The 56367-nt window shown below is 68.0% G+C and carries 51 protein-coding genes, 9 pseudogenes and 1 other annotated feature (2 of these 61 cut by a window edge); of the genes and pseudogenes, 23 read left to right on the forward strand and 37 right to left on the reverse strand.

Going from position 1 to position 56367, the window contains the following annotated elements:
• A protein-coding gene (locus QAD21_RS16845; RefSeq protein ID WP_137809055.1) for an SDR family NAD(P)-dependent oxidoreductase crosses the window boundary here: on the forward strand, window positions 1–299 show its 3' portion. The gene continues 523 nt to the left of window position 1, outside the view; only the last 299 of its 822 coding nucleotides appear in the window; the start codon falls outside the window, past its left edge; its stop codon occupies window positions 297–299.
• Window positions 300–317: 18 nt separating this feature from the next.
• Here QAD21_RS16845 and urtE read toward each other — a convergent pair whose 3' ends face one another.
• From urtE to QAD21_RS16875, 6 genes are all read right to left on the reverse strand, one after another.
• Complete coding sequence (gene urtE / locus QAD21_RS16850) at window positions 318–1010, reverse strand: urea ABC transporter ATP-binding subunit UrtE (protein WP_068970915.1); 693 nt, start codon at window positions 1008–1010, stop codon at window positions 318–320.
• Window positions 1011–1013: 3 nt separating this feature from the next.
• Entirely contained in the window at window positions 1014–1910 is an 897-nt protein-coding gene (gene urtD, locus QAD21_RS16855) for an urea ABC transporter ATP-binding protein UrtD (RefSeq protein ID WP_058252493.1), read from the reverse strand.
• Window positions 1907–3019 (reverse strand): urea ABC transporter permease subunit UrtC, encoded by a 1113-nt coding sequence (gene urtC / locus QAD21_RS16860; protein WP_068970914.1) that lies wholly within the window; start codon window positions 3017–3019, stop codon window positions 1907–1909. Before urtC ends, urtD begins: the two co-directional genes overlap by 4 nt.
• Window positions 3016–3903 (reverse strand): urea ABC transporter permease subunit UrtB, encoded by an 888-nt coding sequence (gene urtB, locus QAD21_RS16865; RefSeq protein WP_058252491.1) that lies wholly within the window; start codon window positions 3901–3903, stop codon window positions 3016–3018. Before urtB ends, urtC begins: the two co-directional genes overlap by 4 nt.
• A gap of 102 nt (window positions 3904–4005) precedes the next feature.
• Window positions 4006–5319 (reverse strand): urea ABC transporter substrate-binding protein, encoded by a 1314-nt coding sequence (gene urtA / locus QAD21_RS16870; RefSeq protein ID WP_091344393.1) that lies wholly within the window; start codon window positions 5317–5319, stop codon window positions 4006–4008.
• Between the two features lie 277 nt (window positions 5320–5596).
• Complete coding sequence (locus QAD21_RS16875) at window positions 5597–6643, reverse strand: oxygenase MpaB family protein (protein ID WP_064571129.1); 1047 nt, start codon at window positions 6641–6643, stop codon at window positions 5597–5599.
• Between the two features lie 116 nt (window positions 6644–6759).
• Between QAD21_RS16875 and QAD21_RS16880 the strand changes: the two genes are divergently transcribed.
• Window positions 6760–7368 carry a TetR/AcrR family transcriptional regulator gene (locus tag QAD21_RS16880; RefSeq protein ID WP_065631052.1) on the forward strand — a complete coding sequence of 203 codons (609 nt, stop codon included), beginning with the start codon at window positions 6760–6762 and terminating at the stop codon, window positions 7366–7368.
• Here QAD21_RS16880 and QAD21_RS16885 read toward each other — a convergent pair.
• Both QAD21_RS16885 and QAD21_RS16890 read right to left on the reverse strand, forming a co-directional pair.
• Window positions 7349–8587 carry an MFS transporter gene (locus QAD21_RS16885; protein ID WP_068970922.1) on the reverse strand — a complete coding sequence of 413 codons (1239 nt, stop codon included), beginning with the start codon at window positions 8585–8587 and terminating at the stop codon, window positions 7349–7351. The two genes, QAD21_RS16880 and QAD21_RS16885, sit on opposite strands and share 20 nt — an antisense overlap.
• 67 nt (window positions 8588–8654) lie before the next feature.
• The gene (locus tag QAD21_RS16890; RefSeq protein ID WP_068970913.1) at window positions 8655–9356 is read right to left on the reverse strand and encodes a TetR/AcrR family transcriptional regulator; all 702 of its coding nucleotides are present in this window, start codon (window positions 9354–9356) and stop codon (window positions 8655–8657) included.
• A 105-nt stretch (window positions 9357–9461) separates the two neighbouring features.
• On the opposite strand from QAD21_RS16890, the gene QAD21_RS16895 reads away from it, so the two are divergent.
• Window positions 9462–10448 (forward strand): ATP-binding cassette domain-containing protein, encoded by a 987-nt coding sequence (locus QAD21_RS16895; RefSeq protein WP_065631054.1) that lies wholly within the window; start codon window positions 9462–9464, stop codon window positions 10446–10448.
• Window positions 10445–11269: an ABC transporter permease gene (locus QAD21_RS16900; RefSeq protein WP_083207371.1), complete on the forward strand. Its 825-nt coding sequence runs from the start codon at window positions 10445–10447 to the stop codon at window positions 11267–11269. The genes QAD21_RS16895 and QAD21_RS16900 overlap by 4 nt, the downstream gene beginning before the upstream one ends.
• A gap of 15 nt (window positions 11270–11284) precedes the next feature.
• Here QAD21_RS16900 and QAD21_RS16905 read toward each other — a convergent pair whose 3' ends face one another.
• Together QAD21_RS16905 and QAD21_RS16910 are read right to left on the reverse strand one after the other, a co-directional pair.
• The gene (locus QAD21_RS16905; RefSeq protein WP_068970912.1) at window positions 11285–11794 is read right to left on the reverse strand and encodes a carboxymuconolactone decarboxylase family protein; all 510 of its coding nucleotides are present in this window, start codon (window positions 11792–11794) and stop codon (window positions 11285–11287) included.
• Window positions 11795–11837: 43 nt separating this feature from the next.
• A complete protein-coding gene (locus tag QAD21_RS16910) occupies window positions 11838–12170 on the reverse strand; it encodes a hypothetical protein (protein WP_064571124.1) in 333 nt (110 codons plus the stop codon).
• 125 nt (window positions 12171–12295) lie between these two features.
• Here QAD21_RS16910 and QAD21_RS16915 point away from each other — a divergent pair.
• Window positions 12296–14336: pseudogene (locus QAD21_RS16915) on the forward strand (DUF2339 domain-containing protein).
• 64 nt (window positions 14337–14400) lie between these two features.
• Here the strand turns inward: QAD21_RS16915 and QAD21_RS16920 are convergent.
• Window positions 14401–15269 (reverse strand): annotated as a pseudogene (locus tag QAD21_RS16920) (formate/nitrite transporter family protein).
• Between the two features lie 253 nt (window positions 15270–15522).
• Here QAD21_RS16920 and cynS point away from each other — a divergent pair.
• A complete protein-coding gene (gene cynS / locus QAD21_RS16925) occupies window positions 15523–15975 on the forward strand; it encodes a cyanase (protein WP_068970055.1) in 453 nt (150 codons plus the stop codon).
• On the opposite strand, the gene QAD21_RS16930 is transcribed toward cynS, so the two are convergent.
• A complete protein-coding gene (locus tag QAD21_RS16930; RefSeq protein ID WP_068970054.1) occupies window positions 15963–17555 on the reverse strand; it encodes a PucR family transcriptional regulator in 1593 nt (530 codons plus the stop codon). The genes cynS and QAD21_RS16930 overlap by 13 nt on opposite strands.
• 88 nt (window positions 17556–17643) lie before the next feature.
• Between QAD21_RS16930 and QAD21_RS16935 the strand changes: the two genes are divergently transcribed.
• Complete coding sequence (locus tag QAD21_RS16935) at window positions 17644–18144, forward strand: nucleoside deaminase (RefSeq protein ID WP_058252482.1); 501 nt, start codon at window positions 17644–17646, stop codon at window positions 18142–18144.
• Window positions 18141–19111: pseudogene (locus tag QAD21_RS16940) on the forward strand (2-oxoglutarate and iron-dependent oxygenase domain-containing protein). The gene QAD21_RS16935 and the pseudogene QAD21_RS16940 overlap by 4 nt, the downstream one beginning before the upstream one ends.
• A gap of 534 nt (window positions 19112–19645) precedes the next feature.
• Here the strand turns inward: QAD21_RS16940 and QAD21_RS16945 are convergent.
• The 3 genes and pseudogenes from QAD21_RS16945 to QAD21_RS16955 form a co-directional block, all read right to left on the reverse strand.
• Window positions 19646–20629, reverse strand: a pseudogene (locus tag QAD21_RS16945) (arabinofuranosidase).
• 375 nt (window positions 20630–21004) lie between these two features.
• Window positions 21005–21555 (reverse strand): annotated as a pseudogene (locus QAD21_RS16950) (putative immunity protein).
• A gap of 23 nt (window positions 21556–21578) precedes the next feature.
• Window positions 21579–22220, reverse strand: coding sequence for a GNAT family N-acetyltransferase (locus tag QAD21_RS16955; protein ID WP_249356560.1), 642 nt, complete (start codon window positions 22218–22220; stop codon window positions 21579–21581).
• A gap of 134 nt (window positions 22221–22354) precedes the next feature.
• On the opposite strand from QAD21_RS16955, the gene QAD21_RS16960 reads away from it, so the two are divergent.
• Entirely contained in the window at window positions 22355–23713 is a 1359-nt protein-coding gene (locus QAD21_RS16960; protein ID WP_065631061.1) for a trypsin-like peptidase domain-containing protein, read from the forward strand.
• 16 nt (window positions 23714–23729) lie between these two features.
• Here QAD21_RS16960 and QAD21_RS16965 read toward each other — a convergent pair whose 3' ends face one another.
• From QAD21_RS16965 to QAD21_RS16985, 5 genes are all read right to left on the reverse strand, one after another.
• Window positions 23730–24167, reverse strand: a complete 438-nt coding sequence (locus QAD21_RS16965) for a VOC family protein (RefSeq protein ID WP_137810919.1) — start codon at window positions 24165–24167, stop codon at window positions 23730–23732.
• A 139-nt stretch (window positions 24168–24306) separates the two neighbouring features.
• The gene (locus QAD21_RS16970; RefSeq protein ID WP_137810920.1) at window positions 24307–24798 is read right to left on the reverse strand and encodes a peptide-methionine (S)-S-oxide reductase; all 492 of its coding nucleotides are present in this window, start codon (window positions 24796–24798) and stop codon (window positions 24307–24309) included.
• Between the two features lie 7 nt (window positions 24799–24805).
• Complete coding sequence (gene ychF / locus QAD21_RS16975) at window positions 24806–25885, reverse strand: redox-regulated ATPase YchF (protein WP_137810921.1); 1080 nt, start codon at window positions 25883–25885, stop codon at window positions 24806–24808.
• Between the two features lie 57 nt (window positions 25886–25942).
• Complete coding sequence (locus QAD21_RS16980; protein ID WP_065631088.1) at window positions 25943–27241, reverse strand: AI-2E family transporter; 1299 nt, start codon at window positions 27239–27241, stop codon at window positions 25943–25945.
• A gap of 84 nt (window positions 27242–27325) precedes the next feature.
• Complete coding sequence (locus tag QAD21_RS16985; protein ID WP_226513736.1) at window positions 27326–27664, reverse strand: hypothetical protein; 339 nt, start codon at window positions 27662–27664, stop codon at window positions 27326–27328.
• A 118-nt stretch (window positions 27665–27782) separates the two neighbouring features.
• Here QAD21_RS16985 and QAD21_RS16990 point away from each other — a divergent pair, with 118 nt between their 5' ends.
• The 4 genes from QAD21_RS16990 (at window position 27783) to QAD21_RS17005 (ending at window position 32261) form a co-directional block, all read left to right on the forward strand.
• Entirely contained in the window at window positions 27783–29336 is a 1554-nt protein-coding gene (locus QAD21_RS16990; RefSeq protein ID WP_137810922.1) for an AlkA N-terminal domain-containing protein, read from the forward strand.
• A gap of 83 nt (window positions 29337–29419) precedes the next feature.
• A complete protein-coding gene (locus tag QAD21_RS16995; protein ID WP_065631066.1) occupies window positions 29420–30046 on the forward strand; it encodes a methylated-DNA--[protein]-cysteine S-methyltransferase in 627 nt (208 codons plus the stop codon).
• A 57-nt stretch (window positions 30047–30103) separates the two neighbouring features.
• Entirely contained in the window at window positions 30104–31357 is a 1254-nt protein-coding gene (locus tag QAD21_RS17000) for a DNA recombination protein RmuC (RefSeq protein WP_065631090.1), read from the forward strand.
• A 4-nt stretch (window positions 31358–31361) separates the two neighbouring features.
• Complete coding sequence (locus tag QAD21_RS17005) at window positions 31362–32261, forward strand: DUF6542 domain-containing protein (RefSeq protein WP_137810923.1); 900 nt, start codon at window positions 31362–31364, stop codon at window positions 32259–32261.
• Between the two features lie 3 nt (window positions 32262–32264).
• On the opposite strand, the gene QAD21_RS17010 is transcribed toward QAD21_RS17005, so the two are convergent.
• From QAD21_RS17010 to QAD21_RS17035, 6 genes and pseudogenes are all read right to left on the reverse strand, one after another.
• Window positions 32265–32849, reverse strand: a complete 585-nt coding sequence (locus QAD21_RS17010) for a nucleosidase (protein WP_137810924.1) — start codon at window positions 32847–32849, stop codon at window positions 32265–32267.
• Between the two features lie 20 nt (window positions 32850–32869).
• A pseudogene (locus QAD21_RS17015) lies at window positions 32870–33666 on the reverse strand (fructosamine kinase family protein).
• Window positions 33663–34586, reverse strand: coding sequence for an SDR family oxidoreductase (locus QAD21_RS17020; RefSeq protein WP_137810926.1), 924 nt, complete (start codon window positions 34584–34586; stop codon window positions 33663–33665). Before QAD21_RS17020 ends, QAD21_RS17015 begins: the two are co-directional and overlap by 4 nt.
• An 83-nt stretch (window positions 34587–34669) precedes the next feature.
• Entirely contained in the window at window positions 34670–35692 is a 1023-nt protein-coding gene (locus tag QAD21_RS17025) for an N-acetylmuramoyl-L-alanine amidase (protein WP_137810933.1), read from the reverse strand.
• A 197-nt stretch (window positions 35693–35889) separates the two neighbouring features.
• Window positions 35890–36948 carry a GTP-binding protein gene (locus tag QAD21_RS17030; protein WP_065631072.1) on the reverse strand — a complete coding sequence of 353 codons (1059 nt, stop codon included), beginning with the start codon at window positions 36946–36948 and terminating at the stop codon, window positions 35890–35892.
• On the reverse strand, window positions 36948–37805 hold the full coding sequence (locus tag QAD21_RS17035; RefSeq protein WP_065631073.1) for a rhodanese-related sulfurtransferase: 858 nt from the start codon (window positions 37803–37805) through the stop codon (window positions 36948–36950). The genes QAD21_RS17030 and QAD21_RS17035 overlap by 1 nt, the downstream gene beginning before the upstream one ends.
• A gap of 196 nt (window positions 37806–38001) precedes the next feature.
• Between QAD21_RS17035 and QAD21_RS17040 the strand changes: the two genes are divergently transcribed.
• The 3 genes and pseudogenes from QAD21_RS17040 (at window position 38002) to QAD21_RS17050 (ending at window position 40375) form a co-directional block, all read left to right on the forward strand.
• The gene (locus tag QAD21_RS17040; RefSeq protein ID WP_249357904.1) at window positions 38002–38628 is read left to right on the forward strand and encodes a hypothetical protein; all 627 of its coding nucleotides are present in this window, start codon (window positions 38002–38004) and stop codon (window positions 38626–38628) included.
• Window positions 38629–38893: 265 nt separating this feature from the next.
• Window positions 38894–39238, forward strand: coding sequence for an Lsr2 family protein (locus QAD21_RS17045; RefSeq protein ID WP_058252466.1), 345 nt, complete (start codon window positions 38894–38896; stop codon window positions 39236–39238).
• A gap of 91 nt (window positions 39239–39329) precedes the next feature.
• Window positions 39330–40375 (forward strand): annotated as a pseudogene (locus tag QAD21_RS17050) (PHP domain-containing protein).
• A gap of 37 nt (window positions 40376–40412) precedes the next feature.
• Here QAD21_RS17050 and QAD21_RS17055 read toward each other — a convergent pair.
• The 5 genes from QAD21_RS17055 to QAD21_RS17075 form a co-directional block, all read right to left on the reverse strand.
• Window positions 40413–41507, reverse strand: coding sequence for an LLM class flavin-dependent oxidoreductase (locus QAD21_RS17055; protein WP_137810928.1), 1095 nt, complete (start codon window positions 41505–41507; stop codon window positions 40413–40415).
• Window positions 41508–41531: 24 nt separating this feature from the next.
• On the reverse strand, window positions 41532–42605 hold the full coding sequence (locus tag QAD21_RS17060) for an ABC transporter substrate-binding protein (protein WP_137810929.1): 1074 nt from the start codon (window positions 42603–42605) through the stop codon (window positions 41532–41534).
• 32 nt (window positions 42606–42637) lie between these two features.
• A complete protein-coding gene (locus QAD21_RS17065; protein WP_137810930.1) occupies window positions 42638–43426 on the reverse strand; it encodes an ABC transporter ATP-binding protein in 789 nt (262 codons plus the stop codon).
• A gap of 40 nt (window positions 43427–43466) precedes the next feature.
• Complete coding sequence (locus tag QAD21_RS17070; protein WP_226514266.1) at window positions 43467–44210, reverse strand: ABC transporter permease; 744 nt, start codon at window positions 44208–44210, stop codon at window positions 43467–43469.
• 113 nt (window positions 44211–44323) lie between these two features.
• Window positions 44324–44920 (reverse strand): DUF1707 domain-containing protein, encoded by a 597-nt coding sequence (locus tag QAD21_RS17075; RefSeq protein WP_249356563.1) that lies wholly within the window; start codon window positions 44918–44920, stop codon window positions 44324–44326.
• Between QAD21_RS17075 and QAD21_RS17080 the strand changes: the two genes are divergently transcribed.
• Window positions 44919–46201 (forward strand): IS3 family transposase gene (locus QAD21_RS17080; protein WP_226513891.1). Its coding sequence is split into 2 segments (ribosomal slippage): window positions 44919–45207 and window positions 45207–46201, totalling 1284 coding nucleotides; the frame shifts between segments, so codons are not numbered across the junction. The two genes, QAD21_RS17075 and QAD21_RS17080, sit on opposite strands and share 2 nt — an antisense overlap.
• Window positions 45197–45325: a sequence feature (AL1L pseudoknot), on the forward strand. Its footprint overlaps the gene before it by 129 nt.
• Before the next feature lie 30 nt (window positions 46202–46231).
• Here QAD21_RS17080 and QAD21_RS17085 read toward each other — a convergent pair.
• Both QAD21_RS17085 and QAD21_RS17090 read right to left on the reverse strand, forming a co-directional pair.
• Window positions 46232–46408 (reverse strand): annotated as a pseudogene (locus tag QAD21_RS17085) (DUF1707 domain-containing protein); the annotation flags it as partial.
• A gap of 141 nt (window positions 46409–46549) precedes the next feature.
• Complete coding sequence (locus QAD21_RS17090; RefSeq protein ID WP_226513743.1) at window positions 46550–46990, reverse strand: serine hydrolase domain-containing protein; 441 nt, start codon at window positions 46988–46990, stop codon at window positions 46550–46552.
• Window positions 46991–47237: 247 nt separating this feature from the next.
• Here QAD21_RS17090 and ygiD point away from each other — a divergent pair, with 247 nt between their 5' ends.
• On the forward strand, window positions 47238–48113 hold the full coding sequence (ygiD, locus tag QAD21_RS17095; RefSeq protein WP_137811014.1) for a 4,5-DOPA dioxygenase extradiol: 876 nt from the start codon (window positions 47238–47240) through the stop codon (window positions 48111–48113).
• A 3-nt stretch (window positions 48114–48116) separates the two neighbouring features.
• Here ygiD and QAD21_RS17100 read toward each other — a convergent pair whose 3' ends face one another.
• Both QAD21_RS17100 and QAD21_RS17105 read right to left on the reverse strand, forming a co-directional pair.
• Window positions 48117–48602, reverse strand: a complete 486-nt coding sequence (locus QAD21_RS17100; RefSeq protein ID WP_137811013.1) for an SRPBCC domain-containing protein — start codon at window positions 48600–48602, stop codon at window positions 48117–48119.
• A 3-nt stretch (window positions 48603–48605) separates the two neighbouring features.
• Window positions 48606–48977 (reverse strand): metalloregulator ArsR/SmtB family transcription factor, encoded by a 372-nt coding sequence (locus QAD21_RS17105; protein ID WP_137811012.1) that lies wholly within the window; start codon window positions 48975–48977, stop codon window positions 48606–48608.
• 169 nt (window positions 48978–49146) lie between these two features.
• Between QAD21_RS17105 and QAD21_RS17110 the strand changes: the two genes are divergently transcribed.
• Complete coding sequence (locus QAD21_RS17110) at window positions 49147–50517, forward strand: LLM class flavin-dependent oxidoreductase (protein WP_137811011.1); 1371 nt, start codon at window positions 49147–49149, stop codon at window positions 50515–50517.
• 6 nt (window positions 50518–50523) lie between these two features.
• Here QAD21_RS17110 and QAD21_RS17115 read toward each other — a convergent pair whose 3' ends face one another.
• Window positions 50524–52185, reverse strand: a complete 1662-nt coding sequence (locus QAD21_RS17115) for an ABC-F family ATP-binding cassette domain-containing protein (protein WP_137811010.1) — start codon at window positions 52183–52185, stop codon at window positions 50524–50526.
• A 115-nt stretch (window positions 52186–52300) separates the two neighbouring features.
• On the opposite strand from QAD21_RS17115, the gene QAD21_RS17120 reads away from it, so the two are divergent.
• From QAD21_RS17120 to QAD21_RS17135, 4 genes and pseudogenes are all read left to right on the forward strand, one after another.
• Window positions 52301–53500: an FAD/NAD(P)-binding oxidoreductase gene (locus QAD21_RS17120; protein ID WP_137811009.1), complete on the forward strand. Its 1200-nt coding sequence runs from the start codon at window positions 52301–52303 to the stop codon at window positions 53498–53500.
• 109 nt (window positions 53501–53609) lie between these two features.
• Window positions 53610–54044, forward strand: coding sequence for a DUF1801 domain-containing protein (locus tag QAD21_RS17125; protein ID WP_137811008.1), 435 nt, complete (start codon window positions 53610–53612; stop codon window positions 54042–54044).
• Window positions 54045–54317: 273 nt separating this feature from the next.
• Window positions 54318–54694: pseudogene (locus QAD21_RS17130) on the forward strand (VOC family protein).
• Between the two features lie 109 nt (window positions 54695–54803).
• A complete protein-coding gene (locus tag QAD21_RS17135) occupies window positions 54804–55769 on the forward strand; it encodes a hypothetical protein (RefSeq protein ID WP_137811007.1) in 966 nt (321 codons plus the stop codon).
• Between the two features lie 27 nt (window positions 55770–55796).
• On the opposite strand, the gene QAD21_RS17140 is transcribed toward QAD21_RS17135, so the two are convergent.
• Window positions 55797–56367 carry the 3' portion of an alpha/beta hydrolase gene (locus QAD21_RS17140; protein ID WP_226513747.1) on the reverse strand. Its footprint extends 122 nt past the window's final position, so 571 of the gene's 693 nt are visible here — the last part of the coding sequence; the start codon falls outside the window, past its right edge; its stop codon occupies window positions 55797–55799.

Raw genomic sequence — 56367 nt, forward strand, 5'->3', positions numbered from 1 at the left:
TCACCATCCTGCAGATGGGCGGTTACGACACCGGGTTGTTCACTGCCGGTACGACGAACACCGAACCGATGCCGGAGTATCGGGACCTGCGAGCCGAGATGGAATCGTCGTGGGGTGACGACGCCGGACCGCCGCCGACCACGGCCGCCCCGGTCATCCTGGAACTCGTGGCGCTCCCCGACCCGCCTCGGCGCCTGATCGTCGGCAGCCAGTCGTTCGACCACGTGCTCGAGATGGACCGCGCACGTGACAGGGACTACCACAAGTGGGAGCACCTCAGCCGGCAGGCGCCCGGCTGAGGTGGCCCGCGCGTCGTACTAGATCGTCATCGCCTCGCGCACAGCACTTTCGGCGGCCGTACCACCCTCACCCGACGACGTCACGCGGCCGCTCTCCAGCACGTAGTACCGCTGCGCCGCCTCGAGGGCGAACCCGATGTGCTGTTCGACGAGGAGTACGCCCAGCCCACCGCGCTGCGTCAGCGTGGTGATGGTCTGCTCGATCTCGGCGACGACCGACGGCTGGATGCCCTCGGTCGGCTCGTCGAGGATGAGCATCCGCGGCTCGGTGATGAGCGCGCGCGCGATCGCCAGCTGCTGACGCTGGCCGCCGGACAACAGGCCGGCGCGTCGTCCCAGCAATTCCTTGAGTGCCGGGAACATGTCCAGCATCTCGGCGACCAGCTCCTTGCCGCGTTTGCGGCCGTCGGCCACCACCTGCAGGTTCTCGGCGGTGGTGAGATGGCCGAAACTCTGCTGCCCCTGGGGCACGTAGGCGATACCGTGCCCGACCCGTACGCTCGGACGCGCCCGGGTGATGTCGACGCCGTCGAACGTGATGGTGCCCTTGGTGGTCTTCACCAACCCGACGGCCGCGCGGAGCAGGGTCGTCTTCCCGGCCCCGTTGTGTCCCATCACCGCGACGACGCCGTCGGTCGGTACCTCGATGTCGACCCCGTGGATCACCTCGGTCCGACCGTAGCCCGCATGGACTCCGGAGATCTTCAGCATGGTTCAGCCCTTCTCCGTGATCGGTTGCGTTGCAGCCGCGCTCGCCGAAGTCGCAGTCGTGTCGGAGTCGACCTCGGCGGCGATCTCCTCGAGTTCTTCACCGCCGGCCGCGGTCCCGAGGTACACCTCCTGGACCTTCGGGTTCGCCTGGACCTCGGCGACCGTGCCCTCGGCGAGCACCCGACCCCGCGCGAGCACGGTGACCGATGTCGCGAAGGACCTCATGAAGTCCATGTCGTGCTCGACGACCACGACGGTGCGCTCACCGCCGATGCGGCGCAACAGGTTCCCGGTCTCCTCACGCTCTTCGTGGCTCATCCCGGCGACCGGCTCGTCCAGCAGCAGCACCGAGGCGTTCTGCACCAGCAGCATCCCGATCTCGAGCCATTGCTTCTGACCATGGGCCAGTACGCCCGCGGGTGTGTCGGCCAGGTCCTGCAGGCCGATGGTTTCGAGCGCCTCGGCGATCGAGTCGGGGATCTGCGTCGGTCGACGCCGCAGCATCGTCCACACCGAACGCCCGGCGCCCGCGGCGATATCGAGGTTCTGCAGCACACTCAGTTCCTCGAAGACGCTCGCGGTCTGGAAGGTCCGGCCCACCCCGAGCCGCGCGATCTGGTGCACCTTCTTGCCGACCAGTTCGACACCGGACTTCTGGATCGAACCGGTGGACTTCACCAGGCCGGTGATGGCGTCGATGATGGTGGTCTTGCCGGCACCGTTCGGACCGATCAGGAACCGCAGATCACCCTGCAGCAGTGTGAGATCCACGTCGGAGACGGCCTTGAAACCGTCGAACTCCACGCTGAGACCGCGCACCTGGAGGTAGTCGCTGTCCATCCCGGCGTTGCCGCCGGCGACCGGCGGGTGCCCGACGACCGTCGATTCTGCTTCGGTCATGACGACGCTCCTACCTTGCTGCTGGTGTGTTCGTCGATGTCGCCGGTCGGGGACGAATCCGGCGCTCTCTTCCGGCGCCACTTGACCAGTGCCCCCAGGCCGGCCAGCCCGGCCGGGAAGAACCCGACGACCACGATGAACAGGATTCCCTGCGCATAAGTCCAGCCGGACGGGAAGCTCTCCGACAGACTGGTCTGCGCCCAGGCCACCGCGATGGCGCCGAGGACCGGGCCGAGAAGCGTTGTGCGCCCGCCGATGGCGACGCCGATCAGGAAGGCGATCGACGGCACGATCCCGACGTCGGCGGGCGAGATGATGCCGACGATGGGAACGAACATGGCCCCCGCGATGCTCGCGAACAACGCCGCGATGGCGTAGGCGACGACCTTGGTGTTGGCCGGGTCGTAGCCGAGGAACCGGACCCGCTCCTCCTGGTCGCGGACGGCGACCAGCAGTTCGCCGTACCGGCTGTACATCAGCTGACGGGTGATCGCCACGACGGCGAGCAGGATGGCCGCGGTGATGAAGAACAGCAGCTGCCGGTTCACCGGGTCGTTCAGGGCGAGCCCGAAGAAGCTGCGAAAACGGTTGAGGCCGTTGCTGCCACCGGTGGTCTGCTGACCGATGAGCAGGATCGCGAAGGCGGCGGCCAGCGCCTGGGACAGGATGGCGAAGTAGGCACCCTTGACGCGCCGTTTGAACACGCCGAGACCCAGCAGGATCGCCAGCAACGTCGGTACCAGCAGGATGCCCAGGATCGTCACCACCGGTGAGGCGAAGGGCTTCCAGTACCCCGGCAGTTCGCTGATCCCGGCAATCTGCATGAAGTCGGGCACGTCGTCGCCGCGCAATTCCGCGTCGGAGATCTTCAGGTGCATGGCCATGATGTACGCACCCAGCCCGAAGTACACACCCTGGCCGAGGGTGAGCATGCCACCACGACCCCAGGCCAGGCCGATGCCCACCGCGACGATGCCGAAGCAGAGGAACTTGCCGAGCAGGTTGAGACGGAAGTCCGAGAGGACGGCGGGCGCGACCGCGAACAACAGGATGGCGGCGACGCCGAAGCCCGCCCAGACCTTCCAGGAACTGCTGAAATAGTCCTTCACACAAGACTCCTCGACTGGACCGTGAACAGCCCCTGCGGCCGGATCTGCAGGAAGATCACGATGATGACGAACACGGCGACCTTCGCCACCGACGCCGTCGTGTTGTATTCGATGAACGAGTTCAGGACGCCGAGCGCGATGGCCGCGATGACCGCGCCCTTGATCTGGCCCAGCCCGCCGATCACGACGACCAGGAATGCGTCGATCAGATAGGTCATCCCGGTGTTCGAGCTGGTGGATCCGATCAACGTCAGTGCGACCCCGGCGATGCCGGCGAGTCCCGAACCGATGAAGAACGTCGTGATGTCGGTTCGGCGGCTGGAGATCCCGCTCGTCTCGGCGAGATCCCGGTGCTGGACGACGGCGCGGATGCGCCGACCCATCGGCGTGTACTTCATGGTCACCGCGATCGCGGTGACCGCGACGATGGCCAGCAGCATGATGAACAGGCGCGTCTTCGGGACGACCGCGCCGAGGATGTCGACGCCGCCGGACAACCACGACGGTGCGACGACGTCGACCGCCGGCGCGCCGAAGATGTCGCGGGCGAGCTGCTGGAGGATCAATCCGACACCGAACGTCACCAGGAGTGTGTCCAGTGGGCGGTCGTACATCCGCTTGATCAGGGTGACCTCGAGGAGAACGCCCATCAGGCCGCCGACGAGGAACCCGATGACGAGCGAGACCAGCAGGGACACCCCGGCATTGGAGATCAGGTATTCCTGCACCGTGTACGCGGTGTAGGACCCGGCCATGATGAACGACCCGTGGGCCATGTTGATCACGCCCATCTGACCGAAGGTCAGGGACAGGCCGAGAGCTGCGAGAAGCAGGATCGAACCGAGACTGAGCCCGGTGAAGAGCTGTCCGATAACGGTTTCCACGTGTCTATCCGTTCGTCGTCGGCGAGTGCCGCGTTCGCCGGGAGGGACCGTGCGCGACCCGTCCCGCGTCGCCGGAGGACGCGGGACGGGTCGTCGACGGTGTCAGTTGCTCAGGCCCTCGGCCCACGGGTACGACTTCAGGTAGGGGTCCGGCTCGATCGGCTGACCCGAATCCCACACCGTGTAGATCAGTCCGTCGCCACGGATCTCACCGATGCGCGCGGTCTTGGTGATGTGGTTGTTCTCGCCGTCGATCGTGACGAGGCCCTCCGGAGCGTCGAAAGTGACTCCGCCGGCAGCCTTCTGGACGTCGGCGACGGCGAACGACTGGGCCTTCTCGACGGTGTTCTTCCACAGGTAGACCGAGACGTAGGCGGCCTCCATCGGGTCGGAGGTCGGCTTGTTGGCGCCGTATGCGGCCTTGTAGTCACGGACGAACGAGGCGTTCACCGGGTTGTCGACGGTCTGGTAGTAGTCCCACGCGACCAGCTGGCCCTCGATGTTGTCCACACCGATACCGCCGACCTCTTCCTCCGCGATGGACACCGAGACGACCGGCATGGCCTGCGGGGTCAGGCCGACGTTCTTGTACTCGCGGAAGAACGCGACGTTGGAATCGCCGTTGAGAGTGTTGAACACGGCGTCGGCGTCGGCGGTACGGACCTTGTTGACGATCGTCGAGAAGTCCGTCGAACCGAGCGGGGTGTAGTCCTCGCCCTTGATCTCGATGCCGTTGGCCTCCGCGTACGCCTTGATGACACGGTTGGCCGTCTGCGGGAAGACATAGTCGCTACCGACGAGGTAGAGCGACTTCACGCCCTCCTCTTTCAGGTACTCCAGGGCCGGCACGATCTGCTGGTTCGTCGTGGCGCCGGTGTAGAAGATGTTCGGCGACGACTCCAGGCCCTCGTACTGCACCGGGTAGTACAGCAGCGAGTTGTTGTCCTCGAAGACCGGCAGCATGGCCTTGCGGCTCGACGACGTCCAACCGCCGAACACCGCTGCGACGCAATCACTCGAGATCAGCTTCTCGGCCTTCTCCGCGAAGATCGTCGGCTCGGAGGCCCCGTCCTCGCCGATGAGCTGAATCTGTTTGCCCAGCACTCCGCCGTTGTCGTTGATCTGATCGACGGCGAGCTTGATCGAGTCACGCACGGTGACCTCGGAGATCGCCATGGTGCCCGACAGCGAGTTCAGCGAGCCGACCTTGATGGTGCTCCCGGAGGTGTCGACACACGATTCGGCGCTCGATGCCGATTCCTCGCTGGCCGAACTGCCACAGGCGCTCAGGACCAGCGCCACCGCGGACAGCGCCGCGGGGACCAGGATGCCGTACCGCCGACGGCGTGACCGGGTCGGGGCGGACGGCGGGATGTCCGCCGGCGGGGGGCCGGGCGGCAACGGAACAGACGGCATCGGCGAAGCCTTTCTCATTACGTCTCAGGTCCACTCAGATGGGGGCACGACGAACACGCGGCCTGTCACCGCGTGACCCCCGATGAGATACGCGTCGCAAGCCTTGCGATCTGGCGTATGGGAGGTAAACGTAAATTGACTTTGTTACACCGGCGTGACGTGAGATGAAATCGATGTTTCCGCTTCCGGACCCGCCGTCACGATCTGATGCCGGCGAATTCCGTTGCCTTCATTGGAGTTTCGGAGCGACCCGGTTTGACACGAGCGCCCACAGCGGCTAACGGGCGAACGAGGCCTCGATTTCGGCACGGGTACGCTCGGGGTCAGATCCGAGTTCATAGCGCGGAAGCGTGTGCGGCACCGTCGTCCCGTGCGCCACGCGACGACGAGCGGCCGCGAACTCCGGCGCCTCCCCCATCGTCAGGTGGGCGGAGTTGATCAGACCCCACACCGCACTCCGGCGCGCACGCCGTTCGACCGGATTGGGCGGGCGGTACATGATGAGCTGCTGGGCCCAGCGGGGCATCGTGTCACGGATCGCCCAGTCCACGGCGCCCTGGGCCGGGTTGCGTACGTTCAACCCGGTGGCCATCGCATTGCCATGTGTCAGTGCGAGTTTCGGCAGGTACTCGGCCAAGCAGGTGAGGGTGTCGGCTTTGGTCGTGGGCAGGTCGGTCCCACCCAGCGCGTGACCGACGCGCACGAATTCCCGGTAATAGCCGTCGAGTTCGGCGCCCCGCAGCGGCTGCGGGTGGTAGATCTCGTGCGCGGTGGCGATACCCCAGACGACGGTGGCATAGTTCCAGCGAAGCCAGGCCGGATCGTCGGCGTCGTAGGCCGCACCGTCGGGCCGGACACCTTTGATGGTGTGGTGCATCGCGCGTACCGTCCGCGCCAGTCGCTCGGCGGACTCGGTCGAGCCGTACGCGGTCCCCATGAAGAAGGCCAGCGAGTGCCCGAGTCTGGTCATCGCGCCGTCGGGATCGATGGACAGGGTCGGGGTTCCGTCCTCGCGGCGCCGGACCAGCCGCGAGTGCTGCACACCCATCCAGAAGATGCTCGGGTCGAGACGCTCCAGGTACGACGCACACTGCAGACCGAAGATGAGCGCGGGCGTGTGCGAATGGACGTACCAGGTCGCGCTGCCCGGGCCGAACCAACCCGGATCGCCGGCCGGCTTCTCGAAGTCCATCCCGCGGAAGAACTTCGCTCGGACGTGGGCGTCGAACTTGCCGTTCAGCCAGGACCCGACGAACTCGTGCGGGAGGGGAACCGGAATCCAGTCGGTCGACGGCAGTCGGAGAGGAGCCATGGACACAGTCATCTACAGACCTTCCGCTCGGGTCGACCATTGGTCACGGTCGTACCCAGAGTAACTCTTTGGGTACAGGCGTGACCAGATCTGTGCGGGGTACGCTGGCGGCCGACTATGGTGAGCAGATGTCCTCACCGACCCGCTGGGCGGGCGTACCGCTCGCGGACCGGCGCGCGGAGCGTAGAGCGGCCCTGATCGCGGCCGCCTTCGACATCTTCGGAGGCGTCGGCGCGGAAGCCGAGCTGTCGGTCCGCTCGGTGTGCCGGTATTGCGGCTACAACACCCGGTACTTCTACGAGAGCTTCTCCGACACCGACGATCTGCTCGGCGCGGTCTACGACACCGCGACGGCGGAACTCGGCGTGGTGGTCGAGGCCGCGATGCGCGAGGCGGGCCCCTCGGTCCGGTCACGCACCCGCGCGGGTATCCGTGCGGTCCTCGGCCACGCGTCGTCGGATCCGCGGCGCGGCCGCGTGTTGTTCACCGCCGGGGTGACCAATCCCGTTCTCGCCGAACGGCGGGCCACCACCCAGGGCATGCTCCGCGACCTCGCGTTCGCCGAGGCCGACGCCCGCGACACCGACCGGCTCACGAGCCGGGTGCGGGCCGCGATCTTCACCGGCGCGATGTCCGAACTGGTGCAACAGTTCTTGGCCGGCAGCCTGGGTGACGACCTCGACCGCGTCGTCGACGAGGCGATGGCGACCCTCCTGCCTACCCGAGACGTTTCATGAGACCGCGATCGAGGGCCCGGATCATGACCAGGCAGCCGAGGCCGGACAGGATCAGGCCGGTCGCGAAGATCGCCGGGAACCCGAACAGGTCGCCGACGATCCCGGCGGCGAACCCGGCCGCGCCCTGCACGCCGACCACCGCGCACGCGAACAAGGTGTAGTCGCTGCCCTCGTAGCCCTGCTGGCACGCATCCATCATCAGGGTGAACACCGCGACGGTCGCCGCGCCACCCAGGATGTGCTCGGCGAGGCTGGCCGTGACCACCAGCCAGAAGCCGCCGACGCCGATCGACGCGACCAGATACACTCCAAGACTGAGTGTCTGGGTGACACCGCCGACGAGCAGTGCGTGCCGCCGACCGTAGGTGTACGCGAGCCACCCGCCGAGCGCGGCTCCGCCGAGCGCTCCGGCCGACGACAACGCACCTTCGACGAGCGCGATCTGGCCCAGTGTGAGTCCGATGTCGGACATGAACGGGCCCACCAGCGCCGACGCCATCGAGTTACCGAACTTGAACGCGCCGACGACGAGGATGAACGTGATCACGCCCGGACGTCGGAGCCGCGACGACCAGCCCGTCAGCAACAACCCGGGCGACACCCGCTTCGACGGTGTCGGCTGCGCATCGCCGGTCGGTCGGCTCGGCTCACGGGCGAGAAACCACACGCCGACGGTGACCGCGAACAGGAGCACCGCCATCACGACGAACAAGGTGCGCCAACCGGCGAACGAGAACAGCCAGAGGAGCCCGCCGCCGCCGGCGATCATGCCGATTCGGTACGCGCCCACCTGGATTCCGTTGCCCAGACCGCGCTGACGCGGCTCGAGCATCGACACCGCCAGCCCGTCGGTCGCGATGTCCTGCGTCGCCGACAGCAGGTTGATGACCGCGATGCCGATCAGGAGCCAGACCAGGGACCCGGACAGATCGAGCGTCGCCAAGACGAGTGCGACGACCGCCGACGACAACTGCAGGGACACCAGCCATCTGCGCCGGGTGCCGTAGGCGTCGACATAGGGCGCCCACAGGAATTTCAGGCCCCAGGGCGCGAACAACAGTCCGTACACGCTGATCTGGGTCAGTGAGTAACCCTCCTCGCGGAGGATGACCGGCACCGCCTGGCTGAAGAATCCGTAGGGCAGGCCCTGCGCGAAGTAGAGAACGGTGAGCAGCGACAGCGTGCCGACCGCGAGCCGGCCCGAGCGCACAGTCGACATGGGTGACATCATGCCGCACAGATGCGAGTGCGGCGGTGGGCGGCCGGTCAGAGTGCCCGGTGACGCGTCAGGGCGAGCCGGTGGCGCGCGATGCGATGCCGTCGAGAATGAGCTGCAGCCCGAATTCACGGTCGTCGGACTCCCCGCCCGCGCTCTGCATCGCCGCGAACAGGTACGGGTACTGCGCGGGATCGGCGAGACCGGTCAGCACCTGCTCGAAGTCCGACTCCGCATCGGTACCCGTCGCACGCCGCATCTCGATCTCCAACCGGGTTGCCGACAGCACATACTGGGCGAGCAGGCCGAGGATCTCGAGTTTGTCGTCACCGGGCAGGTCGAAATCCTTCAGGATCTCGAAACCCGCCTCCATCCAACGCATTCGACGCGGCCCCGGGACCGCGACCGTCAGCGGCAGTTCGAGGAACCAGGGGCGTTCGACCATGCCGTCGATCTGCGCCCGCGTCCACGCCGCCAGATCCTCGCGCCACTCCCCTCGGCGCGGCGGCAACGCGAGCTGACCCGCCACCGCGTCCACCATGAGGCTCAGCAGCTGAGCCTTGCCGGACACGTGGCGATACAGGGCCATGGCCGAACAGCCGAGCGCCTCACCCACGCGCGCCATGGAAACCGCGTCGAGGCCGTCGGTGTCGGCGATCGCGATCGCGGCGTCGACGATGCGGTCGAGATCGAGGGCCGGTTTGGGACCACGGCTGCCCGCCCTGCCACCTGTCCACAGCCGTTGCAGCGTCTCGTCCCCACCCTCTGCCATTCGCGATCCTCTCGGTCGGCGACCCTTGCCGTCGCGCACAACTGCGTCTACTGTACGCAGTTACTGGAGTAAACAGTTTTACACATAAACAGATCGGAGTCCGACATGACCGTCCCGGACCGTTCGTCACCCATGCCGGTCGAGGCCGTCTGCCTCACGAAATCGTTGGGCCGCGGGGACTCCCGGGTGCCCGTCCTGCGCGGGCTGGACCTCGACGTCGGCGCCGGGGAGGTCGTCGCCCTGCTCGGCCCCAACGGCGCGGGTAAGACGACCACGGTGCGCATCCTGTCCACCCTCACCCGCCCCGACGGAGGGACCGCCCGCGTCGGCGGCTTCGACGTCGTCGCCGATCGCCGCCGGGTCCGCGAGATCATCAGTCTGACCGGGCAATACGCGGCCGTCGACGACAAGCTCACCGGTCGCGAGAACCTGAGGATGATGGGTCGGCTCGCGCACCATCCCCGCCGCACCGTCGATCACCGCGTCGACGAACTCCTGCTCGCCTTCGATCTCACCGACGCCGCCGACCGACTGGTCGCGACGTACTCCGGCGGTATGCGCCGGCGTCTCGATCTCGCCGCGGGACTCCTCGACCGGCCGGTGGTCCTCTTCCTCGACGAGCCGACGACCGGCCTCGACCCGCGCAGCCGTCAGATGCTCTGGCAGGTGATCGACGACGTGGTCGCGCAGGGGACGGCAGTCCTATTGACCACGCAGTATCTGGAGGAGGCGGACCGCCTCGCCGACCGCGTGGCCCTCATCAGTGGCGGCCGGATCGGGACCGCCGGTACACCGGCCGACCTGAAACGCCGCGTCGGCGAGGCCGCGCTCGAGTTCGTCGTGCCGACCGCGGCCGACGCCACCGCCCTCGCCTCCGACCTGGCGGCTTTCGGGCCGTCGGTCCAGTCGACCATCGTCCGCGTGCCCACCGACCGGTCGGTGGCCCACACACGCGCGGTCCTCGATCTCGCCGATCGGACCGTCGCCACCGTCGATTCCTGGGAATTGCGCTCTCCCACACTGGACGACGTGTTTCTCGCGGCAACCGGACAACCCGCCGAACCGGCCACCGGGAACGAGGTCGCGGCATGAGTCTCACCACTGCCCTCGCCGAGCGCTCGTCGTCGAAGCGACTACGGCACCTGCAGATCGACGCGACCACGATGTTCGCGCGATCGCTGCGCATGATGAGCCGCGATCCGGACGAGTTGATCCTCGCGCTCGTCCTGCCGATCGCCATCATGCTGATGTTCGTCTACGTCTTCGGCGGCGCGATGTCGGTGGGTACCGACTACATCACCTACGCGACTCCTGGAGTCATCCTGCTGTGCGCGGGCTACGGCGCGTCCAATACCGCACTGGCGGTGGCGAATGACATGAACGGCGGCGTCATCGACCGCTTTCGGTCGATGCCCATCGTGGGCGCGACCATGGTGTTCGGCCATGTCGCGGCCAGCCTGGTGAAGAACTCCGTCTCCACCGCGGTCGTCCTGATCGTCGCGGTCGCCATCGGTTTCCGGCCGTCGGCGTCGCTGTTCGAATGGCTCGGGGCCGCCGGGATGGTCCTCGCCTACATCCTGGCCATCACCTGCCTCGCCGCGTTCATCGGCGTGGCGGTGCGAACGCCCGCCGCAGCAGGCGGTTTCGGCTTCGTCATGCTCTTCCTGCCGTATGTCTCGAGTGCGTTCGTGCCACCCGAGACGATGCCGGCCTGGCTGCGCGGCTTCGCCGAGGCACAACCGGTCACACCGGTCATCGAGTCCATTCGAGCCCTGCTGGTCGGCATGGGCACCGGCGGGTCACCGGTGCACGATCTGACGTCGACAGCGGTGACGGGCCTGGCCTGGTGCGCGGCGATCGCGCTGGTGTCACTCGCGGCGGCCGGCTGGGTGTTCGCACGCAAAGGGCGGTGACGCGAGGACGGCCGACTAGCCTGTCGCGCCACCGGTGAACGGTGTTGCCGCCTTCTGCGGCGAGGCGCCGGGCCGGGGGCGGTACCCGCTCACGATGGACATCCGGTTGAACGCGTTGATGGTCACCGCCGCCCAGATCAGCACCGCGGTCTGGTCGGTGTCGAGGATGTCCGTCGCCCGGTCGTAGGCGAGGTCGGCCGCGTCGTGCGCCGGCAGTTCGGTGACGAGCTCGGCGATCTCCAGGGCCGCCTGCTCGACGTCGTCGTAGAGGTCCGGCGCATCCCGCCACCCGGCCATGACGTCGATCTGCTGCGTCGTCAGACCCGCGGTGCGGCCCAGTTGCGCATGGAGATCCATGCAGAAGGCGCAACCGTTGAGCTGCGAACACCGCAGGTTCACCAGTTCCACGAGGGACCGCCTCAGCCCGATCGGTTCGGCGGCCGCGGCGACCTCGGCCGATACCGCGATCAGCTTTCGGTAGACCTGCGGCGTGGTCTTGTCGATTCGCACCCGTTGCGCAGGCATGGCCCCACAGTAGACATCAGCCCGTCACAGTGGGAAACAGGCATCAGCCCGCCATCGCGGGAAACGCCAGCGCCACGAGCATGAGGGCGAACAGGAACCACGCCGCGCCCTGCCACATCGGCCAGGTGCCGCCCCGGCGATAGGTGCGGTAGGCGTTGACCAGCGCACCGATCCCGCCGAGAAGGAACACACCGGGGACGAGCGACGCGAGGACGATATTGGCGCGGTCGACGGCGAGGAAGACCGCGCAGGCCACCGCGCCGAGCGCGACCACGGCCACGACATACAGGGCCGCGGACCGGTAGCTTCCGGTGTCCTGCCAGCGCTTCTCGACGTCGGCGCGTCCACGGTCGGCAGCATTGTGCGGATCAGTCATGGTCCAGCGATACCCTGCCGGGCCGTCCGGCAATCACGTCGCCGCGCACCCGTCACACGAATCCCCCACCCCTGGTGGGTAGGACTACTCATCCATGCCGGGGCGCGACCGGTCATCGTCGACACATGAACTCTCCCAGCAGCACATTCGGCGGCGATCCGAGTACTGCCACCCTGGCGCGGATCTCGACCGAGTTCGACGCGATAGCACGCCAGATGTCCACCGTGTCAGCCGAATTCGCCGAGCTGCGACGTATCGTCGCCGAGCCCGACGAGCCTGCTCGCGACGTCGCCCCCGCACCGCAATCCGCCGTGCAGCCACCCGCCGCCGGCCTCACCCCACCGACGGTGGCGGCAGCTCCTGCGCAGGCCGCGGGACCTCGGCCCACACCCCCGTCCCGGCCCTGGTTGCCGACGGCGCCGCCACCGGTCGGCCACCAACGACCCCCGATCGCTCCGCCGGGCCCGCAAGGTCCTCCGCCGATGCCCCGCCCGGCGAGTGCGCGACCGTATCCGCCGGTCGCGTCGCCTCCGCGGCCGGCCGGGCCGTCGATGTCCGAACGGATCGGCGCGGCCGCCGAACGCGGATTGATCGGCAAGATCCTCGCCACCGCCGGCGTGGGCGTGACCCTCATCGGTGTCGCACTGCTCCTCGTCCTGGCCGCACAGGCCGGATTGCTCCGCCCGGAATTCCGCGTCGCGGGTGGCGCGGTCCTCGCCGCGGCGCTCGTCGCCGGCGGGATCTGGTCGCGCGGCCGGCCCGACGGCCGGATCGGTGCCATCGCGCTGACGGCCACCGGGATCGCGGCGGGTTACCTCGACGTCCTGGCCGCGACCAAGATCTACGACTGGTTGCCCATCGTCGTGGGCCTCGGAGTCGCGGGACTCGTCGCCGCGGCTGGGCTCGCGCTTGCCCATCGGTGGCGCAGCGAACACCTGGGGCTGCTCGTCGTCGTGCCGTTGATCGCTCTGGCACCGGTGCTCACCGGCGGACTGGACACCACCCTCATCGCGTTCATGGTGGTCCTCGCCGCGGCATCGGCGTGGGTCCAGCTCGGTCGCGACTGGATCTGGCTGCATGCCGTGCGGCTCGCCGCGCCCACGATTCCGTTGACCCTGGTCGGTGTCCTCGCGCTGGCCGGCTGGACGTCGGCCGGTGCCGCCGACACCGTCTTCGCGGCCGCGGTCGTCGTGGTCGTCGTGCTGGGGGTCGCCGGCGCCCTGATCGCGATGCCCACCACGCAGTTCCGGGAGACGCTGGCCGGTCTGGCGAGTGCGACGACCATCCCCGCGTTGTTCGCCGGAGCGGTGATGAACATGCCGGGCGCGGTGATCCTGCAGACCTGCATCGCCGGCGCGCTGATCGGAACCGTGTTGATCGGATCGGGGCTTCCCGACTCGCGTACCGGCTCCACCCCGCGCGTGCCCGACGTCGTTGCGCAGATCTGGTCCGCGACCGCCCTTCTGCTGCTGTTCGTCGCCGTTCTGGTGGCCTTCGACGGCACGGTGGCGATCACCGTCCTGCTCGGCCTGGCAACGGTGACCGCGCTTGTCGCCCGGACATGGTCGACGACCTCGCGGGTACTTCTCGCCGGTGGCTCGGTCCTGTGGGCCATCGGTTTCGCGGCGCTACTCGACGCGGCGCCGCCGTATGTGCTCGCCGATGCGGACCTGATGCGACGGGACGCGTCTCTGGGGATCGTCGTGGCGAGTGTGTTCGCGGCCGCCGGCGCCCTGGTCCTGGCCGCCGGGTGGGCCCGCCTCACCGACGAGAAGGTCTCGCGCGCAGCCCATATCGCCGCCGGAGTGGTCGTCGTCTACGCACTCACCGCGATCAGTGTGACCGCAGGCGTCCTGGTCGCCGGGTCGGACGGCTTCCTCGCCGGTCACGTGCTGGCGACCACCTGCTGGATGGTCCTCGCGGGGACGGCCCTGGCCTATGCCCGGCGTCGCACCGGTGCCGCACGTACCGCCGCGGTCACCGGGGGTCTAGTCCTCGTCGCGCGCGATGGCGAAACTGTTCCTCTTCGACCTGGCCACCCTCGACGGGATCTTCCGCGTGATCGTGTTCATCGTGACCGGACTCATCCTGCTCGGCCTGGGCGCCTGGTACGCCCGCGCCCTCCAGGACGACCCGGCCGAGCCGTCTTCGGCGACAGCCGTATGACCCTGTCGAACAATATGACGTCTGCCCGGAATGCGGGCACGACGTCATACGGGTCGGCGTCGGGCTAGGCGGTCGTCGTACGGACCGGCGCGGCCACGTCGACCTCGGTCGTCGCGTCGTGGGCGGGGGGTCGACGATCCGGAGCGGTCCGTACATGGGTGAAGTACAGCGTCAGACCGACGAAGGTGAGTCCGCCGACGAGATTGCCGATCACCGTGGGGATCTCGTTCCAGACGAGGTAGTCGGCGATCGAGAAGTCACCGCCGAGCATGAGACCCGAGGGGAAGAGGAACATGTTGACGATCGAGTGCTCGAAGCCCATGTAGAAGAACAGCATGATCGGCATCCACATCCCGATCACCTTGCCGGGCAGGGATGTCGACATCATCGCGGCGACGACACCGGTGGACACCATCCAGTTGCACAGCACGCCGCGGATGAACAGCGTCAGCATGCCGGCGGCCCCGTGCTCGGCGTAACCGACGGTACGGCTGTGGCCGATCTCGCCGAGCCGCTGTCCCACCTCGTCGGGTGCGACGCTGAATCCATAGGTCAGGATGACCGCCATCATCACCGCGACCAGGATGGCGCCGAGGAAGTTCCCGAGGAACACCAGACCCCAGTTGCGCAGCATCGACCGGACCGTGACTCCTCGTCGCTTGTCGAGCAGTGCGAGTGGCACCAGCGTGAACACACCGGTGAGCAGGTCGAATCCCATCAGGTAGAGCAGGATGAAGCCGACCGGGAACAACAGCGCCCCCAGCAGCGGCTGGCCGGTCTGCACGGTGACGGTCACCGCGAAGGCCGCGGCCAGAGCCAGGATCGCGCCGGCCATGAACGCCCTGATCAGGTGTCGCGGGTGGACATGAACGCCTTGGACTCGCCGGCGTCGACCATCTTCACCGCGAATTCGGACGGTTTCACATAGGACATGTGGTTCTCCTCGAACTCCTCAGTTGATGCGCCCATGGAACCGAGGCCACATGTCCGTTCGGTGTCATCGACGAGTCTCCCTGTTACACCGCCCTCACTCGGTCCAGGTCGCGGTGTGAAGTTCTGGTGTCGCCGCGGTCTGCGGTGGGCGTGTCGATCGTGTGAACACTGCCGAAAGTCGCTGACTCGACTTGGCATCGTGCCCGCCGATGGGCAATGTGGGTGTGGTCCAACACTATCGATGGAGATGACGATGACCACCCCGATCATGCCGAAAACCGATGCCGCAGAGCTGATCAACGCCGCGCGGATTCGCCAGGGACTGACGTGGGCGACAATTGCCGAGAATATCGACGCCCCGTTGGTCTGGACCGTCGCTGCGCTGCTGGGCAAACATCCGGTCCCGGCCACGAAGGCCACCGCCGTGGTGGAACTGCTCGGCCTCGGCGAGGGCGTCGCCGAGAGTCTGCGGCAACAGCCGACGCGTACACCCGACGAGGCGGCGACGAGCGACCCCACCATCTACCGCTTCTACGAGGCGCTCGACGTCTACGGGCCCGCGCTGAAGGCACTCATCCACGAGGAGTTCGGCGACGGCATCATGAGCGCCATCAACTTCAACATCGACATCCGACGCCGGCCCGACCCGAACGGCGACCGCGTGGTCGTGACCTTCGACGGGAAGTTCCTCGACTACAACTGGTGAGCCACCTGGTGAACCTCGCGGGTCACCGAACGCAGGGCCAGCATCGTCGACGCGTAGACGGCCGGGTCGGTGGGGTCGAAACCGAGGACCGTCCGGATCCGTTCGAGCCGCTGATAGAGGCTCTGCCTGCCGATGTGGAGCGCCGCAGCCGACCGCGTCGCGCTGCAGCCGTGCGCCAGGTGCACCGCCAGGGTCCGGACGAGGTCCGACGAGGAGCGTCCATCGGCCGCGACGAGTGGTTCCACCAGGGACCGCAGCTCCGTCCGAAGAGCGGGATCCAGCGCACCGATCGCCTCGTCGACGAGGAGTTCGCGCGAGGTGAACACCCGTCGTCCCGTCCCGAGGCCCGCGGCGGTGGACGCCGCGAGCCCGAGTTGCCGCCCGCATCGGCGCAATGAGGCGGAGAGGACGGACGCCACATCCGCGCCGGGCCCGACATCGTCGATGACACAGGGGTTTCCGACGACGACCGTGGTGCGTCCGATTCGGTTGCCCTGCCGTGTCAACGAGGACGCCACCCGGTCGACCGGGTCGGTGGCGCCCTCTCCTCCCCCGGCCGGCACCGCGGCCAGAGCGTAGAGCGTGGCGTCGACGATGCTGCGTGCCACCGAATCCAGCTCGGCGCCGGCGACCGCGGCATCGGCCATCCGCGGGTCGGGGGCCTCCGCCGCAAGGGGCACCACCACGGTGGGCGCCCCCACGGACACCCCCGCGGCGGCCAGGCGTGCCCGCAGATCCGCGGGTCGCATCGGTCTGGCGTCGACCAGGTCTTCGACGAGCCGCGCGGCCAGGGCCGAACCCCGGACCCCGGTCCGGGTCAGGCCGACCGCCACCGGACCGGCGGCCGCACGCAACAGACTCTGCGCGAACGGGACCGGGCCGGCGTCGGTGCGCTCGCCCACGATCAGCCGGGCGATCGGACGTCCCTTGCTGTGGACCGTGGCCTCCGATACGGCCCGGTCGACGACCCGCCACGCCGCCGAGTCGTCGTCGACGCCGTGCGCGGACAGCAGCGCCCCGGATGTGGACACGAGAACGACAGGCGCATGCAGGGTTTCGGCCACATGGCCGAGCATGGGCGCGACCCCGGCACCGGCCGCCAGGTCGTCGTGGAGTGACTCCACGAGAGTCGAGCGGACTCGTAACTCGTCGACCTCGCGGGCGGCGATCGCGGTGTTGACCGCTCGGCACACGTCGATGAAGGGGACCACCGCCCGGAGTTCGATGATCGGCAGCCGGACCGCCGATCCCGCCCGCACCATCTCCTCGGGTACCGCCTCGAACGTCCGACCCACTTCGATCGCGACCGCCGCGACCCCGCGCTGCGACAGGTCCTGCACATAGTGCTTGCGGGTGCCGGCATCGAGTCCGCGCAGACCGAGCCCCGTCGTGAGCAGCAACTCGCCGCCGGTGAGCAGCGGCCCGATCTCGTAGATCTCGCTCGAATGCACCCACCGCACGGGTGCGTCGAGACGTTCGTGGCCGCTCAGAACCCGCGGCTCGGCGACCGCCAGGTGGTCGTCGAGGATCTCCCGAAGCGTCGGGGTGGCGGTATCCGTCGGGGGTCGATCGAGCGTCATGGACGAAGACAATATGCACCGGCGGCCTCGGCCGCAGTACGACGATCTGTCAGTTGTCACCGTCGGAGCCACCCGGCACTCTCGAAGCATGACGATCTCGCTGCCCGGCCATGCCGGTCTCGACGTGTCCGGGATGCTCGACGTCGCCTACCGGGAGGCACGGACGAGCCTCGACGAGGGCGGCATCCCGATCGGCGCGGCCCTCTTCGCGGCCGACGGCACGCTGCTCGGCGCGGGCCACAATCGGCGCGTGCAGGCCGACGATCCGTCGGCGCACGGCGAGACCGATGCATTCCGCGCCGCGGGGCGGCAACGGGATTACGGGCCGACGATCATGGTGACGACCCTGTCGCCGTGCTGGTACTGCTCCGGCCTCATCCGCCAGTTCGGCATCGGCACGGTCGTCATCGGCGAAAACACCTCGTTCTACGGCGGAGAGGACTGGTTGCGTGAGCACGGTGTCGAGGTCATCGTGCTCGACGACGAGCGGTGCGCGGAGATGATGTCGTCGTACATCGCGGCCAATCCTGCGGTGTGGAACGAGGACATCGGGGTCGCCCCGGCCGACGAGAACGTGGAGATGTCATGACCGACAGCCCGGTACTCACCGTCGACCTTCGGGAGTGGCAGGCCGGAGGTGCTGCCGCGCAACGGGTCTGCGCCGCTGTCGATGAATCCCTGCAGCAGGCCGGGTTCCTGCTCGTCACCGGGCACGGACTCGATCCCGAGTTGCCGACCTCCCTTCGCGCGGCGGCCCGTCGGTTCTTCGCTGTCCCAGCCGACGTCAAGAGCCGGTACTCCGCCGGTGTCGGCGGCCGCGGTTGGATCGGTCCCGGCAAGGAGGCCAACGGTTTCGCCGAGGGCACCGAGACCCCGCCGGACCTGAAGGAGTCGTTCACCTCCGGTGCGCAGACGCCGGTGGGCATACCCGAGATCGACGGGTACTGGTTCGCCCCCGACGTGTGGCCGGCAGAGACGCCCGAACTCCGAGAACTGTTCACGGCGTGGACGTCTCAGATGCGGCGGCTGTCCGACGACCTGCTGGCGCTGATGGCCGCCGCACTCGGCCTCGTCGGCCCGGACAATCCGTTCCGCGACCTCGCGTCGACGCCGACGTGGTCGTCCAACATCAACCACTACCCGCCGCTGCACGACGTCGGAACCCCCGAACCCGGCCAGTTCCGCATCGGACCGCACACCGACTTCGGCACCGTCACCATCCTCGACCGCGAACCCGGCGCCGCGGATTGCAGGTCTACAGCGAGCAATCGGGGTGGGCCGACGCACCGTGGAACCCCGACGCCCTGACCGTCAACATCGGGGACATCCTCGAGTACTGGTCGGCCGGGCGCTGGCCCGCGGGCCGGCACCGCGTCCTGCCACCGCAACCCGACGCACCCGCCGAAGACCTCGTCTCGCTGATCTTCTTCTACGAACTCGATCACGACGCCCTCGTCTCACCCGTCGCCCCACCCGTGGGCCGCCGCGCCGGACTCGAACCGGTGGTGTCCGGGGACTTCATCCGTCAGCGCCTCGACGCCATCACCGTCGGCTGAGACCTGCAATTCGAAGGAAACGCATAACCCCTGGTTCCTGATCCGAAAGAACCGCACAACCCCTGCTCCCCAATCCGACAGAACCGACCCGCCCCCCTGCTCCCTGAGGAGCGCCCGGAGCTTGCGGAGGGCGCGTCACGAAGGGTCTTCGCACCCGACTCACCAAGACCCTTCGTGACGCTCGCAAGCTCGCTCCTCAGGGAGCTGCTGAAGGGCTCGCACCGAACGGTTCTTTCGTGATCCACGACGGCCGCCAGGCCGCAGTTACTGTGGTGTGAGGAGCGCAAGCCGCCGGGCCGAGCAAGCGACGAAGGAGCGCGTCGAGGTCGACGAACCTCGAAGGGCCTGGCGAGACACGTTGCCACACCCTCGTGGCTTGCTTCGCTCGCACCTCAGCCGGCGGCCGGCCGGGGAAAATTCCATCCCCGTGAGCAGGATCGAAGGGCAATATTCCCTTCGATCCTGTTGAGGGGGACGCGAATCGCGCGTAGCGCCAGACCCCGCCTGCAAAGCGGTGCGCGCGATCAGTCGCCGTCAGGCGCGCTCGCGCATCACGCCCACGTGGCGGACCGTCCCGGAGATGCCCGGGATCTGTTGCACCGGCGACCAGGTGCGCATCCCATCGGTGCTGTCGGAGTAGAGGTATCGGCCGTTCCGGTAGGCGTCGAGGTACATCCGCCAGGCGCCGTTCGGTAGCTGGACGACGGCGGGACCCTCGACGAGACGACCCCAGTTGCCCGGCGGCACGAACCGGTAGGGCCCGAACAGCGAGCCCGAGACCGCATGCTCGATGAACTTTCGCGTCTCGTTCTTGGTGAACGCATGATAAGTCGGCCCGACCTTGATGACCGTGGTGTCGACGTGGTCGGCGCCGATGCTCAACATCGGCACGGGCGGACTCCACATCCGCAGCCCGGGATCGAGCGCCGTCATCACGTAGGGGACGAAACCACCACCGGTTGACATCGACAGGATCACGTTGACCCGGCCACCCTCCACGAACCATTCGGGCGCCCAAGCCTTGGTCGTGAACGGCGACAACGACGGACCGTCACTCGAACCCGCCGACCCGGACGAGCCGGGCGAACCTGACCCGCTCGAGCCGAATCCCTTGCCGACACCGGTCCCCGGCAGGAACGCACAGCACAGCGGCACCGGCCAGTTGTACAGGAAGTTCCAGTTGACGCGGTCGCGGCTGCGCGCGAACCCGATGCTGGCCCCGTCGGCGGTCGTCTACGTCACGTAATACCAGCCGTCGGTGTGCCGGAAGATGCTCGCATCCCGGACATAGCCCGTCGGCGGCCGGTACGCGGACCTGCGCACCAGGGTGTACTCGAGGCCGTCGGAGGACTCGTACACGTCCATGTCGCGCGCACTCGCATTGCTGAACGCGACCATCGTGTACCGCCAACCCGAGGGCGCGGCGGCACTGCTCGCCGGCGTCGGGACGAGCAGCCCGGCCACCGCGAGCAGGACCACGATCGCCGCGGCGAGGACGGTTCGTCTGGAAGGAGTCACCGATGCAGAATCGACGACGAACGGCGCACGATGTGCAACTTTCACCCGGAAGGTCGTCGGTTCCGGCCGCACGGATCGCCAGGGCGAATCCGTGCGGCCGGTGACGATCACCGGGTTCGACGAATCGCCGTACCCCTAGCTGCCGTTGGCGTAGAGCGCCAGGAGCGGACCGATGAAGGCGAACAACATGGTGAGACCGAGTTCAGACGAGGACACTGGAGACCTTTCGACATGTGCCAACTGGAAGGCCGACGAGCTCGACTGCGCACATCGGCCAGGCAACACCATGTCATGCGACATGTCGTTTGTCAGGCGAATGATCAACAAAAACCGTTCCTGCACAGGGGATTTGATGTGCGCGAGCGGCCACTCGTCTCAGTCAGGCGTCCCAGTCGTCCGTCTGCCCGACGCCCGCAACCGGCTGTCGAGTTCGGCCATCAGGCGGGCCGCCCGCGATGCGCCGACCCCCGGTTCCGGGTACCGACACAGCACATCGATGAGCTCGGGTGGTGTCCGGTTGCACACGGCCACGATCATCTCGTTCCCCACCGTCGGGTCTCCGCCGCTGTCGAGTTCGGCGATGTATACCCGGTTCACCGCGGCCCGCAGGATGTGACCGACCTGGTGCGCTTTCGCGATCGGATGCAGATATGCCGCCGCCGCTGCGTCGCCCGCGGCTTGGGCGGCCAGTCGAGCGGTCTCCGACTGCGCGTCCTTCGCGGCCCGATGCGCTGCGAAGGCCGCCGTCCGCTGTCGCGTCGATCTGCGTGCGCCGGCGGCGATTCCCGGGCCGCCTCGATGGCCGCGCGGGGACGCGGGTCGTCGGGCCGCGTTCGCTCGAAGACCGGCAGCACTTCTTCGGCCCACTCGGTCGCACAACGCACGACGACCCGCAAGTCGTCATCGGTCAACTCGAAGTCTGCCATCGGCCGGAACGCTAGCAGTGTCCTCACACGGTCGCCGACAACCCGCCGCCATCCGGATCGCGGAGCATCGAATGGACGACGAGGCTCGTGTCGACCGGAGTCGTTGCGGTGACGACGAACCCGCGACGTTCGTAGATCATCACATTGCGATCGTCGGAGGTCTCGAGCGCGACGCACGCACCCGGAGGAGGAGTCCTGTCGTCGACCGCGGCGAGTCCGGCGCGGACCAGCGCGCTTCCCAGCCCCTTGCCCTGGCGGTCCGGGTGGACTCCGAGTGTCGCCAGGTTCCATGCGCCTGCCGGGTGCGCAGGGGTCTCGGCCCGGGCGACCGCGGCCAGCCGATCGCCGTGCAGGGCGGCCGCTTCGGCCTGAAACTGTCCATCCGGCTCCGGCACATCCGGGGGCAGCAGGGCGATCACGCCGCACCGGTCCGTGGTGACCAGCACGACACCGTGGTCGAAGGCGTATCCCAGATACATCCGTTGTAGTCGGTGCAACCGTTCCCGATAGCCGTCCTCGGGAATGGACCATCGAGTCCAGGGATAGGCGTCGAAAGCGGCGGCGAGAGTGCCGGCGGCATCGTCGAGATCCGCGATGATCGCGTGGTCGATGGAAATGTCACTGTCCTCGAGGGTTGAGTCGGATGCGGGTGGTCGGCGGGTCACATTACCGCGGAACCACATTCGGTCGACACTGATATCTCGTGGCGCGGGAAATCCGCAGTGGACAGGTCAGAGACACCTGAGAGTCCGCGTCGAGCTTGTCAGCAAATCCGCAGGATTTCCGTAGCCCTGTTCACATGAGGCGCAGGCATCGTGGTGCCGTGAACACGCCCCAGACCCCCATGCCCGACGACGACCACGACCCGATCACCGAACCCTTTGCGCCGCCGCGCGGACCGGTGCCGCCGCCCGGGCCCTGGGCGATGAACCCGCAGGCCACCCCGCCGCCATTCGTCTCACCCCCGCCGCCTCCTCCGGTCGCGCGGCAGCGGGCCGGCGTGACGAAGCCGATCATCGTCACCGCGCTCCTCGCGGGACTGCTCGGCGGCGCCGTCGGCATGGGAGGCAGTTCGCTGCTCGGGCACGACGCCGCGTCGGTACCGATCCTCAACTCGCAACCGGCCGCCGCGGCCAACGCCGCCGACGCGCAACCCGGTTCGGTGACGTATGCCGCGAGCGTGGCGTCGAAGTCGACGGCCGACATCAAGGTCCAGACCGCGAACGGCACGGCGGTGGGCAGCGGTATCGTCCTCTCCCCCGACGGTTACGTCCTGACGAACCACCACGTCGTCGCCGGGGCCGGCTCCGGCAGCACGATCGTCGTCACCACCGGCGACGGGCATCAGCACAACGCCACCGTCACCGGGAACGCCCCGTCGTACGATCTCGCGGTCATCAAGCTCGAGGGTGCGTCGGGATTGACCCCGGCGGCACTCGGTGATTCGGATGCGCTGAAGGTCGGCCAGCAGGTGGTCGCCGTCGGCAGCCCGGACAGCCTGACCAACACGGTGACGTCCGGCATCGTCAGCGCGCTGTCGCGGACGGTGACCGCCGGCGACACCAGTGGTTCGTCGCTCACCGTGTACAACGGTCTGCAGACCGACACCCCCATCAACCCCGGCAATTCCGGTGGGCCACTGGTGAATCTGCAGGGGCAGGTGATCGCGGTCAATTCGGCGGTGGACACCGGCCAGGCCGCGTCCGGTGGGCCGCAGTCCTTCGGGTTGGGTTTCGCGATCCCGATCAACACCGCCAAGCGCATCGCCAACCAACTGTTGCAGGACGGTCAGGCAACCAAACCCGTGATGGGAGTGTCGGGTTCACTGTCGGCGGGCGACCGGACCGAGGGCGCGACCGTCTCGTCGGTGCAGCGTGGCGGGCCCGCGGCAGATGCGGGTATCCGGCAGGGCGACGTCATCACCAAGGTCGGGGACACCACCGTCTCCGACTACGCCGACCTGATGGCGCAGATCCTCACCCACGAGCCGGGTGAGACCGTGCCGGTGACCATCGGTTCCGGTTCGGGTGCCCGGACGGTCCAGGTGAAGCTGGGCAGTGCCGTCGACGAGCAGGAGACGACGGTGCCGGAATCCGGCAGCGGATCGGGCGGTTCCCCGTTGCCGTTCGGCGGCAACCCCTTCGGTCAGAACCCGTGACCCGAGCTGCGCCGGATCAGCCCGGCGAGAGTCGTTGGGCGAACATGACGAGGATGTCGCTCGGCCCGCGCACGTAGGTCAGTTTGTACACGTCCTCGTAGGTGGCGACGCCGCGCACGGGATGACACCCGTGCCGTGCCGCCACCTCGAGGGCCTCGTCGATGTCGTCGACCGAGAACGCCACCCGGTGCATCCCGATGTCGTTGGGCTGCGTGGGTGGCGTCTCGATGGCCTCGGGATGGATGTACTCGAAGAGTTCGAGCCGCCCGTGACCGTCGGGGGTCTGCAGCATCGCCATCTCCACGTGGTTGCCGTCGAGCCCGACCGCCGTGTCGGCCCACTCCCCGCGGACCGTGTCCCGGCCGATGACGTCGAGACCGAGGTCGGTGAAGAAGGCGATCGCGGCGTCGAGGTCACGCACGGCGATGGCGACGTTCTCGAGTGTGATGGGCATGGAGGTCACGCTAGCAACGATGGGCGACGGCCATGAGCGTGTCGCGAGACCGTGCACGGCCGGCGGCCGTGGATGGTCGGGCACTCGGCGCGGAGGGTTCAGCAGTAGGTATCGCTGAGGGATACCTACTGCTGAACCGTCAGTCGCGGTACTTCGTCAAGAGCTCATGCGGGAGGTGGCACGCGCTCTCCGGATACCGTGCGAGCCGATCCTGGTGCTCGTCGGCACTGCGCACATAGTTCAACAGCGGAAGCACCTCGACGGCGATGCGATCCGCGTCGGCCCGCGCACCGATGAAGGCTCGCGCATGTTCGAGGTGCTCCGGCCGGTCGGAATACACACCGGTGCGGTACTTCTCGCCGACGTCGGGCCCCTGTCGGTTCACGCTGTACGGATCGATGATCTCGAAGAGGTGCGAGACCAACTGGTCGACGCTCACGACAGCCGGATCGAACCGGGTCCGCACGCATTCGGCGTAGCCGTCGTACTCACCGTCGAGGGTATGGCTCGTGCCGTTGGCCCGGCCGGCCTCGGTGAAGGTCACACCCGGCAGCGTCGCGACGAATGCCTGCACACCCCACAGGCAACCGCCCGCGAGGTAGAGCTCCTCGTTCGGCGGCACGGACGTCATCGCTTGTCTAGACGTTGAACCGGAACTCGACGACGTCACCGTCTTTCATGACGTAGTCCTTGCCCTCCATGCGCACCTTGCCGGCGGACTTGGCCGCGGCCATCGAGCCGGCGGCGTCGAGGTCGTCGAACGAGACGATCTCGGCCTTGATGAAGCCCTTTTCGAAGTCGGTGTGGATGACACCGGCCGCCTTGGGCGCGGTGTCGCCCTGGTGGATGGTCCAGGCACGGGATTCCTTGGGGCCGGCCGTGAGGTAGGTCTGCAGGCCCAAGGTGTGAAAACCGGCGCGCGCCAACGAGGTCAGGCCCGGCTCGTCCTGCCCGATCGAGTCGAGCAGCTCCTGGGCGTCCTCCTCGTCGAGTTCGAGGAGTTCGCTCTCGACCTTGGCGTCGAGGAACACAGCGTCGGCGGGTGCGACGGCGGCGCGCAGCTCCGCCTTACGGGCGTCGTCGGTGAGCACACCCTCGTCGGAGTTGAAGACATAGAGGAACGGCTTCGCGGTCATCAGGTGCAGCTCGCGCACCGACGCCAGGTCGAACGAATCCTTCTGCGAGAACAGTGTTTTGCCGGTGTCGAGGATCTCCTGCGCCTTTTTGGCGGCAGCGAGGGTCTCGGCCAGGTCCTTGTTCTTGCGCGCGTCTTTCTCCAGACGCGGGATGGCCTTCTCGAGCGTCTGCATGTCGGCCAGGATCAGCTCAGTCTCGATGACCTCGATGTCGGCGAAGGGATCGACGCGACCGTCGACGTGGATGACGTCACCGTCGTCGAAGACCCGGACCACCTGGCAGATGGCGTCGGCTTCGCGGATGTTGGCGAGGAACTGGTTGCCCATGCCCTCACCTTCCGACGCACCCTTCACGATGCCGGCGATGTCGACGAAGGACACGGTGGCGGGCAGGATCCGCTCGCTGCCGAAGATCTCTGCGAGGCGGCCCAGGCGGCTGTCCGGCAGTTCGACCACGCCGACGTTCGGCTCGATCGTCGCGAACGGGTAGTTCGCCGCGAGGACGTCGTTACGGGTCAGGGCATTGAACAGGGTCGACTTACCGACGTTGGGCAGACCGACGATTCCCAGGGTGAGACTCACGGGCGCCCAGTCTATCGGCAGGCAGCGCGACGCCCGGCGGGGCGTCGGTCCGAGGAGTCAGTCCCGGTCGAGCAACCCCTTCACCGGGTTCGGGGGATCCTTCGGCGGGTCATCGTTCGGAACACCGACCTGGGTCGTGACCGGTGTGTTCGCGGGTGGCAACGACTCGCCGGCCCGCTCGGCGATCTGCTCGTTCAGGTAGCGGAGCACCACGGCGAGCGAGGCCACGGCGGGAACCGCGAGGAACGCGCCGGTGATGCCGAACAACGTGCCGCCCAAGGTCACCGACAGCAGCACGATCACCGCGTGCAGATCCATCGACTTCGACTGCAACCACGGCTGGAGCACGTTCCCCTCGAGTTGCTGCACCGCGAGGATGATGCCCAGCACGATCAGGGCCGTGGTCAGACCGTTGGACACGAGTGCGATCAACACCGCGAGCGCGCCGGCGACGAAGGCACCCACGATCGGGATGAATCCGCCGAGGAAGGTGATGACCACCAGCACAGACGCCAACGGGACGCCCAGGATGAACAGACCGAGACCGATCAGCGCGGCGTCGACGAAACTCACGATCGCCTGTGTGCGGATGAAGCCGCCGAGGCTGTTCCACATGCGGGTCAGCACCTCACCGAGGTGGTTGCCCGAGGGCTTGCCGACGGTGCGGTCGAGCCACGGCACGAACTTCGGACCGTCCTTGAGGAAGAAGAACACGAGCACGAGCGAGGTGAACATCGTGATCAGCAGCGACGTCGCCGTTCCGACGCCGCTGAACACACCGGCCGCGATGGTCGACGCGCTCGACTGCAGTCGGTCGGTGATGGTGCTGACCATGTTGTCGAGCTGCTGGTCGTCGACGTTCAGCGGCGGACCCTGCACCCAGTCCTGCAGACGCTCCACACCATCGGTCGCACGGCTCGCCAGTTCGGGCGCCTGGTCGACGACCGACGGGACGATCAGCCCGATCACACCGGCGAACACACCCAGTCCGATGAGCATCATCAGGAACGACGCCGCGGCGGCCGGCACGCCCTTGTTGCGCATCCACCGCACCGGCGGCCACAGGATCGTGCACGCGATGATGGCCAGGAGGACCGGCAACAGGATCACCCAGAACTTGCCGAGCAACCAGAACAGCACCCACAGCGCGGCGGCCACCAACACGATCTGCGCGCCGACCGTCGCGCACGACCGCAGGCCGGTCATCATCACCTGGAGCCGGGTCGGATACGTCTTCTCACCGCCGCCGAGCACCGCATCGCCGCCGAGGACGGCGTCGGCACCGACCTTGGTGGTGTCTGGTCTTGCGTCGGCGGACGAGTCGTCCGCGCGCTGATCGTCCGAGCTGTCGGTCACCCGAGGATCCTCACACATCGGCATGACAATGCGACATCGACGCGGCGACGGTCGTACGAACATGTGGTCCGTCCGACGACATGATCAGCGGCGGCGGAATTTCCGTCCGAGGTAGCGAACCAGCGAGTTGATGGCCTCGAGTTCAGCGTCGACCTGGTTGAAGACGACCGGGGTGTCGTCGCGCCCGGCTGGCCCGGCGTCCGATCGCGGCGGGGGCTCGGCCGACGACGGAGCGCATCCGGCGGCCGGGGCGACCCGCTCGGTCCGCGCCGTGATGCCGAGCTCGGTTTCCTCGGCGCAGGCACGCCTGATCGTCTCCGGGCCGTAGAGGCCCATCATCATCTCCAGCCCCCACGCGGGGAGTCCGGACAGGGACTGGTCGTCGTGCCGACTTCTGCGGCGGCCATCGAACCGGGTGGTCATGGCGCCATGCTGCCACAGACATGTAACCCAGATCACACTTTTCGTCCGCTCAGTGGGATGCCGTCGCGATGTCCGATTCCCGCCAGACCGGGACGTCGACGGATGACACAGTGGACGGGTGAGCACAGGCACCGCAACAGAACCCGACACCGGGGGTTTCGCGCCGGACTTCGACCGGTGTTATCGCGCAGTGCAGGCCCGCGACGCCCGCTTCGACGGTCAGTTCTTCGTGACGGTCCGCACCACCGGCATCTACTGCCGTCCGTCGTGTCCGGCACAGACCCCCCGGCCCGCCAACGTGGCGTTCGTCCTCACCGCGGCGGCCGCCCAGCAGCAGGGTTTCCGTGCTTGCCGACGCTGCGCACCCGACGCCGTTCCGGGGTCCCCGCTGTGGAACATCAACGCCGACATGGCGGCTCGCGCGATGCGGCTCATCGCCGACGGCGTCGTCGAGCGCGAAGGGGTCGACGGACTCGCGGCGCGTCTGAGGTATTCACCCCGGCACCTCACCCGCGTGCTGACCCGGCATCTCGGAGCCGGGCCGCTCGCGCTCGCCCGAGCAATTCGCGCCACCAACGCCCGCGTGCTCATCCAGTGCACGACGATGCCGATGACCGACGTCGCGTTCGCCGCCGGATTCGCCAGCGTGCGCCAGTTCAACGACACCGTCCGCGCCGTTTTCGGACTCACCCCCACCGAGCTTCGACGCCTGCACAGCCGCAGGAAGGATGCGATCGGCACCGATTCCGCCCCGGGAAGCGTCACCCTGCGCCTGCCGTTCCGCGCGCCCTATCGCTGGCCATGGATGCGCTGGTTCCTGGACGCGCACGCCGTGGCCGGGGTCGAATCCGTCGTCGACGCCCCGGACAGTCCGCACGGCTGGCGTTACCGCCGGGTCCTCGCCCTACCCCACCGAACGGCGTCGGCGGAGGTGGAGCCGCAGGACGACCACGCCGTCGTCGCCCTTCACGGACTGGACATGCGTGACGTGGGGGTCGCGGTCAACCGGATCCGGCGTCTGCTCGACCTCGACGCCGACATCACCGCGGCCGAGGACGCACTGGCCGCCGACGCCACGATGCAGCGGCTGCTGCGCCAGGCGCCGGGCCTCCGTGCGCCCGGCAGCCTCGACCCGGCCGAGACGATCATCCGGACCATGCTCGGTCAGCAGGTGAGTCTCGCCGCCGCGCGCAACCAGGTGAACCGGCTCGTCGAGGCCCTCGGCGAACCGGTCGGCGACGCCTTCGCCACCCCGTCCGAGACGGCGACGACAGTCGACGGTCCGGCGTCGAAGTCCTTCCCGACGCCGGGTGTCATCGCCGCCCGTGGACACGAGGTCCTCCGCGGCCCGCGGCGGCGGATCGATGCCGTGATCGACGTCGCGGCGGCACTCGCCGAAGGTCGGGTGGAACCGCATGTGGGGGTCGATGCGTCTGATCTTCGTGCCCAGCTTCTCGAGTTGCCCGGCATCGGCCCCTGGACCGCCGACATCGTCACGATGCGAGTCACCGGCGATCCCGACGTCCTGCTCACGAACGACCTCGTGGTCGTCCGGGCTGCCGCCGACCTCGGGATCGATCTGCGGGACACGCGGCACTGGGCGCCGTGGCGCTCGTACGCGACCATGCACCTGTGGCGACACCGACTCGACGCCGCCGGACAGGCCGTGTGACGAGCGGTGAGCAGACTCCGATGACCGGCATCTCGTAGCGATCCCTTCTCCGATCACATCCCAGCGATCCGCAAGGAGCGACAATGTCCGCACCGGCCACCACCCCCGCCACCTCCGGGCCCGACACCCCTGAACCGGGGAGTGCCCAATCCATCGGCCACACAACGACAGTCGGCGGCTACGCCACCGTCACCACTCCCAACGGGGCGTTCACCGTCGTCGCCGATCCCGACCACCGGGTCCTGGCGTCGGGGTGGACCGACGATCCCGCCTACCTGACGGCGCTCGTCCACCGCGCGCTACGACCGGAATCGATCCAGCCGTCCGCCGCGCTCGGCACCATCACCGACGCCGTGTCGGCGTACTACGACGGCGATCTCGCCGCGCCGTCGCGGATTCCGGTCGTCCAACGTTCCGGCGGGACCTTCCTCGGTCCGGCCTGGGACGCCCTGCGCCTGGTCGAGGCCGGGAACCCCGTCACCTACACCCGCTTCGCCGAACTGGCCGGTCAGCCGGCGGCGGTCCGGGCCGCGGCAGCCGCCTGCGCGCGCAACGCGGCTGCCCTGTTCGTGCCCTGCCACCGGGTGAAGCGCAGCGACGGAAGCCTCGGCGGTTTCCGCTACGGCCTGCCCACCAAGCAGTGGCTGCTCGACTTCGAGGCCGGCGCGCGGAGCGGCCCGGACGAGCGGAGCGGTTCCGACGACCGATAGTGCCCGTCGCCCGCGGTCCGGCCGAACTTGTCGGGGGTGTCCGACACCATCGACGACATGACTGCTGCCGCCCTCTCGTTCGTCGTCGGCCTCGCCCTGGGGATCGCCCTGGGCTGGTGGGCGCACGCCGCTCGCAGTGCCGCGACCGTGGCGGCGGCTCGCGCCGAGGTGGAGATGCTGCGCGCCGCCCGCGACGACGTCGCGTCCTCGTTGTCGTGGGCCACCGAGGACGCGGCACGCCGGCAGTCGTCGGCGATCGGCAGTTCGGTTGCGCACATCGTCGAGCCGTTGCGCGCCAACCTCGCCCAGCTCGCCGACGAACTGCGCCGGGTCGAGAACAACCGGATCGGCGCGTACGCCGGACTGACCGAGCAGGTGCGCGGGATCCACTCGGCGTCGATCGCGCTCAACGACCAGACCCGCCAGCTCGCCAACGCGTTGCACAGCCCCCACGCCCGCGGCCGATGGGGTGAGGTCCAGCTCGAGCGCGTGGTCGAGCTCGCCGGCATGACCAAGCACTGCGACTTCAGCACCCAGGTGTCGGTCACCGACCCCTCCGATCCGAACGGTTCGGGAAACGGCCGGGGTGCCACGACGCTGCGGCCGGACCTCGTCGTCCACCTCGCCGGCGGCCGCGACATCGTCGTGGACGCCAAGGTGCCCCTCGACGCCTACCTGCGGGCGGCCGAGGCCACCGACACGTCCGTTCGCGACAAACTCATCCGCGAACATGCTCGCGCCCTGCGCGCGCACATCGCACGACTGTCTGCGAAGTCCTACTGGTCCGCCTTCGACAACACACCGGAGATGGTGGTGCTGTTCGTGCCCGGCGACGTCGTCCTGGAAGCCGCCGCCCGCACCGACCCCGATCTCCTCGAGTTCGGCTTCGCACGCAACGTCGTCATCGCCACCCCGACCACCCTCATCGCATTGCTACGGACCGTCGCACTGGGATGGCGTCACGATGCGATGGCTCGCGACGCCGCGGTCATCCATGATCTCGGTCTGCAGCTCCATCAGCGGCTCACCGGGGTGCTCACTCACCTCGGCACCCTCGGCACGTCGCTGCAGCGCACGGTCGACGCCTACAACTCGACGATCGGTTCGGTGGACAGTCGCCTCGGCGTCACCGCACGCCGGCTGGCCGAGCTCGACGCGCTGGGCGATGTCCCGGACGCCCCACGACCACCGGTGATCCACGACACCTGCCGCCCGGCGGGGCCGACCGCCCGGCCTGGGACGGCGCCGGAGGCGGCATCGACGCCCCGGTCCGGGGGTGAAACGATTTCTGTCGAGGACCCGGTACCGTGACCATGTGCCTTCCCCGCAACGTCTCCAAACCGCGGTACCACTGGACCAGCAGTCGGTACTGCCCGCGGTCCGCGGTGTGCCGTGGTGGGGCGCCGTTCTCCTGGCCACCGGGATCACGGGCCTCGGTGCGGCCATCGACGCCGGCAGCAACGATTCGCTGGGGTCGATCTACAAGTTCTGCTACCTCGTCGGATGTGTGATCGCCGCGCTGGCGGTGCGTCGTCGTGCCCTGTTCACCGCCGCCGCGCAGCCCCCGCTCATCGCCTTCTTCGTCAGCATCGTCACGCTGTACGGCCTCAATTCCGAGCAGGCGTCGTCGGGGCTGAAGAGCCTCGTCTTCAATGTCCTGCTCCCCATCGCGGCGGACTTCCCCTGGATGTTGACGACGTTCCTCGTGACCCTGGGGATCGTGCTCGCCCGATGGTTCCTGACCCGCGAGGCCGCCGAGCCGGCGAAACGCCGGGCCCCGAGTCGCGACAAGGCGGGCCGGACGCCCCCGAGCAGGTCCGCGGCCGGGAGCGGCGACGCCGACCGGCCCTCGGGCCGCGCGGCAACGCATCGTCGCGCCAAGGGAGCCGGTTCGTCCGGAACCGCCACCGAGCCCCCGTCGGCGTCTCCCGAGAAGAACCGATCGGCAGCGCAGTCCTCCTCGACCAAGGCCGCGCCGGGATCGCGGGCGAAACCGCGTTCGACCGGCGCTCCGGACCGGCCGTCCGCGACGTCCCGCTCGGCGACGAAGGGTTCTCGTACCGCAACGGGCGCACGGCGACCGACGGTCGCCGACCTCGCGGCCCCCGACCTCACGCCGTCGGACGCCACGCCCGCGCCGCGACGCCCGGACATCCCGACGTACGAGTCGGCAACCGACATCCCCCCGGCCGGAGTCGCCGACACGCGGTCCTGAGCCTCAGCTCGCGACGTTGCGTTCCAGCCAACGCCCCAGCCGACGCGCTGCGGCGTCCACGAGCGCGGGCCACTCCATCGCACCCTCGTCCGCGTTGTCGGTGACCGCCTTGATCAGGCGGCAGGGCACGCCGAACTCAGCACTCACGTGGGCGACCGCGCATCCCTCCATGTCGACGAGGTGGGCATGCTGGGCGAGTTCGCGCCGACGAACCGGATCCGCGACGAAGGTGTCCCCGGACGCCAACACCGTTCCGTCGCCGCCGGGTAGCTCCCAGCGGTCGGTCATCTCGTAACCCATCGCCCGTAGTTCGGTGCTGCTGATGTCGTGCTCGAGCACGGCCGACGGGAGGAACAGACCCAACTCGGCGTCGCCGCTCACACCGTCGCGCAGGGCCCCCGCGGTACCGATGTTGATGACCTCGGAGACCGGCGCCCCGCCGGCGAGTTCCCGGCTCAGCGCCATCGTCGCGCGCACCTTGCCGATGCCCGTCACGAGCACCCGCATCCCGGGCGGCACATGTCTGGCCTCGGCCCGCGTCGCCGAGACGACGAGGACACCGGGTCGGGGCAGCGCGTTGTGAGTCACGCCGACGATTATGGCGTGTGTCAGCCGCGGGCGAGCGCGGCGGACGCCCGCGCCGCGCGGCCCAGCGACGAGCCGTATCCGGGTCCGTGGCCGGCCGCGTGCACGGCGAGCGGATGCAGTTGGTGGACGTCGACGCGCTCCTGCCAGCCGGGGACGAGCGGGTGCGCGTCTCGATAGCCGTCGAGGACCGCATCGAGGTGCGGGCACCCGAACAATGCGAGCATCGCCAGATCGGTCTCCCGATGACCGCCGTGCGCAGCCGGGTCGATCATCACCACGCCCCGCGGAGTCCACATCACATTCCCGTTCCAGAGGTCGCCGTGGATGCGTGCCGGCCCCTCGTCGTCGTCGAACACGCCGTCCGCGATCAGGGCACATGCGTCGCGGACCGCGTCCTCGTCCTCGGTCGTGAGGTTCCCGGCCGCGCGTGCCGGGGCCAGATACGGTTCCACCCGTTCCCGGACATAGAACTCACCCCACGACCGGTATTCGACCGAGCTCAACTCTCGGCGACCGATGAACAGCTGACCGGAGAACGGTGTTCCGTCCGCGTCAGCAGGCGGGGAACCGAACTGCGGGGCGCCCCGTCGTGCATCCGAGCGAGCGCGACCCCGAACTCCCGTGCCGCTCCGGGCGATGGCCGACCGCGTTCGAGACGTTCGAGTTCGATGGCGTCTTCGCTCACCGAGATCACCTGTACGACAGGCGCTCCCGACGCCGACAGCCAGCGCAACCCGGCGGCTTCGGCCGCGAAGAAGTCAGGATGACCGCCCCGCGGGCCGCTCTGGCGCAGCGTCTTGGTGAAGGCGGGACTCACCGGGAGGAATGCTCGTCGGTCGCCGTCGCCTCGAGACTCTTCGCACTCACTCGCGCGAGCCGGTCGAAACGATCGTTGGCGACTCGCATCGCGATCTCATACGGCAGTGCGAACTTTCGCGCCCACCAGTACCCGAACCGGATGTCGAACGAGGTGTAGACCATGAAGCGGTTCTTGCGAATCCCGGTCAGGATCGCCGCCGCCGCCACGTCGGGCGACACCGCGACCTTGTGAAATCCGTTGATGGCGGCCTTGACCCGCGGGTTCTCGCGGTCGATGCCGACGATCTCCACGGAGTCGACCAGTGGCGTGTCCACCCCGCCGGGGCATACCAGGGACACCCCGATCCCGTGACGCCGCAGATCGAATCGAAGAACCTCCGACACGCCCCGCAGCCCGAACTTGCTGGCGCTGTATGCGGCGTGCCAGGGCAGCGCCAGCAGTCCGGCGGCCGAGGAGACGTTCACGATGTGTCCACCGCGCCCCCGTCGGATCATCTGCGGCACAAAGCTTTCGATGATGTGGATCGGCCCCATCAGGTTGACGTCGACCAGCTTCCGCCAGTGCCGGTGTTCGAGATCCTCCACCGTTCCCCACGCCGAGATCCCGGCGATGTTCATCACCACGTCCATGACGCCGACCTCGGCGTCCACCTGGCGGGCGAACCCGGCCACCCAGTCGAAGTCCGAGACGTCCCCGGCCACGTGGTAGAGGACCGTTCCGTCGGCCGCGGTGATGGCCGCGACGACCTCGTCGAGCTGATCCGCGTGCAGGTCGGTGAGCACCAGTTCGGCGCCCCGGGCGGCGGCGGCCTGGGCGGTGGCCCTGCCGATTCCGCTCGCCGCGCCGGTGATGAGGACCTTGCGGCCACGCAGCGACGGCACCGGGGTGTCCATGAACAGCAGCTCTTTGAGACCCATGACGCGAGGTTAGCCGTCCGCCGCGGCGGACCTCAGCCAATCGACGGATCGCCCACGCCGGATCGGGCCGCGCGCCGGCGACGTCAGCCGATCGGCAGTTTCCCGTCGAAGAGCGCGTAGACGATGGTCAGCATCGCCTTGAGCACTTGTGCGGACACGTCCTGGCCCTGGGTCATCAGCAGCCGCGCCACGGCTTCGGGGTCCTCGGTGGCGAGGAGCTGCTCGACGAAGGGGATGACCGAGGACAGTCCGCTGGCGTCGTCCGTCGGCACCGACGGCGCCGGGCCCGCTCCGGTCGCGGCGTTCCCGTTGACGTAGTTCAGGATTCCGTCGGTGATCGCCATGGCGTACTTGACCTGACCGTCCCGGCCGGCAAGCGCCTTGGCCTCACCGGGGTTGGCGAGGTTGCCCATCTCGATGAACACCGCCGGGACCTTGGTCAGGTTCACCGCGGCGATGTCGGGACGGGTCTGGATCCCGTCGCGGACGCCGGCGTAGTTCGCCGAGGGGAACCCGGCCTTGACGAAGGCGTCGCGCATCGTGGTCGAGGCCTTGCGTCCCTCGCCGGACTGCACGCGGTCGACGGTGGCATCCGGGACCGGCAGCGACGGCACGATCATGTGGAAGCCCTTCTTGGACTCGTCGGCTCCCCGCGCCGTCGAGTCGGCATGCAGGCTGACCGCGACCGCGGCTCCGGAGCGACTGGCCGCGGCGGCGCGTTCGTCCACACAACCGCCCCACCCGGTGTCGTCCGGCCTGCTCAGGACCACACGAGCCCCCTGGCTCTCGAGGCCGGCCTTCACGAGTTGCCCGATCTGCCAGTTGACCGTGTGCTCCTTGGCGCCGTTCACACCGGACGCACCGCTGGTCTGGCAGTCCTTCTTGCCACCGCGCCCGTCCGGCACCTGTGCCCTGAGGTCGTGACCGGCGGCCGAGGCCTGGTGACCGGGGTCGAGGAAGATCGTCTTCCCCGCCAGTGCCGTCCCGCGGGCGGGGGCCGCTTCGGCGGGTGCCGCGACCACGTTCGAGGCGACCGCCATCGACGTGGCGGCCACCATGGCGAAGCCGATCGTGGCAAGGCGTTGGGCTGTCGTCTTTCGGAACATTGCGCTGTCGAGGCCGCGACGCGCCGAGGCGCTGGTCACTTGCCTCACTCCCTCCCGTTGAGTACCACTGGTCACACTGGTCACAGACATAACAGTGAAACAAACGAATGCGGGATTCCGAAATGGTCGTCCTGGGAGAACGGCATTTCGTTAGGGAGCTGTGACCTCTCCGATCGGCGTGTCGAGCGTGTCGCGGGTCAGTCCGTCAGGTGCCGCAGGATTCCGAGGATGCCGTTCTCGTCCGCAGCGTCCTCCGGTCGGGCGACGGCGGCCTCCAGCTCGGCGCGCACGGCCGCCTCGTCGAGACCGCGCCCGATCGCGACGAGTTCGGTGGCCGGACGCCGCCCTTCCCAGGATTCGCGCATCACGCGCACGAAGCCGCCGACTCCGTGCACGACGAACCGCTGCCGATGCCTCGGTACGTCGAAATGGACGATTCCCTTGATCCGGAAACACCCATTGGGCGGACGTTCGAGAAATCGCGCCAGGCGCCGCGGATCCATCGGCCGGTCACTGGAGAACGACACCGACTCGTATTCAGCGTGCAGATGCTCGTGGTCAGCGTGACCCGCGTCGTCGAGCAGCAACTCGTCGAAAGCCATCTGGCCGGACCGAGCCTGCGCGACGTCGCGCTGAACGACATCGAACAGGAGCGCCGGATCGATCGCGGCATTCCGGGTCGCCACCCGCGGTGCGGTCGCATTGAGTTGTGCGACAAGCTCTTCGACGACGCGCCGGGACTCATCCGGGATCAGGTCGACCTTGTTGACGAGCACGAGGTCGGCGATCGCGACGTGCGAGTCCAGCTCCGGATGCGTACCGCGCACCTCCTCGACGTGCGCGGCGTCGACCACATAGACCAGTCCGCCGTAGCGGAGTCGGGCGTCCGCCACCGACGTCACCATCCGGATGAGCGCTTTGGGTTCGGCGATCCCGCTCGCCTCGATCACGATGGCGTCGATCCCAGCGCTCGGACGAACCAGCGAGGTGAGCGCGTTCGCGAGGCCGTCGGCGTCGACGGTGCAGCACATGCACCCGTTCCCGAGGCTCACCGTGCCGTCCGCCTGCGCCGAGACGAGCAGCGCGTCGATGTTCACCTTGCCGAAGTCGTTGACCAGCACGCCCAGACGGGTGCCGGTGCGCCCGGCAGACCGCAACAGATGATTGAGCAGTGTCGTCTTTCCCGAACCCAGATACCCGGCCACCACGACGACCGGAACCGGACCGCGGCGATCGGGGGTCTTCGCAGCGCTCATCACCGGCGGCCGGGTTCCAGACAGTCCGCACAGATCACGGCGAGGTCGCGGCCGTCCCGATCGGGGTGATTGGCGACATTGCTCGTCGGACGACGGCATTCGACGCAGCGGCCGAGCACCTCCGCGTGGTCGGAGAACTCCACGCCCATGCGGTCGTCGAAGACGTAGAGCGAACCCTGCCAGAGCCCGTCGTCGCCGTACCGCTCGCCGTAACGCACGATGCCACCGTCGAGCTGGTAGACCTCGGCGAACCCGCGGTTCCGCATCACCGTGCTGAGGACCTCGCAGCGCACGCCGCCCGTGCAGTACGTGACGATCGGCCGGTCCTTGAGGTGATCGAACGCGCCGCTCTCGATCAACGGCACGAAGTCCCGGGTGGTGCGCGCCTTGGTCGTGACCGCGCCGGCGAATCGCCCGACCTCGGCCTCGATCTCGTTGCGCCCGTCGAAGAAGACCACGTCGTCGCCGCGGGCGTCCACGAGCTCGTGCACCTGCTCCGGACTCAGCCGGGTTCCGGTGCCGACGACCCCGTTCTCGTCGACCTCGATCTCGTCCGGAACCCCGAAGGTCACGATCTCGGGCCGGACGCGCACGCTCAACCGCGGGAAGTCCCGGCCCGTGCCGTCGGACCATTTGATGTCCGCCCCCGCGAACCCGGGGTACGCGCGGGTCGTCCTGACGTAGCGTTTGACCGCGGCGATGTCGCCACCGACGGTGCTGTTGATCCCGTGGCGTGACACGATGATCCTGCCCCGGACCCCGAGCGACTCGCACACCGCCAGCTGCCACAACCGGATGGCCTCGGGATCGGGCAGCGGAACGAAGACGTAGAACAGGACGATCTTGGGGGTCGGCACAGTGCAAGGGTACGGAAATCGGCGACCCCGCCCCGAATCCACATCACGGTCCCGCGACCGCCGATTCCTGCGCGTGATCTGCGCAACCGCGGCAATCGGGACTCTGACCGTTTCGGTCGCACTCGCCGGATGCTCCCTGCCGTCGGACTCCGGCCCGTCCCGAATCGTCATTCCGCCCACCGACGAGTTGTCGACGGTGACCGAAATCGAGTCCTCGTCGACGACATCGACCACCGGCGAGGACTCGGCGCGGAATCTGCCCGACTGGACAATCGGGCGAGTCGTCGCAGTGGCACCACGCGTCGACAACTCGCGTTTCCACCAGGGCTCGGTGACGGAGGATTCGCCGCTGCAGGACTCGTCCGGTTTCCATTTCTCGACGCCGGATCGGGCGGTGAATTGCTCGACCGGTACCAACGGTTCGTCGGCCCTCGCCTGTCGGATCGATGAGGATGCGGACGACGATTCCTCGGCGGAACGTCCGTCGTCCGCGTCGGGCGCCTGCGACTGGGCTCGGGATTACGCCGTCCTGGGACCGGATGGACCGCAGCGCGGTGCGTGCGCCAATCGATATCCCGTTCTGTATCGCAGTTCGATTGTCGACTTCGGTCGCACTATTTCGATATCGCGATTTTCTTGTCTCGTTGAGACCGTCGGTATGTTCTGTCTCGAATCGCGTTCTCAATCAGGATTCGCAATCACCCCGAACGGTTACCAAACCATCTATGCAGCGGATCGGGCACCCGAAGCGTTGGTGAGCGTGTCACCGGAGGAATCGGACGAATCGTCCCGGCGGACGACCGGGGCAGTGCCCACGAGCTAGCGCACACCTACTTCGAACCGGACCGCCACTGCGCGTAACCCGCCGTCGACACCAGCGTGGATCCGACTGGTTAACAAACGGCCGTGTCTCGACTTCCCTAACGCTATTCAATGATTTATGGTCTAGGCGGGGGTTCTCAGCAAGTACTCATGGTTTGGGTCTAAGCTGTGCACAGTTGGAATAGATCAAAACGGGGGGACGCAGGTTTTCAGGCCTTGCACGTCCGTCTTGGTCGGATGACACAATTCGAGGGGACAAGCAATTCATGGCGAAAAAGGAAATCGTTCAGGTCATCGACGATCTCGACGGTAAGGTGCTGGATCAGTACGAAACCGTCCGGTGGTCACTCGATGGAAAGAACTACGAGTTCGACACTTCGTCGAAGCACGCGCAGCAATTCCGCGATTCGCTGTCGAAGTACCTCGACATCTCCCGCCAGACCGGTCGCGTGACCAAGCGCACCGCAACGGCGTCGACTGCGACCGGGGGCGGACGCAACAAGGAGACCACCAAGGCGATTCGCGAGTGGGCCATCCGCGAAGGTTACGAACTGAGTGATCGCGGTCGCATCCCGCAGAGCATCATCGAGGCCTTCGAAGCCGCACACTGATCGGTCAGACCTGACCGTCATCACACATGAGACCTGTTGCCCGGCCGCCTTTCGCGTGCCGGGCAACAGGCGTTGAAAGGGCTGTTCGCCGATGAGGCCCCTGACCCCGCTGTCGGCTCCGGTGGACCCGATTCGCGCACTCGAGCGCATCTCGTGGCTGCTCGAGCGTCGCCGGGAGAGCACGTACCGCGTGGAGGCCTTCCGCCGCGCCGGGCAGGCGGCCGCCGGACTCGACCCGTCCGAGCTACACGCACGGGCTGTCGCCGGCACTCTCACCGCGATCAAGGGAATCGGCAAGACCACCGCGGCGGTCATCGCCGAGGCCGCCGACGGTGAGCTACCGGGGTACCTCGCACGTTTGCAGGGCGAAGATCCACCCCTCGCCCCCGACGGCGCCGAGGGCCTCGTGGAGGCCGTTGTCGGCGACCTGCACGCCCACACCGACTGGAGCGACGGCGGGGCGCCCATCGACGAGATGGCCGCGGCTGCGGAGGCCTCCGGCCACGACTGGCTCGCGATCACCGACCACTCGCCGCGCCTCACGGTCGCGAACGGACTGAGCCCGGAACGGCTCGCCGCCCAGATCGAGGCGATCGACAACTGGAACACCGGTCACAGCAGCAACTTTCGTCTCTTCCGTGGAATCGAGATCGACATCCTCGACGACGGCACGCTCGATCAGACCGACGAGATGATCGCCCGACTCGACGTCGTGACCGCATCCGTGCACTCAAATCTGCGCATGGCGCACGACGCCATGACCGACCGGCTCATCGCCGCGGTCTCCGATCCACGGGTGCACGTCCTCGGCCACTGCACAGGCCGGCGAGTGCTGAGCGGCCGGGGCCACCGCCCACCCTCGACCTTCGACGCCGAGGCCGTGTTCGCCGCCTGCGCGGCCCACGACACCATCGTGGAGATCAACTCCCGTCCGGAGCGGTCGACCCGCCCGACGAACTGATCGAGATCGCCGACGACGCGGGCTGCCTGTTCGCGATCGACTCCGACGCCCACGCACCCGGGCAACTCGACTTCAAGATCCTCGGCGCGCGGCGGGCCGTCGACCACGGCATCGACCCCGACCGGATCGTCACGACATGGTCGTCGGACCGGTTGTCGGAGTGGCTCGCCCGCTGACCTGTCCCGCTGGGCCCGAGCGGCCCAGAACGTGCTGTCAGCTCAGGGCGTCGACGCGGTCTCGGATCACCGGCAGCACGCCTTCGGCGAACCAGTGCGCTTCCTCGATGTGCGGATAGCCCGACAGGATGAAGTGGGAGAAGCCCTCGGATTCGTACTCGCCGATCAGCGCCGCGACCTCGTCGTAGCTGCCGACGAGCGCGGTGCCGGCTCCCCCACGGATGAGCCCGACCCCCGCCCACAAGCCGGGATGGATCTCGAGCGCATCGCGACGTCCGCCGTGGAGTTCGGCCATCCGGCGCTGACCGGTCGAGTCCGAGACCGAGTGCAGGGCGAACGCGGTCTCGATCTCTTCGTCGGAGATCCCCTGCAGCAGTGTGTCGGCGACCCGCCACGCCTCCTCGGAGGTCTCGCGGGCGATGACATGCAGCCGCACACCGTATTCGAGCGACCGGCCGACCGTCTCTGCGCGTCGCGCCACCTCCGCGATCTTCTCTCCGGCCACCGCCGGCGGCTCGCCCCACGTGAGGTAGACCTGGGCACGCGAGGCCGCAACGGTCAGTGCCGGGTCCGACGACCCGCCGAAGTAGATCCGCGGTGGATCGGTCGGCGGATCCGCGAGGAACGCCCCGGCGATCCGGTAGAACTCTCCGTCGAAGTCGACGGTCTCACCGGACCAGAGCCGGTCGACGATCTGCACGAACTCGTCGGTGCGCGCGTAACGGCGGTCGTGGTCGACCCAGTCACCGAACCGGCGTTGCTCGACCTCGTCACCGCCGGTCACGATGTTGACCGCGATCCGTCCACCCGAGAATCGCTGGAGCGTCGCCGCCTGCTGTGCGGCCAGGGTCGGCGAGATCAGCCCGGGGCGGAATGCGACGAGGAAGGTCAACTGCTCGGTGTGGGTGATCGCGGCGGCCGTGGTCAGCCACGCGTCCTCGCACCAGGTTCCGGTCGGGGTCAGGACACTCTCGTAGCCGAGCCGATCGGCGGTGCGTGCGACATCGATCAGGTACGGCAGGTCTGGCGCACGGTAACCCGGAGGGTGCCGTTTCGTCGCCGATGCATGTGAGGCTCCGACAATCCCGCGGCTGTCACCGGCGGTCGGCAGAAACCAATGGAAATGGCTCATGGGCGTGGTCCCTTTCTCGCACCTCTAGGACTGGGGCGTGCCGAACAGCGGTGCCAGGGCCTCGTCGTAGCGGTTGTCGACGAACGTCGCGAAGTCGACCTGCCCCTGGAGTTGCCCGGAGTCGGCGAAGGCGTCGGCGAGCTCCTGCTCCGACGCCACGACGCTGTCGTCGAGTGCGATCGCGGGTCGGAGGCTGCGGCCCTGGGCGATCGCGCCGGCCCGCGGGTCGATCCCGACCTCGGCGGAGTACTGCTCGGCCCACTCTTCCGGGTTGGCCTTGGCCCAGTTGGCGGCCCGCGCGATCCCGAGCGCCAGTTCCCGTACTGCGGTGTTGCGACGCGGGTCGGCAAGCGCCTCGTCGCCCGCGATCCCGAAACCGTAACCGTTCGATACGCCTTCGGCCGTGACGAGCGTCTTCGGGTTGTTCTCGAGCTGGACGATCGCGGTGTACGGGTCCCAGATCGCCCATGCGTCGACGTTCCCGGAGGTGAACGCCGACAACGCATCCGCGGGCTGCAGGAAGACCGGCTCGACGTCCTTGCCGGGCCCCAGGGTCAGATTCACCTTGTTCAGTTGCAGCAGCAGATGTCCGTGGGCCGAGCTGCCCTTCGCCACGGCGACCTTCTTGCCCCTGAGGTCGGCGACCGAGGCCAGTGACGACGTTCCCGGGATCAGGATCGCGTCGCCGCTGGCGTTGTTCGCGTACCCGGTGACGATCTTGACCTTCGCGTTCGCCGCGGCGCCGAAGATGGGCGGCGTGTTCCCGGTGACCGCGAAGTCGATCTTGCCTGCGGTGGCGGCCTCGATCTGCGGCGGGCCGGAGGTGAAGGTGGAGAATTCGATGGTGAACGGGAGCTTCTCGAGTTCGCCCGAGGCGCGCAGTAGGGCTTCGGTGCCGCCCTTCTGGTCTCCGACTCGGAGGGTCAGGTCCTGCAGTGAGGCGACGTCGACCGTCTCGTTCGCGATCGATTCGGCGGTGTCCTCCCGCTGCACACAGCCCGCGAGGCCCAGGGTCAGGGCGGCGGTGGCCAGCACGGCGGCGAGCACGCGGCGCCGTCGGGGCCGGGATGCGCGCACGGAAAGATGGTGGTGTGTCATCGAGATCGGCTTTCGGTCAGGGAACGGGAGGGTCAGCGCGCCGAATCGGTGACGCCGAGTGCGGTCAGCAATTCGGCTCGCAGGCGCGGGATCTCGGAGTCGGGATCATCGGCGTCGCCGGTCTGACGTGGACGGGGCACGGTGAGGTCTTCGACGATCTCGCCACCGGCCAGGACGACGACGCGGTCGGCCAGCCGCAACGCCTCGTCGACGTCGTGGGTGACGAGGAGTGCACCGAACCCGTTGTCGCGCCACAGCGAGATGAGCAGTTCGTGCATCGTGCGCCGAGTGAGGGCGTCGAGTGCGCCGAACGGCTCGTCGAGCAGCAGCAGTTGCGGACGGGCCACGAGCGCACGGGCGAGCGAGACCCGTTGCGCCTGACCACCCGAGAGTTGCGCGGGCCACGCAGCCGTCTTGTCGCTCAGGCCGACCTCGCCGAGGGTGCGGCACGCGCGTTCGCGGGCCTGTGACTTGCCGACCTTCTCGCGCACGAGGCCGAAGGCGACGTTCTGTAAGACGGTGCGCCAGGGGAAGAGTCGCGGCTCCTGGAAGGACACCGCCGGGTGACCGGCGGTCCGGACGCTGCCCGACTCGGTCTGCGACAGGCCCGCCAGCAGGCGAAGCAGCGTCGACTTGCCACTGCCGCTGCGTCCGATGAGCGCGACGATCTCGTGCGCCCCGACCCGTAGGGTCACGTCCCGCAACACGAGATTGTCCCCGTAGCTCAGGCTTGCGTTCTCGACTTCCGCGGCGTATCCGGCGGGGTCGACCAGGTCGTCGGGGGACGGGACCTCGAGATCTCGGGTGGCGATGGCGGTCATGGTCGGGCCTCCTGGACTCGGGATGTGCGGGTTGGGGGCGTCACCGGTTCTGGTATCGGGTCGTGTAGCGCTCCAGCGCGCGCACGATGGCGTCGGTGATCAAACCCATTGCGGCGTAGACGATCAGGCCGAAGAAGATGATGTCGGTGCGCAGGAAGTCGCGCGCGTTGTTGATCAGGTATCCCAGCCCGGACGTGGCCGCGATCTGCTCGGCGACGATGAGGCTGAGCCATGCGATCGCCAGGGCCTGGCGCAGACCGACCAGGATCTGCGGCATGGCACCCGGGATGATGAGATCGCGGATGGTGGTGAGCCGCGAGAAGCCCAGCACGCGAGCGCTTTCCACCAGGCGGCCGTCGATCTGGCGAATCGCGGCGGAGGTGTTCAGGTAGAGGGGGAACAGCGCGCCGAGGGACACGAGCAGCACCTTGGGCATCTCGCCGATGCCGAACCACAGGATGAACAACGGGATCAGACCGAAGAGCGGAAGTGCGCGTATAGCCTGCATGTTCGGGTCGATGGCCGAGTCGGCGAACTTGCTCAGGCCGACCAGCAAGCCCAGACCGATCCCGACCGCGACGCCGATCGTCAGTCCGATCGCGACCCGCTGCGCCGACGCCGCGATCGCGTCGAGGAGTTGTCCGTTGTTCAGGACCTCCCACCCGGCCTCGGCGATCAGCGACGGTGCGGGCAGCTTGTCCTGCGGGATGATCCCCAGTGCGCTGCCCACCTGCCAGAGCACGAGAACGGCGATGGGTGACAGCGCGCGCAGGATGGTGTGCAGCCGGGACGACCGGTCCGCCTTGGCCGATGGGGAGTCGGACGACCCCGGGTCCACCGCCCGCGGATCGCCGGGCGCGCTGATACTGAGTGTTCGGTCGGCCACGTGCGGCAACGTTACGAATCGGGAAACACTCGCGACACCGTTGAGTTCAGCGTGAGCACAAGTAGGCCACCCGCCCAGCGTTCGCGTAACGGCGAGCGGTCAGCCCCGGTCGATACGGTTCGGTGCGTCAGCTCCGTTTGATGACGATGCCGGTTCATTCCCGACGCCGAACCCGTCAGCTCGATCACCGGTCCGCCCGGACGCGTCGGTGCGCCGGCCTTGTCCTTCACCTTCGACCATCCGGAGAGTTGCAGGTCGCCGTACCTTATCTCCTGATCGGGGCCGATCCGGAGCTTCACCGTGGTGATGGAGACCTGCAGCTGCAGGATCGTCGACGGGCCGGGGAACGTCGCATGGGTGAAGTCCATGTCGACGGTGCCCATGCTGCCGGTGACCAGCGTCGACGGCGGAACATGCCACGTGCCCTTGCGTCGAACCGTCTCCCACTCGGCCGCGAGGTGCACGGGCCCGGTCGAAGGGACGGCGACGGCCGGGGTCGCGGCTACGGCCTGGCCCGGCTCGTTGAACAGGCGACCGGCGTTCGGCAGGTGTTCTGAACCGCCCCGGGTCTGTCGGAGGCTCTCGAACCTGTGAAGGATGGAGAGCATGGCAGCACCACGCAAGTACAGTGAGGAACTCAAGGACCGGGCCACCCGGATGGCATGTGAAGCGCGACAAGATCCCGATTCGTCGAGAGGTGCGATCAAGCGGATCGCCGATCAGCTCGGAGTCCATCCCGAGGCGTTGCGCAATTGGGTTCGTCAGGCCGAGATCGACGGCGGGGTCCGCCCGGGCACCACGAGTGAGGACGCTGACCGCATCGCGGCGTTGGAGCGGGAGAACCGTGAACTGCGGCGAGCGAACACGATCTTGAAGCAGGCTTCGGCTTTCTTTGCGGCGGAGATCGACCGCCCACAGCGCTGATCGTGGAGTTCGTCGCGGCTCACCGCGATGAACACGGAGTCGATCCGATCTGTGCGGCATTGCGCGATACGTCCGCCCAGATCGCTCCGTCCACGGTACGAGCCCACCTGAGCCCCCAGAAGACCGAGGCGCCTCGTGTGGTGCGTGACCGGGAGCTCCTTACCCAGGTCCGCGCGGTGCATGCCGACAACCTCGGCGTCTACGGTGCCCGCAAGGTGCATGCCCAATTGCGCAGACAGGGCCATAGTGTTGCCCGCTGCACCGTCGAGCGATTGATGAAAGCCGATGGGCTGCAAGGGATAGCGAGACTCAAGACACGCAAGACCACGCGCAGCGAGGGAGCTGAAACACCCCGGCCGGCTGACCGGGTCAACCGTCAGTTCACCGCGGCGGCACCGAACGCGTTGTGGGTGGCGGACCTGACCTACATCCGCACCCACTCGGGCTGGGTGTACGCGGCGTTCGTCCTGGACGTGTTCTCGCGGATGGTCGTCGGCTGGCAGGTCTCGACCACCATGCACACCGACCTCGCCCTCGACGCCCTGAACATGGGATTGTGGGCACGGTCGCGTGCCGGCCACGACGTGGCCGGGCTGATCCACCACTCCGACCGCGGAGTGCAATACCGAGCCATCCGCTACACCGAACGACTGGCCGAAGCCGAAGCGGTGACATCTGTTGGCTCCAAAGGGGATTCATACGACAACGCGATGGCTGAGGCGTTCAACTCGCTGTTCAAAGCCGAATGCATCCGTAACCCCGTGATGCGCCCGCGAGGCGGCTGGGCAGGTGTGGGCGAGGTCGAGATCGCCGTCGCTGAGTACGTCGAATGGTTCAACCACCGCCGCCTGCACGGCGAGATCGGACACGTCCCACCCGTCGAGTACGAGAGCGCCTACTGGTCGACCCACACCGTCACCAGCTACCGTGAGAACCCGGTCCCCGCAAACGCTGGAACCAACTAACCGAGCCTCCAGCAAACCCGGGGCGATTCATTCCAGGACGGCTCGCAGGTCCGCGCGGGTCTTGGCGGCGTACACCAGACCGGACCGCTCCTCGAACTCCGCGATCTCCAGATATCCGGACGAGAAGGCATCATTGAGGAGAGTCACGGCCCGCTCGCGTTCCGGGTTTCCGACCCGTAGATCGTCGTCGGGGAGGCGGTCGACCATACCTGCCACCTTATGGCACCCGCGCTGAGTGGGTTTTCGCAGCACGACGGCCGGGGCTCGCGGCGGCGTCAGTTCCGCGGGATCGGTGGCGCGGCGTCGGGTGCCATCAGTGCGCCGATCTGCGCGAAGATCTGGTTGGTGTCATAGCCCTCGGCCGAGCGCATAGTTCCAGTTCGTCCCCGGCGCGTAGAGCAGCGGCTCGTTCACCGCGTAGGACAACATCTCGTCGGTCGTCCACGCCTTGAACGGGTTCGTCAACTCCTCGATCTCGAACGCGTCGTTGCCGAGCACATAGTCCTGGTACCCCGACGTCATCGTCGCCAGTTGCCGGAGGGTGACCCGGTCGCTGTTGGGGATCTGGGGCACCCATGTCGCGATGATGTCGTCGAGGGCGACCGCCTTCTCGTCGACGAGTTGCAACAGCACCGCCGCGACGTAGGCGATGGCGACCGACCCGTTGCGGAAGTGCATGTCCGCGGTGGCGGGTACACCGGTCTGCGACTCGCCGAACGCCTTGGTGGTCACCTCCTGGCCGTCGTCGGTGACACGCACGATCACCGACTTGAGGTGTTGGGACTCCATCAGTCCTTCGACGATCTACTCGATCTGCGCCGCCTGCTGCGGGTTGGACGACGACGCCTACGAGGACGCGGGTTCGGCACCGCCCCCGGTGCCGCACGCCGCCAGAACGATCGCGAGGACCGCGGCAATCAGCATTGACCAGCGCTTGTGCATTGTCGAATTTTCACGGGCGCCGAACCCCTGTCGGCGACTTCGTCGATTCCGGAGTAGCGTCGACTCCGTCCGCAATCGGCCGGAGGAGGCGACGATGTCAGCGGTAGACGCGACGAGCTCGGGGACGATGCCGGTCGCGTTCATCGGTCACGGCAACCCGATGAACGCCCTGGAGCGCAACAAGTACACCGAGGCCTGGGCCGCTCTGGGTGCATCGGTGCCGAAACCGCGAGCGATCCTGGTGATCTCGGCGCACTGGTACACCAACGCCACCGCCGTGACGGCGATGCCACGGCCGCGGACCATCCACGACTTCTACGGTTTCCCGCAGGACCTCTTCGACGTGGAGTACCCTGCCCCGGGCGACCCGGATGTCGCCGACATGGTCTCCGATGTCGTCAAACCCACGTGGTGCGGTCACGACGTCGACAGCTGGGGTATCGACCACGGGACGTGGTCGGTGCTGGTGCACACGTTCCCGGATGCGTCCGTACCCGTACTCCAGTTGTCGCTCAACGCTTTCAAGGACTACGAGCACCACTACGAACTGGGCCGCCGGCTCGCCCCGCTCCGCGACCAGGGTGTGCTGATCATCGGCAGCGGCAACATCGTGCACAACCTACGCGCGGTCGACTTCGCGAAGCCCGACAGCGGATTCGACTGGGCCCACCGGTTCGACGACGCGGCCCGAGAGGTGTTGCTGGACAAGCCGTCGAGTGTGCTGAGTCTGGACGGACATCCCGACTTCGACAAGTCCGTGCCGACCCCGGACCACTATCTACCGATGCTGTACATCGCCGGACTCGCCGGAGACGCCCCGCTGGATCTGCTCGTGGACGGCCATGCCGCCGGGTCGATCTCGATGGCCGCCTACACGCACGGGCTGGACGTCGAGCCCACGGGGTCCGGCGCCGGTGGCCCGGCCGCCGAACTGCCCGAGGGGTTTCCGACGCTCAACTCGAACCTGTGACCCTCAGGCCGCGAGGAACTCGTCGATCTGGTTGACCGCCGACGACGCACCTTCGACGACTCCCATGTCGAGCACCTTCTGCAACGCCTCGGCCGAGTCGTAGGTGCTGATGAAGGTGGCGACGGTCTTACCGTCCGTCTCGGTGAATGCGTAGGAATTGCGGGATTCGGGCATGTCGGTGATCGGGTTGAGGTCCCCGTCGGCAAAGCCGTCCAGGAAGGTGAAGCCGGTGGGCTCGTCCACCGATTCGACTTTCCAGTAGCCGCCGAACTTCTCGCCCTCGGGACTGGTCATGTAGTACGTGACCTTGCCACCCGGGCGCAGGTCGTGGTCGACGACGGTCGCCGGATAGGTGGGCGGGCCCCAGATCTTCTCGAGCTGACGCGGATCGGCGTAGATCTGCCACACCCGTTCGATCGGGGCCGCGAACTCGGCGTTGATGGTGATCGTCCGGGCGTCCAGGTCGGGTGTCACATCGATGACAGGCATTGTTCATTCCTCCGGTGTGGTTGTGGGTGAGGGTGATTCGAGCGTGAGCAGATCGTCGATGCGGGCGATACGACCACGCCACACCGCTTCGAGCTCGGTGAGCATCGAGGCCACCGAACGCACTGCCGCGACATCGCCGCTGGCCAGCTGCTCGCGTCCGGAACGACGCTTGGTGAGCAGACCGACCTTCTCCAGGACGGCGACGTGCTTCTGTACCGCCGCGAAGCTCATGTCGTATTTCGCGGCGAGCACCGAGACCGAGTGTTCGCCGGCGAGCACGCGTCGCAGGATGTCACGACGGGTGCGGTCCGACAGCGCGTGGAACAGGGCGTCGGCCCGGTCCTCGTCTGTCGGTTCGCCTACGTTCTCGGCCACGCCTCAAACATACAACCAATTGGTTGTATGTCAAGGGTCTGTTGCGATCACGGCGGGCTCAACCCTCGCCCTCGGCGTTCGGCGCGCCTTGACTTGTCCCGATCACCTCCCTGCCCGTGGCGGCACCTCCCCGACTCGCTCCGGCGACCCAGACCGAAGGACATCATCCGTGACCCGTCAGCTCCACCTCGGTGGTTTCTTGATCGCCTCCCCCGTCACCCATTCGCACGCCGCATGGCGTCATCCCGGGTCGGAGACCGACTACTTCGGGCCAGACCACTACCACCGGGTCGGCCGCATCCTCGAACGCGGCAAGTTCGACTTCGCCTTCTTCGCCGACCTGCTCGCCGCACCGGTCCGGTTCGGCGGCGACCAGTCCGAACCCTTCCGGCGCGGCACCCAGGCCGCGGCGACGATCGATCCGAGCCTGGTCGCGGCGAGCATCGCCGCCGTCACCACCCGGCTCGGCATCGCGGTCACCAAGTCCACCACCTACTTTCACCCCTACGAACTCGCGCGCGTCTTCGGTTCCCTCGATCACCTCACCCGTGGACGGATCGCGTGGAACATCGTGACGTCGCTGTCGCAGGCCGAGGCGCAGAACTTCGGCTTCGACGACCACGTCGGACACGACGAGCGGTACGTGCGCGCCGAGGAGTTCGTCAGCACGGCGATCAAGCTGTGGTCGAGCTGGGATGCCGACGCCGTCACCGCCGACAAGGAGTCCGGCGTCTGGGCGGATCCGTCGAAGATCCACACCGTCGACCACGAAGGCACGCACTACCGCACGCGGGGTCCGCTGAACCAGCCCCGCTCACCGCAGCATCGCCCGGTACTCATCCAGGCGGGATCGTCGAACACCGGCAAGGACTTCGCCGCGCGGTGGGCCGAGGCGATCTTCGAGATCGACCCGACCCCGGAGGGACGCCGGGCCTACTACGACGACGTGAAGTCGCGGGCGGTGAACTTCGGCCGAAATCCCGACCACGTCAACATCTTCCCGTCGTTCATCCCGTTCATCGGCGAGACCGAGTCGATCGCCCGGGAGAAGCAGGCGTTCCACAACGAACTCGCCGATCCGATCTCCGGCCTGATCACGCTGTCGGTTCACACCGACCACGACTTCTCCGCCTACGATCTCGACGCTCCCGTCGAAGACGTCCAGGTGAGCGGAACACAGGGGCTGTTCGACGTCGCCCGACGCCTCTCCGAGCGGGACAGTCTCACCCTCCGCGACATCGGCAAGCTCTACGCCCAGGGAGTCCTGCTGCCGCAGTTCGTCGGCACGGCCGCCGATGTCGCGGACCATATCGAGGAGTCCTTCACCGGCGGTGAGGCCGACGGGTTCATCGTGTCGAGTGCGCAGACCCCGGGCACCTTCAACGACTTCGTGGACTACGTGGTCCCAGAGCTGCAGCGCCGCGGCCTGTTCCGCACGGAGTACGAGGGCACGACCCTGCGCGAGCACCTCGGGCTCGGGAGCGCCGAGGAGGATCTGCCGGCGGACGTGCGTGGGGTAGACACCCGGCTCGCGGGCTGAGAGATCTCAGCGCTCGCTGAACCGGCCGCCGTCGACGTCCCAGTGCCGGTCGACGCGCACGTTCTGCAGCATGCGCCGATCGTGGGTCACGAGAAGCACTGCGCCGTCGTAGGAATTGAGGGCGGACTCGAGTTGCTCGATGGCCGGCAGGTCGAGGTGGTTGGTCGGCTCGTCGAGGACGAGGACATTGGTGCCCCGCGCCTGCAGCAGGGCGAGTCCGGCCCGCGTGCGTTCGCCGGGTGACAGCTCTCCGACCGGCCGGTCCACGTGATCGGCCCGCAGCCCGAACTTGGCGAGCAACGTTCGCACGTCCGCGGTGGAGTATTCGGGGACCAGCGCTTCGAACCGTTCGGCCAGCGGCCGGGGACCGGTGAACAGGCCACGCGCCTGGTCGATCTCGCCGATCGCGACGTTGGCACCGAGTCGCGCGGTCCCCTCGTCGGGTACGACGCGACCGAGTAGTAGCCGCAGCAGCGTCGTCTTGCCGGCACCGTTGTGGCCCGTGATGCCGATGCGTTCGCCGGCGTTCACCTGTAACGACACCGGGCCCAGCACGAAATCCCCCTGTCGCACAACCGCTTCATTGAGGGTGGCGACCACCGAGCTGGAGCGCGGCGCGGACCCGATGGTGAACTCGAGAACCCATTCCTTGCGCGGTTCGGCGACCTCGTCGAGCCGAGCGATCCGGCTCTCCATCTGCCGGACCTTCTGCGCCTGCTTCTCACTGGACTCGGTGGCGGCGCGACGTCGAATCTTGTCGTTGTCCGGCGCTTTCCGGATGGCATTGCGGACACCCTGACTCGACCACTCACGCTGGGTCCGAGCGCGTGCGACGAGGTCGGCCTTCTTGGCCGCGAACTCCTCGTACTCCTCGCGACGGTGACGGCGGGCGACGGCACGCTCCTCGAGGTAGCTCTCGTAGCCGCCGCCGTACACGGTGTTGGTGTGCTGCGCGAGGTCGAGTTCGAGCACCCGGGTGACGCTGCGCGCGAGGAACTCTCGATCGTGACTGACCAGGACGACGCCGCCCCGCATGCCGGCCACGACCTCCTCCAGGCGCGCGAGACCGTCGAGATCGAGGTCGTTGGTCGGTTCGTCGAGGAGCACGATGTCGAACCGCGAGCACAGCAGCGCGGCGAGCCCGACCCGGGCGGCCTGGCCGCCGGACAGATCCGCCATCAGGGTGGCGTCCGGGTCGATGACGCCGTCGCCGAGCCCGAGGTCGGCGAGGACCGCGGGCAACCGCTCGTCGAGATCGGCCGCCCCGGTGGCCAACCAGTGGTCGAGCGCGGCCGCATACGTCTCGGCCGGATCTCCCGGCGCCGCGGCGTCGGGGTCGGCCAACGCGTCCGCCGCCGCGTCCATCGCCGCCGTCGCCGCCGCGCACCCCGTCCGGCGGGCGACGTACGCGCGCACCACCTCACCGGGAACCCGTTCGTGCTCCTGCGGCAACCATCCGACGAAAGCGTCGGACGGTGCACGGGTCACCGTCCCCTCCAGGGGCGCGAGATCACCGGCGAGTACCCGCAGCAGCGTCGTCTTCCCGGCACCGTTGGCACCGACCACGCCGATCACGTCGCCGGGTGCCACCGTGAGATCGAGGTGGTCGAAGAGGACGCGGTGGGCATATCCCCCGGCGACGTCCTTGGCGACGAGCGTGGCGGTCATCGGTCCATGGTCGCACCAAGCGCCCGGACCACGAGGACCCGGCCGAGGCGGCCCCGGCACCCGGCACAGCCGGCTCCCCCGGTTTTCCCGACCGCCCGGCCGGGTATTGACCCGCATGACCTCATCTCGCGAGACCCGACACTTCGACGTCGTCATCGTCGGCGGCGGAAACGCCGGCCTCAGCGCGGCGGCGCGACTGCTGCGTCTGGGCGTCACCGATGTCGCGGTGATCGAACCGCAGGCCGTCCACACCTACCGCCCACTGCTCTCCTACGTCGGCGGAGGTCAGGCGACACTGCAGGACGCCGAGCGCACGCAGCGATCGGTGACGCCGGACGGGGTGACGTGGCTGCGCGACACCGCCGTCGTCGTCGACGCGGGAAAGCGGACAATCCGCTGCGCCTCGGGCGCCGACATCGGCTACCGGGACCTCGTCCTGGCCGTCGGACTAGTACCGGATCACGACGCGATGCCGGGGATCGAACTCGCGATCGCCGACCCGGCGGTGGCCAGCAATTATCTCGACCGGGCCGAACAGACCTGGGATCTCGTCACCTCGATGCCACGGGGTGGGCGAGCGGTGTTCACCGTCCCGCGTCCGCCGGTCAGCTGCACCGGGACCACACTCAAACCACTGTTCCTGGCCGCCGCCCACTGGCGGCGTCGAGGAATCCTCGAGTCGCTCGACATCACCTTGACCGTAGACCGGCCCCATCTGCTCGGCGTCGATGCCCTCGACGCCCGCCTCTTGGAGTGCCTCGACGAACTCGGCGTCCGCGTGCTGCTCGACAGTTCGGTACGACTACATCCGGTCGATCGCCGGGTCACCGTGGTCACCGGCTCGGCCACCCAGGACGTGCACTACGACATGCTGCACCTCGTCCCGCCCTTCCGAGGCGCCGACCTGGTGACCGACTCGGGCTTGGCCGGCGCCCGCGGCCGGGGGCTCGTCGACATCGATCCCCACACGCTGCGTCACCGCACCCATCCGTCCATCTGGGGAGCCGGTGACGGCGCCGCGATCGCGACCGACCCGTCGGGCGGCGGGTTGCGACGGCAGATCTCGGTGCTCGCCGACAACATCGCGGCCGCGCGGGCCGGCGAGGAACTCACCGCCTACGACGGGTACACCGTCGCTCCGATCGCGACGGACGCACATCATCTCATCGCCGCCGAGTTCGACCGCGACGGGACCATCACGTCGTCGTTGCCGTCGGTCATCGACCCGCTCAAACCGCGCCGGAGTGCGTGGGCCTTCGACCGATATGCCCTCCCGCGCCTGTACTGGAACGCGATCCTGCGAGGGCGGGTGTGAGTCCGCGTCGAGACCTGTGACCGGTTCGGAATCGAGAAGCCCCTAGACCCGCCGCACTACCGTGAGAGCTGCCTCGGCCCCGAGGCCGTCGACCGCGAAGGGAACGCGAATGGGCAGCTCTGGAGGATTCTCCGATCAGGAACGCGCCGCGATGAAGGAGCGCGCCGCGGAGCTCGAGAAGGAGAAGTCCCGCGGGCGCGGGAACAAGAAGGCGGCCGAGGAACTCGATCTGCTCGCGAAGCTCGAGAGCATGGACCCGGCCGATCGCGCGCTGGCCGAACGCATCCACGCGATCGTCACCACGGCCGCACCGGACCTCGCGCCGAAGCTCTGGTACGGGCAACCGGCCTACGCGCTGAAGGGCAAGGTCGTGTGCTTCTTCCGCAGCGGGCACGACGACAAGGAGCGGTACTCCACCTTAGGGTTCACCCAGAACGCCAGCCTCGACGACGGCGGATTCTGGCCGACGTCGTTCGCGGTCAGCACTCTGGACACCGAGGCCGAGAAGACCATTGCGACGCTGGTCGCGAAGGCGGTGAGCTGACCTTCCCCTTGCTCCCTAATCCGAAAGAACTGTAAAACCGCAGGTCCCAGCCCTGCTCCCTGAGGTGCGAGGAGCGCAAGCGACGAGCCACGAAGGGCCAGTAACCGGCGAGGGATCGTCTCTTTACCACGAATTTGCGTCCCCCAGAACAGGTTTGAAGGGCATATTGCCCTTCGCACCGGCTCACGGGGACGGATATTCTGCACTGGGGGCCGGTTCCGGCTTCTGCGAACAACACTGGTTCGGCTCCGCGGCCCGACTACCCTGGGCGCCATGATCACCGCGGTGCACACACTGATCTACTGCGACGACCCGGACGCCGCCCGCGCATTCTTCCGCGACGTGTTGCGCTTCCCGCACGTCGACACGGGCGGCGGTTGGCTGATCTTCCAGACCGGTCCCAGCGAACTCGGAGCGCACCCGAATGCCTGGGAGCACGAGGGAAGCGCCGGGCGCACCGATCAGAAGTTCGACGTGTCGTTCATGTGCGACGATCTCGACTCCACCATGCGCGAACTCGCCGGCCGGGGCGCCGAGTTCGCCGGCACACCGACCGATGAGGGTTGGGGCGTGACTGTCCGGGTCAAGGTCCCGGCGCCGGGGAGATCACGCTGTACGAACCGAAATACCCACCGCCCGCGCTCCTGTGAACGTCCGGACCCGTCCGCCGGACGTCGCTCATTCAGTCGCATGAAACCCGGCGATGCCCCCATCGAAGCGCGGTAATCTCCCGAGGTCACCGACCAGGAGGAGCCGACCGTGGGCAGTCCCTACGACCCCAACCAGCCGACCGCCATGGGTCCGCAGGGGCCGCAGCAACCCGGCTGGCCGCCATCTGGCGGTCACCAACCCGGCGGGCCGCAGCCGGCTCCCGGCCAGCCGCCGAACCCGGGTCCGTACGGTGGGCAGCCGTACGGCCAACAGCCCTATGGCGGGCAGCCCTACGGCCAGCAGCCGTTCGGCCAACAACCGTATGGCCAGCCGTTCGGTCAGCAACCGCCCCCGCCGGCCAAGAGCGGGAGCAAGAAGTGGTGGTTCATCGGCGGCGGCGGACTGGTCCTCGTACTGATCGTCGTGGTGGCGGTGGTGCTGGCGCTGACCCTGCGCGGTGGTGGCGACGACGAACCGTCGATCCCGACCGCCTCGGCCCTCCAACTGGTGCTGCCCGAAGACCAGTTCCCGGACATCACGGGCGAATTCAGCACGGAGACGGGCAGTACCGACGACGACGACGGCAGCACCGTGGACAACGAGAAGTGTGCGACGCTGGTCCAGTCTCAGCAGACCGGCAACGAACGCGCGGAGCGCGAGCTCACCGAGACCTCGTCCTCCAGCGAGATACTCTTCGGTCTCGACAACTACAGTGCCGACGTGACCAAGCCGGCCGACAACGGTTACGACGAGTTCGACGAGATCGTCTCCGCCTGTTCGTCTTTCACGCTGACCCTCGAGGACGGGGACGTCCCGGTCACTCTCGCGCTCGAGAAGGTCGAGCTGCCGATCGACGGTGACTACAAAGCGGTCCGGATGACCGGCGAGTACGAGGTCGGTGCGATCGAGGTTCACCTCGCCGGGATCATCGTGGTCGGCGAGGAGCGGGGCGTATCGTTCACGGTCACGCACAACACGGTTGACGACGCACCGCCCGCGATGGACACCACGGTCAGCAACAATCTGGCCGAGATGTTCACGGCCCAGCGGCAGATCATCGCCGACGCGACCTGAAGCCCGACGGTCGAGATTCGCCGGTCGTCAAAGGAGAATTCGCGCCACCGCGGCCGGGTCGTCGAAGATGCTCATATGCCAGGCCCCGGCGCGGACGATGAAGTCCGATCCCGGTATCCGCTGATGCATGGCTGTCATGGAGGCGACGTCGGACACCGTGTCGTGTTCGGCCGCGACCACGGTCACCGGGCACGAGATCGACGCGGTGCGTTGCGAACAGTCGAATTGGGCGATCGCGCGCAGCGCCGACGCCCAGGACGCGTGGTCCGCGGCGGCCACGGCTTCGCGAGCGTAGCGGACGACCAGTCCATCGTTGCGCAACTCGTCTGCGCTGAACCAGCGGCCGAGTGTGCCGTCGACATCGACGGTGCCGGCCTCGACGGCGGCTGCCGCAGCGTCGAATGCCGGGAAGGGCGTGTCTCGGGTGCACAGCAGCGTCAGGCGGGAGACGAGCTCGGGGCGCCGGATCGCGAGTTCCAGGGCCACCTGTCCGCCGAAGGAATGTCCCACCACATGCCAGGGCGCCTCGGACGCAACCGATTCCGCGACCCCGGCGGCGAGCCGCGCGGGTAGATCGTCATCCGCATAACCCGGCGGC

Origin of the sequence: Gordonia sp. SMJS1, from assembly GCF_029866425.1 — a bacterium.
Lineage (GTDB): Bacteria > Actinomycetota > Actinomycetes > Mycobacteriales > Mycobacteriaceae > Gordonia > Gordonia hongkongensis.

What these genes read in the sequence shown, in the direction of transcription:
- QAD21_RS17045 (WP_058252466.1), top strand. Translation starts at nt 38,894, where the DNA reads ATGGCGAAAAAGGAAATCGTTCAGGTCATCGACGATCTCGACGGTAAG.
- QAD21_RS17115 (WP_137811010.1), bottom strand. Translation starts at nt 52,185, where the DNA reads ATGACCGCCACGCTCGTCGCCAAGGACGTCGCCGGGGGATATGCCCAC.
- QAD21_RS16935 (WP_058252482.1), top strand. Translation starts at nt 17,644, where the DNA reads ATGACGATCTCGCTGCCCGGCCATGCCGGTCTCGACGTGTCCGGGATG.
- urtD (WP_058252493.1), bottom strand. Translation starts at nt 1,910, where the DNA reads ATGACCGAAGCAGAATCGACGGTCGTCGGGCACCCGCCGGTCGCCGGC.
- QAD21_RS17100 (WP_137811013.1), bottom strand. Translation starts at nt 48,602, where the DNA reads ATGCCTGTCATCGATGTGACACCCGACCTGGACGCCCGGACGATCACC.
- QAD21_RS16965 (WP_137810919.1), bottom strand. Translation starts at nt 24,167, where the DNA reads ATGCCCATCACACTCGAGAACGTCGCCATCGCCGTGCGTGACCTCGAC.
- QAD21_RS16885 (WP_068970922.1), bottom strand. Translation starts at nt 8,587, where the DNA reads ATGTCGACTGTGCGCTCGGGCCGGCTCGCGGTCGGCACGCTGTCGCTG.
- QAD21_RS17000 (WP_065631090.1), top strand. Translation starts at nt 30,104, where the DNA reads ATGACTGCTGCCGCCCTCTCGTTCGTCGTCGGCCTCGCCCTGGGGATC.
- QAD21_RS16905 (WP_068970912.1), bottom strand. Translation starts at nt 11,794, where the DNA reads ATGCCTGCGCAACGGGTGCGAATCGACAAGACCACGCCGCAGGTCTAC.
- QAD21_RS16930 (WP_068970054.1), bottom strand. Translation starts at nt 17,555, where the DNA reads ATGACGCTCGATCGACCCCCGACGGATACCGCCACCCCGACGCTTCGG.
- QAD21_RS16910 (WP_064571124.1), bottom strand. Translation starts at nt 12,170, where the DNA reads ATGACTGATCCGCACAATGCTGCCGACCGTGGACGCGCCGACGTCGAG.
- QAD21_RS16995 (WP_065631066.1), top strand. Translation starts at nt 29,420, where the DNA reads ATGTCCGCACCGGCCACCACCCCCGCCACCTCCGGGCCCGACACCCCT.
- QAD21_RS17055 (WP_137810928.1), bottom strand. Translation starts at nt 41,507, where the DNA reads ATGAGCCATTTCCATTGGTTTCTGCCGACCGCCGGTGACAGCCGCGGG.
- QAD21_RS17090 (WP_226513743.1), bottom strand. Translation starts at nt 46,990, where the DNA reads ATGGAGTCCCAACACCTCAAGTCGGTGATCGTGCGTGTCACCGACGAC.
- cynS (WP_068970055.1), top strand. Translation starts at nt 15,523, where the DNA reads ATGACCACCCCGATCATGCCGAAAACCGATGCCGCAGAGCTGATCAAC.
- ygiD (WP_137811014.1), top strand. Translation starts at nt 47,238, where the DNA reads ATGTCAGCGGTAGACGCGACGAGCTCGGGGACGATGCCGGTCGCGTTC.
- QAD21_RS17030 (WP_065631072.1), bottom strand. Translation starts at nt 36,948, where the DNA reads ATGAGCGCTGCGAAGACCCCCGATCGCCGCGGTCCGGTTCCGGTCGTC.
- urtE (WP_068970915.1), bottom strand. Translation starts at nt 1,010, where the DNA reads ATGCTGAAGATCTCCGGAGTCCATGCGGGCTACGGTCGGACCGAGGTG.
- QAD21_RS17075 (WP_249356563.1), bottom strand. Translation starts at nt 44,920, where the DNA reads ATGCTCTCCATCCTTCACAGGTTCGAGAGCCTCCGACAGACCCGGGGC.
- QAD21_RS16985 (WP_226513736.1), bottom strand. Translation starts at nt 27,664, where the DNA reads ATGACCACCCGGTTCGATGGCCGCCGCAGAAGTCGGCACGACGACCAG.
- QAD21_RS17120 (WP_137811009.1), top strand. Translation starts at nt 52,301, where the DNA reads ATGACCTCATCTCGCGAGACCCGACACTTCGACGTCGTCATCGTCGGC.
- QAD21_RS16890 (WP_068970913.1), bottom strand. Translation starts at nt 9,356, where the DNA reads ATGGCAGAGGGTGGGGACGAGACGCTGCAACGGCTGTGGACAGGTGGC.
- QAD21_RS16970 (WP_137810920.1), bottom strand. Translation starts at nt 24,798, where the DNA reads ATGACGTCCGTGCCGCCGAACGAGGAGCTCTACCTCGCGGGCGGTTGC.
- QAD21_RS16875 (WP_064571129.1), bottom strand. Translation starts at nt 6,643, where the DNA reads ATGACTGTGTCCATGGCTCCTCTCCGACTGCCGTCGACCGACTGGATT.
- QAD21_RS17065 (WP_137810930.1), bottom strand. Translation starts at nt 43,426, where the DNA reads ATGACCGCCATCGCCACCCGAGATCTCGAGGTCCCGTCCCCCGACGAC.
- QAD21_RS17020 (WP_137810926.1), bottom strand. Translation starts at nt 34,586, where the DNA reads ATGGGTCTCAAAGAGCTGCTGTTCATGGACACCCCGGTGCCGTCGCTG.
- QAD21_RS16900 (WP_083207371.1), top strand. Translation starts at nt 10,445, where the DNA reads ATGAGTCTCACCACTGCCCTCGCCGAGCGCTCGTCGTCGAAGCGACTA.
- QAD21_RS16880 (WP_065631052.1), top strand. Translation starts at nt 6,760, where the DNA reads ATGTCCTCACCGACCCGCTGGGCGGGCGTACCGCTCGCGGACCGGCGC.
- QAD21_RS16960 (WP_065631061.1), top strand. Translation starts at nt 22,355, where the DNA reads ATGAGGCGCAGGCATCGTGGTGCCGTGAACACGCCCCAGACCCCCATG.
- QAD21_RS17125 (WP_137811008.1), top strand. Translation starts at nt 53,610, where the DNA reads ATGGGCAGCTCTGGAGGATTCTCCGATCAGGAACGCGCCGCGATGAAG.
- QAD21_RS16895 (WP_065631054.1), top strand. Translation starts at nt 9,462, where the DNA reads ATGACCGTCCCGGACCGTTCGTCACCCATGCCGGTCGAGGCCGTCTGC.
- QAD21_RS17060 (WP_137810929.1), bottom strand. Translation starts at nt 42,605, where the DNA reads ATGACACACCACCATCTTTCCGTGCGCGCATCCCGGCCCCGACGGCGC.
- urtA (WP_091344393.1), bottom strand. Translation starts at nt 5,319, where the DNA reads ATGCCGTCTGTTCCGTTGCCGCCCGGCCCCCCGCCGGCGGACATCCCG.
- QAD21_RS17025 (WP_137810933.1), bottom strand. Translation starts at nt 35,692, where the DNA reads ATGTTCCGAAAGACGACAGCCCAACGCCTTGCCACGATCGGCTTCGCC.